51 protein-coding genes (1 of these 51 cut by a window edge) are annotated in these 57,010 nt (G+C 57.7%); 24 read left to right on the top strand and 27 right to left on the bottom strand.

The window, feature by feature from the left end; all coding sequences use genetic code 11:
* Positions 1–630, bottom strand: partial view of an AzlC family ABC transporter permease gene (locus APT89_RS20100; RefSeq protein ID WP_028014867.1) — the 5' portion only. It extends 30 nt beyond the left edge of the window; the window shows 630 of its 660 coding nt (coding positions 1–630); the start codon lies at positions 628–630; its stop codon lies beyond the left edge, outside the window.
* A 103-nt stretch (positions 631–733) separates the two neighbouring features.
* Between APT89_RS20100 and APT89_RS20095 the strand changes: the two genes are divergently transcribed.
* The 4 genes from APT89_RS20095 (at position 734) to APT89_RS20080 (ending at position 5,844) form a co-directional block, all read left to right on the top strand.
* Entirely contained in the window at positions 734–1,282 is a 549-nt protein-coding gene (locus tag APT89_RS20095; RefSeq protein ID WP_003861973.1) for a helix-turn-helix domain-containing protein, read from the top strand.
* Between the two features lie 16 nt (positions 1,283–1,298).
* Complete coding sequence (locus APT89_RS20090) at positions 1,299–2,294, top strand: LacI family DNA-binding transcriptional regulator (RefSeq protein WP_028014866.1); 996 nt, start codon at positions 1,299–1,301, stop codon at positions 2,292–2,294.
* A 104-nt stretch (positions 2,295–2,398) separates the two neighbouring features.
* Positions 2,399–4,522, top strand: coding sequence for an alpha-galactosidase (locus APT89_RS20085; RefSeq protein WP_060573389.1), 2,124 nt, complete (start codon positions 2,399–2,401; stop codon positions 4,520–4,522).
* A gap of 44 nt (positions 4,523–4,566) precedes the next feature.
* Positions 4,567–5,844 (top strand): MFS transporter, encoded by a 1,278-nt coding sequence (locus APT89_RS20080; RefSeq protein ID WP_059357403.1) that lies wholly within the window; start codon positions 4,567–4,569, stop codon positions 5,842–5,844.
* Here APT89_RS20080 and rhaM read toward each other — a convergent pair.
* The 5 genes from rhaM to rhaB all read right to left on the bottom strand — a co-directional run bounded on the left by rhaM (position 5,832) and on the right by rhaB (position 10,974).
* Positions 5,832–6,146: an L-rhamnose mutarotase gene (gene rhaM, locus APT89_RS20075; protein ID WP_060573387.1), complete on the bottom strand. Its 315-nt coding sequence runs from the start codon at positions 6,144–6,146 to the stop codon at positions 5,832–5,834. The genes APT89_RS20080 and rhaM overlap by 13 nt on opposite strands.
* On the bottom strand, positions 6,143–7,291 hold the full coding sequence (gene fucO / locus APT89_RS20070) for a lactaldehyde reductase (RefSeq protein ID WP_060573385.1): 1,149 nt from the start codon (positions 7,289–7,291) through the stop codon (positions 6,143–6,145). The genes rhaM and fucO overlap by 4 nt, the downstream gene beginning before the upstream one ends.
* 30 nt (positions 7,292–7,321) lie before the next feature.
* Complete coding sequence (gene rhaD, locus APT89_RS20065) at positions 7,322–8,152, bottom strand: rhamnulose-1-phosphate aldolase (RefSeq protein WP_041911782.1); 831 nt, start codon at positions 8,150–8,152, stop codon at positions 7,322–7,324.
* 96 nt (positions 8,153–8,248) lie between these two features.
* A complete protein-coding gene (gene rhaA / locus APT89_RS20060; protein ID WP_041911783.1) occupies positions 8,249–9,508 on the bottom strand; it encodes an L-rhamnose isomerase in 1,260 nt (419 codons plus the stop codon).
* Positions 9,505–10,974: a rhamnulokinase gene (rhaB, locus tag APT89_RS20055; RefSeq protein WP_047362486.1), complete on the bottom strand. Its 1,470-nt coding sequence runs from the start codon at positions 10,972–10,974 to the stop codon at positions 9,505–9,507. The genes rhaA and rhaB overlap by 4 nt, the downstream gene beginning before the upstream one ends.
* A 301-nt stretch (positions 10,975–11,275) precedes the next feature.
* Between rhaB and rhaS the strand changes: the two genes are divergently transcribed.
* Positions 11,276–12,112, top strand: coding sequence for an HTH-type transcriptional activator RhaS (gene rhaS, locus APT89_RS20045; protein ID WP_060573383.1), 837 nt, complete (start codon positions 11,276–11,278; stop codon positions 12,110–12,112).
* A 73-nt stretch (positions 12,113–12,185) separates the two neighbouring features.
* On the top strand, positions 12,186–13,034 hold the full coding sequence (gene rhaR / locus APT89_RS20040) for an HTH-type transcriptional activator RhaR (RefSeq protein ID WP_028014857.1): 849 nt from the start codon (positions 12,186–12,188) through the stop codon (positions 13,032–13,034).
* Here the strand turns inward: rhaR and rhaT are convergent, their stop codons facing one another.
* Positions 13,035–14,069, bottom strand: a complete 1,035-nt coding sequence (gene rhaT / locus APT89_RS20035) for an L-rhamnose/proton symporter RhaT (RefSeq protein ID WP_045630604.1) — start codon at positions 14,067–14,069, stop codon at positions 13,035–13,037.
* Positions 14,070–14,357: 288 nt separating this feature from the next.
* Between rhaT and sodA the strand changes: the two genes are divergently transcribed.
* Positions 14,358–14,978, top strand: coding sequence for a superoxide dismutase [Mn] (sodA, locus tag APT89_RS20030; protein ID WP_003861999.1), 621 nt, complete (start codon positions 14,358–14,360; stop codon positions 14,976–14,978).
* Between the two features lie 71 nt (positions 14,979–15,049).
* On the top strand, positions 15,050–15,724 hold the full coding sequence (yiiM, locus tag APT89_RS20025) for a 6-hydroxyaminopurine reductase (protein WP_060573381.1): 675 nt from the start codon (positions 15,050–15,052) through the stop codon (positions 15,722–15,724).
* Between the two features lie 52 nt (positions 15,725–15,776).
* Here the strand turns inward: yiiM and cpxA are convergent, their stop codons facing one another.
* Together cpxA and cpxR are read right to left on the bottom strand one after the other, a co-directional pair.
* Positions 15,777–17,150 carry an envelope stress sensor histidine kinase CpxA gene (cpxA, locus tag APT89_RS20020; RefSeq protein ID WP_003862003.1) on the bottom strand — a complete coding sequence of 458 codons (1,374 nt, stop codon included), beginning with the start codon at positions 17,148–17,150 and terminating at the stop codon, positions 15,777–15,779.
* Positions 17,147–17,845, bottom strand: a complete 699-nt coding sequence (gene cpxR, locus APT89_RS20015) for an envelope stress response regulator transcription factor CpxR (RefSeq protein ID WP_006179159.1) — start codon at positions 17,843–17,845, stop codon at positions 17,147–17,149. The genes cpxA and cpxR overlap by 4 nt, the downstream gene beginning before the upstream one ends.
* 150 nt (positions 17,846–17,995) lie before the next feature.
* On the opposite strand from cpxR, the gene cpxP reads away from it, so the two are divergent.
* From cpxP to APT89_RS19985, 6 genes are all read left to right on the top strand, one after another.
* The gene (gene cpxP, locus APT89_RS20010) at positions 17,996–18,502 is read left to right on the top strand and encodes a cell-envelope stress modulator CpxP (protein ID WP_028014854.1); all 507 of its coding nucleotides are present in this window, start codon (positions 17,996–17,998) and stop codon (positions 18,500–18,502) included.
* A gap of 153 nt (positions 18,503–18,655) precedes the next feature.
* A complete protein-coding gene (gene fieF, locus APT89_RS20005; protein ID WP_060573379.1) occupies positions 18,656–19,549 on the top strand; it encodes a CDF family cation-efflux transporter FieF in 894 nt (297 codons plus the stop codon).
* A gap of 174 nt (positions 19,550–19,723) precedes the next feature.
* Positions 19,724–20,686, top strand: a complete 963-nt coding sequence (gene pfkA / locus APT89_RS20000) for a 6-phosphofructokinase (RefSeq protein WP_028014852.1) — start codon at positions 19,724–19,726, stop codon at positions 20,684–20,686.
* Positions 20,687–20,820: 134 nt separating this feature from the next.
* Positions 20,821–21,810 (top strand): sulfate ABC transporter substrate-binding protein, encoded by a 990-nt coding sequence (locus APT89_RS19995; protein WP_028014851.1) that lies wholly within the window; start codon positions 20,821–20,823, stop codon positions 21,808–21,810.
* Between the two features lie 107 nt (positions 21,811–21,917).
* A complete protein-coding gene (locus tag APT89_RS19990; protein ID WP_045630631.1) occupies positions 21,918–22,661 on the top strand; it encodes a CDP-diacylglycerol diphosphatase in 744 nt (247 codons plus the stop codon).
* Between the two features lie 73 nt (positions 22,662–22,734).
* Positions 22,735–24,039: an SLC13 family permease gene (locus APT89_RS19985; protein WP_041911790.1), complete on the top strand. Its 1,305-nt coding sequence runs from the start codon at positions 22,735–22,737 to the stop codon at positions 24,037–24,039.
* 38 nt (positions 24,040–24,077) lie between these two features.
* Here APT89_RS19985 and tpiA read toward each other — a convergent pair whose 3' ends face one another.
* Positions 24,078–24,845, bottom strand: a complete 768-nt coding sequence (tpiA, locus tag APT89_RS19980) for a triose-phosphate isomerase (protein ID WP_006808674.1) — start codon at positions 24,843–24,845, stop codon at positions 24,078–24,080.
* A 111-nt stretch (positions 24,846–24,956) separates the two neighbouring features.
* Complete coding sequence (locus tag APT89_RS19975; RefSeq protein ID WP_041911791.1) at positions 24,957–25,553, bottom strand: DUF1454 family protein; 597 nt, start codon at positions 25,551–25,553, stop codon at positions 24,957–24,959.
* A gap of 112 nt (positions 25,554–25,665) precedes the next feature.
* Between APT89_RS19975 and APT89_RS19970 the strand changes: the two genes are divergently transcribed.
* Positions 25,666–26,085 carry a DUF805 domain-containing protein gene (locus tag APT89_RS19970; RefSeq protein ID WP_060573377.1) on the top strand — a complete coding sequence of 140 codons (420 nt, stop codon included), beginning with the start codon at positions 25,666–25,668 and terminating at the stop codon, positions 26,083–26,085.
* Here the strand turns inward: APT89_RS19970 and fpr are convergent, their stop codons facing one another.
* The 4 genes from fpr to APT89_RS19950 form a co-directional block, all read right to left on the bottom strand.
* The gene (gene fpr / locus APT89_RS19965) at positions 26,086–26,832 is read right to left on the bottom strand and encodes a ferredoxin--NADP(+) reductase (protein ID WP_047362494.1); all 747 of its coding nucleotides are present in this window, start codon (positions 26,830–26,832) and stop codon (positions 26,086–26,088) included.
* Between the two features lie 96 nt (positions 26,833–26,928).
* Positions 26,929–27,939, bottom strand: a complete 1,011-nt coding sequence (glpX, locus tag APT89_RS19960) for a class II fructose-bisphosphatase (RefSeq protein ID WP_028014845.1) — start codon at positions 27,937–27,939, stop codon at positions 26,929–26,931.
* A gap of 123 nt (positions 27,940–28,062) precedes the next feature.
* A complete protein-coding gene (glpK, locus tag APT89_RS19955) occupies positions 28,063–29,571 on the bottom strand; it encodes a glycerol kinase GlpK (RefSeq protein ID WP_028014844.1) in 1,509 nt (502 codons plus the stop codon).
* Between the two features lie 21 nt (positions 29,572–29,592).
* On the bottom strand, positions 29,593–30,438 hold the full coding sequence (locus APT89_RS19950; protein WP_028014843.1) for an MIP/aquaporin family protein: 846 nt from the start codon (positions 30,436–30,438) through the stop codon (positions 29,593–29,595).
* 398 nt (positions 30,439–30,836) lie between these two features.
* On the opposite strand from APT89_RS19950, the gene zapB reads away from it, so the two are divergent.
* Positions 30,837–31,076: a septal ring assembly protein ZapB gene (zapB, locus tag APT89_RS19945; RefSeq protein WP_028014842.1), complete on the top strand. Its 240-nt coding sequence runs from the start codon at positions 30,837–30,839 to the stop codon at positions 31,074–31,076.
* A 529-nt stretch (positions 31,077–31,605) separates the two neighbouring features.
* Here the strand turns inward: zapB and rraA are convergent.
* The 7 genes from rraA to priA all read right to left on the bottom strand — a co-directional run bounded on the left by rraA (position 31,606) and on the right by priA (position 39,562).
* Complete coding sequence (gene rraA, locus APT89_RS19940) at positions 31,606–32,091, bottom strand: ribonuclease E activity regulator RraA (RefSeq protein ID WP_014885702.1); 486 nt, start codon at positions 32,089–32,091, stop codon at positions 31,606–31,608.
* Positions 32,092–32,183: 92 nt separating this feature from the next.
* Complete coding sequence (gene menA / locus APT89_RS19935; RefSeq protein ID WP_100171285.1) at positions 32,184–33,110, bottom strand: 1,4-dihydroxy-2-naphthoate polyprenyltransferase; 927 nt, start codon at positions 33,108–33,110, stop codon at positions 32,184–32,186.
* Between the two features lie 62 nt (positions 33,111–33,172).
* Positions 33,173–34,507 (bottom strand): HslU--HslV peptidase ATPase subunit, encoded by a 1,335-nt coding sequence (gene hslU / locus APT89_RS19930; RefSeq protein WP_028014840.1) that lies wholly within the window; start codon positions 34,505–34,507, stop codon positions 33,173–33,175.
* A gap of 9 nt (positions 34,508–34,516) precedes the next feature.
* Positions 34,517–35,047, bottom strand: a complete 531-nt coding sequence (hslV, locus tag APT89_RS19925; protein ID WP_014072345.1) for an ATP-dependent protease subunit HslV — start codon at positions 35,045–35,047, stop codon at positions 34,517–34,519.
* A gap of 94 nt (positions 35,048–35,141) precedes the next feature.
* Positions 35,142–36,128 (bottom strand): cell division protein FtsN, encoded by a 987-nt coding sequence (ftsN, locus tag APT89_RS19920; protein WP_060573375.1) that lies wholly within the window; start codon positions 36,126–36,128, stop codon positions 35,142–35,144.
* Between the two features lie 93 nt (positions 36,129–36,221).
* Positions 36,222–37,247, bottom strand: a complete 1,026-nt coding sequence (gene cytR / locus APT89_RS19915; protein ID WP_041911797.1) for a DNA-binding transcriptional regulator CytR — start codon at positions 37,245–37,247, stop codon at positions 36,222–36,224.
* Between the two features lie 119 nt (positions 37,248–37,366).
* A complete protein-coding gene (priA, locus tag APT89_RS19910) occupies positions 37,367–39,562 on the bottom strand; it encodes a primosomal protein N' (protein ID WP_060573373.1) in 2,196 nt (731 codons plus the stop codon).
* A 200-nt stretch (positions 39,563–39,762) separates the two neighbouring features.
* Between priA and rpmE the strand changes: the two genes are divergently transcribed.
* On the top strand, positions 39,763–39,975 hold the full coding sequence (gene rpmE / locus APT89_RS19905) for a 50S ribosomal protein L31 (RefSeq protein WP_003862040.1): 213 nt from the start codon (positions 39,763–39,765) through the stop codon (positions 39,973–39,975).
* 48 nt (positions 39,976–40,023) lie between these two features.
* On the opposite strand, the gene metJ is transcribed toward rpmE, so the two are convergent.
* Positions 40,024–40,341, bottom strand: a complete 318-nt coding sequence (gene metJ / locus APT89_RS19900) for a met regulon transcriptional regulator MetJ (protein ID WP_003862042.1) — start codon at positions 40,339–40,341, stop codon at positions 40,024–40,026.
* Positions 40,342–40,616: 275 nt separating this feature from the next.
* On the opposite strand from metJ, the gene metB reads away from it, so the two are divergent.
* The 4 genes from metB to katG all read left to right on the top strand — a co-directional run bounded on the left by metB (position 40,617) and on the right by katG (position 47,652).
* Positions 40,617–41,777 (top strand): cystathionine gamma-synthase, encoded by a 1,161-nt coding sequence (metB, locus tag APT89_RS19895; protein ID WP_060573371.1) that lies wholly within the window; start codon positions 40,617–40,619, stop codon positions 41,775–41,777.
* A 2-nt stretch (positions 41,778–41,779) separates the two neighbouring features.
* Positions 41,780–44,212 (top strand): bifunctional aspartate kinase/homoserine dehydrogenase II, encoded by a 2,433-nt coding sequence (locus APT89_RS19890; protein WP_041911800.1) that lies wholly within the window; start codon positions 41,780–41,782, stop codon positions 44,210–44,212.
* A gap of 225 nt (positions 44,213–44,437) precedes the next feature.
* Positions 44,438–45,325: a methylenetetrahydrofolate reductase gene (metF, locus tag APT89_RS19885; RefSeq protein WP_041911801.1), complete on the top strand. Its 888-nt coding sequence runs from the start codon at positions 44,438–44,440 to the stop codon at positions 45,323–45,325.
* Between the two features lie 146 nt (positions 45,326–45,471).
* On the top strand, positions 45,472–47,652 hold the full coding sequence (gene katG, locus APT89_RS19880; RefSeq protein WP_028014834.1) for a catalase/peroxidase HPI: 2,181 nt from the start codon (positions 45,472–45,474) through the stop codon (positions 47,650–47,652).
* A gap of 112 nt (positions 47,653–47,764) precedes the next feature.
* Here katG and fsa read toward each other — a convergent pair whose 3' ends face one another.
* The 4 genes from fsa to argE all read right to left on the bottom strand — a co-directional run bounded on the left by fsa (position 47,765) and on the right by argE (position 53,452).
* The gene (gene fsa, locus APT89_RS19875; RefSeq protein ID WP_048958129.1) at positions 47,765–48,427 is read right to left on the bottom strand and encodes a fructose-6-phosphate aldolase; all 663 of its coding nucleotides are present in this window, start codon (positions 48,425–48,427) and stop codon (positions 47,765–47,767) included.
* A 128-nt stretch (positions 48,428–48,555) separates the two neighbouring features.
* On the bottom strand, positions 48,556–49,320 hold the full coding sequence (locus tag APT89_RS19870; RefSeq protein ID WP_060573369.1) for a helix-turn-helix transcriptional regulator: 765 nt from the start codon (positions 49,318–49,320) through the stop codon (positions 48,556–48,558).
* A 57-nt stretch (positions 49,321–49,377) separates the two neighbouring features.
* Positions 49,378–52,029, bottom strand: coding sequence for a phosphoenolpyruvate carboxylase (ppc, locus tag APT89_RS19865; protein ID WP_041911805.1), 2,652 nt, complete (start codon positions 52,027–52,029; stop codon positions 49,378–49,380).
* Between the two features lie 271 nt (positions 52,030–52,300).
* Positions 52,301–53,452 carry an acetylornithine deacetylase gene (argE, locus tag APT89_RS19860; protein ID WP_028014830.1) on the bottom strand — a complete coding sequence of 384 codons (1,152 nt, stop codon included), beginning with the start codon at positions 53,450–53,452 and terminating at the stop codon, positions 52,301–52,303.
* 88 nt (positions 53,453–53,540) lie between these two features.
* On the opposite strand from argE, the gene argC reads away from it, so the two are divergent.
* From argC to argH, 3 genes are all read left to right on the top strand, one after another.
* Positions 53,541–54,545 (top strand): N-acetyl-gamma-glutamyl-phosphate reductase, encoded by a 1,005-nt coding sequence (gene argC, locus APT89_RS19855; protein WP_041911806.1) that lies wholly within the window; start codon positions 53,541–53,543, stop codon positions 54,543–54,545.
* A 6-nt stretch (positions 54,546–54,551) separates the two neighbouring features.
* Positions 54,552–55,328 carry an acetylglutamate kinase gene (gene argB / locus APT89_RS19850; protein WP_098946274.1) on the top strand — a complete coding sequence of 259 codons (777 nt, stop codon included), beginning with the start codon at positions 54,552–54,554 and terminating at the stop codon, positions 55,326–55,328.
* Positions 55,329–55,402: 74 nt separating this feature from the next.
* On the top strand, positions 55,403–56,776 hold the full coding sequence (argH, locus tag APT89_RS19845) for an argininosuccinate lyase (RefSeq protein ID WP_060573367.1): 1,374 nt from the start codon (positions 55,403–55,405) through the stop codon (positions 56,774–56,776).
* The last annotated feature ends 234 nt before the right edge of the window (positions 56,777–57,010 follow it).

Raw genomic sequence — 57,010 nt, 5'->3', positions numbered from 1 at the left:
CGAAAGCAGAACCGGTAAACCCACCGGGGCAAACGGCACGGCAGCCAGTGATAGCGCGGCACCGCTGCAGGCGCGGATCAGCGTGGTACGGTTTTTAAACGCGGGTACCACTAACGCCAGCAGGATCGCCGGAAACACCGCGTCCAGCCCGATGGTCTCCGGGTCCGGCAGCAGTTTACCGACCATGGCACCCAGCAGCGCCCCCACCGGCCAGATAATCGCCACGCCTAAACCGCACAGCCAGTAGGCCGCTTTACGCTGCTCGGGCGTTTTTTGCGACAGGCCAAAGACCACGCTTTCATCGTTCATGATGTGACAGCCGAGATAGCTCAAACCCCGTTTGCCCACCAGTTCACGCACCGTCACGCCAAACGGCACATGGCGCGCGTTGACCAGCAAACCGGCGGCCGCTGCCGCCAGCGGGTTACCTCCGCTTGCCACAATGCCGATAAACATAAACTCGGATGCGCCCGCCAGCACCGTGAGGGAAAGCACAAACGGCACCCACAGCGGAAAACCGTAGGCCATTGCCAGGGAGCCGTAAGACATGCCGACCACGCCTACCGCGAGGCAGACCAAAATTATCGCTTTTATCGTGTCGCCTTTCAGGCAAGAGAGGGGATTCTTCATATCATTTTAGCCATATCGAACGTATTTCCATTATAATGAACGCATCACAATCGTTTTACAAGATGAACGAATCGTTCGTTATAGAGAGAAAGAGGCCGTTTTTATGACGCAGCCAATCAGCGTGATCGCCAAAAGCCTGGTGCGGGAACGCCTGCGAACCGGGCTGTCACTGGCGGAAATTGCCCGCCGTGCCGGGATCGCCAAATCTACGCTTTCTCAGCTGGAGTCTGGCAACGGCAATCCTAGCCTGGAAACGCTCTGGTCGCTTTGCGTGGCGCTGGATATCCCATTTGCCCGGTTACTGGAGCCGCAGCAGCCCGTCACGCAGGTGATCCGCCGCGGCGAGGGCACCAAGGTGGTTGCCGGGCAGGCAAACTACGAGGCGATTTTGCTGGCGGCGTGTCCGCCGGGCGCGCGTCGTGATATCTATCTGCTGCTGACGCAGCCGGGCGCAGACCGTATTTCCCAGCCGCATCCGCCGGGGTCGGTTGAGCATATTATCGTGACCCAGGGGCGGGCGATGGTCGGCCTGATCGACGCCGCGGAAGAACTCGGCCCGGGCGATTACATTTGCTACCCTGCCGATCAGCCGCATATCTTTAAGGCGCTGGAGCCAGACACCCACGCCCTTCTGGTGGCGGAACAAAATTAACGAAGATACGAAAATCATGTCGCTCAAAGCCATTGCTAAAGAACTGGGGCTGTCCGTCACTACCGTCAGCCGCGCCCTCAACGGGTATGACGATGTTTCTGCTGAGACGCGCGCCCGCGTGGAGGCGGAGGCCCAGCGCCGTGGTTACCGACCTAATACGTTTGCGCGCCGCCTGAAGATGGGCAAAATTGATGCCGTCGGTCTCGTTTTTCCCGTGCATCCTGTTCCGCTCAATAACAGCGTTTTTATGGACATGGTCGGCGAAATTAGTCACGAACTGGCGCGACATGAGATCGACCTGCTGCTCATCGCCGACGATGATCTGGCGGATAAGCACAGCTATATGCGCATGGTGCAAAGCCGCCGCGTGGATGCGCTGATTGTGGCCCACACGCTGGATCACGATCCGCGACTTGAACAGCTGCAGGCCGTCGGATTCCCTTTTCTGGCGCTTGGCCGCAGCCAGCTGCCGCAGCCGTACGCATGGTTCGACTTCGACAACTATGCTGGCACGTACCAGGCCACCCGCTGGCTGATTGAGAAAGGCCATCAGCGCATCGCCCTGCTGGGCGAAAGCAATAATCAGGCATTCATCACCCAGCGGCGACAGGGCTACCTGGACGCGCTGCGTGAAGCCGGGCTCTCCAGCGAATGGCTGCGCGCTATGCCCCCTTCGCGCCGCGTGGGGTATGCCACCACGAAAGAACTTCTCTCCCTGCCACAGCCGCCCACGGCCATCATTACCGACTGCAACACCCACGGCGACGGCGCGGCGATGGCGCTGGCGGAACTGGGCCGCCTGACAGGCGAGAACGCCGTTGCGCTGGTGGTTTATGACGGACTTCCGCAGGACAGCATCGTTGATGCTGACGTGGCGGCAGTGATCCAGTCCACTCGTCAGGGCGTCGGGAAACAGATTGCCGATATGGTGCGCCAGCTGATTAACGGCGACGACGTCGAACGGCTCCAGGTGCTCTGGCAGCCCGAATTCTTCCCGGGCCAGACGGCCTAAACCGCGTAAATTTCCAAACCCGATCACAGATCCGAAACGTTTTGGTTTGTATCCGAAACGTTTCGGATCAACACTCAAGGCATCCCGACGACAGGAGATGTCTGATGCAAGATGCCATTTTACGACTCGAAAGCACCACGGTTGACGTGGTGATAAAAACCCAACCGTTCGCCGAAATTCTCTACTGGGGGCCGCACCTTCAGCACTATTCGCCGCAGAATGTCGCTACGCTGGCGCGGCCGGTGGCAAACGGCAGGCTGGATGTGGACTCCCCGGTAACGTTGATGGCCGAGCTGGGGCACGGGCTGTTTGGCTCGCCCGGTATTGAGGGGCATCGCCAGCGGCTGGACGGTTCTCCGGTGTTTAAAACCACGCAGGTGCAGCAGGACGTAAACACCCTGACGATAACCGCCGAAGATGGATGCGCGGGCCTGCGTCTGACCAGCGAGCTGACGCTGGAGGCCAGCGGCGTGCTGGTGGTGCGCCATGGAGTAACCAACCTGAAAGCGCTGGCGTGGCAGGTGGACCGATTCGCCGTCACGCTGCCGGTGGCCGAGCGCGCGCAGGAGGTTATGGCCTTTCACGGACGCTGGATCAGAGAATTTCAGCCGCACCGCGTCACGCTTGAACACGACAGCTTTGTCATTGAAAACCGTCGGGGTAAAACGTCCCACGAACATTTTCCGGCGCTGATCGCCGGTACGCCATCGTTCAGCGAAATGCAGGGGGATGTCTGGGGCGTGCATCTGGGCTGGAGCGGCAACCACCGCCTGCGCGCCGAAGCGAAAACCGATGGTCGCCGTTATATACAGGCCGAAGCGCTCTACCTGCCGGGTGAAATGGCGATTGAAGAGGGCGAAACGCTCTGGACGCCGCGCCTGTATGCCAGCTACTCCCCGCACGGGCTGAACGGCATGAGCCAGCAGTTCCACCGCTACCTGCGCGACAGCATCATCCGCTTCCCGGAAAACAAACCGCGCCCGGTACACCTCAATACCTGGGAGGGGATCTACTTCAGCCACGATCCGGAGTACATCATGCGCATGGCCGACGAGGCCGCCGCGCTGGGCGTGGAGCGCTTTATCATTGACGACGGCTGGTTCAAAGGCCGCAACGACGACCATGCCGCGCTGGGCGACTGGTACCTGGATGAGAAAAAATACCCGAACGGCCTGACGCCGGTAATCAGTCACGTTAAACGGCTCGGCATGGAGTTTGGCATCTGGATCGAGCCGGAGATGATTAACCCGGATTCCGATCTGTATCGCGCGCATCCTGACTGGGTGCTGGCGCTGCCGGGCTATCCCCAGGCGACCGGACGGCACCAGCTGGTGCTTAATCTCAACATCCCAGAGGCCTTTGATTATCTCGTGGAGCGCATGAGCTGGCTGCTGGGCGAGCACGAGGTTGACTACGTGAAATGGGACATGAACCGCGAGCTGGTGCAGCCCGGGCACAACGGTAAAGCCGCCGCCGACGCGCAGACCCGCCAGTTTTACCGCCTGCTGGACGTGCTGGGCGAGCGTTTTCCGCACATTGAATTTGAGTCCTGCTCCTCCGGCGGGGGGCGAATCGATTATGAAGTGCTGACCCGCAGCCACCGCTTCTGGGCTTCCGACAACAACGACGCGCTGGAGCGCAACACGATCCAGCGCGGCATGAGCTATTTCTTCCCGCCGGAGGTGATGGGGGCGCATATCGGTCATCATAAATGTCACGCTACCTTCCGCCAGCACAGCATCGCTTTCCGTGGGCTGACGGCGCTGTTTGGGCATATGGGGCTGGAGCTGGATCCGCTCACCGTCGATGCGCAGGAGCGTGAGGGCTATCGCCATTATGCCGCGCTGTATAAGCGGTGGCGTGAGGTGATTCATCACGGTACCCAATGGCGCGTGGACATGCCGGATGCCACCACGCTGGCGCAGGGTATAGTGAGCGAAGACAAAACGCAGGGGCTGTTTATGGTCAGCCAGCTCGCGATGCCGGATTACACCCTGTTGATGCCGCTGCGCATGCCGGGGCTAGACGCCAGCGCGCAGTACCGCATCACGCTGCTGGATCACCCGAACATTCAGATCACGGGCGAGGGCGGGCACACCATGCGCAAGCTGCCGGCGTGGATGGAAGCCCCGCAAACGGCAAGCGGCGAATGGCTGATGCGGGCGGGTATTGCGCTGCCGATTCTGGATCCGGAAACCGCCATTCTGATTGGCGTGGAACGCGTGTAAAGGTGACGGGCCGGGCAGCCGGCCCCCCGTTGAGGATAAAAATAATGAACACAACAACCTGTACCCACAAAGACAACCCCAATTTCTGGATCTTCGGGCTGTTCTTCTTTCTCTACTTCTTCATCATGGCCACCTGCTTTCCGTTCCTGCCGATTTGGCTGTCGGACATCATTGGCCTGAATAAAACCCATACCGGGATTGTCTTCTCCTGCATCTCGCTGTCGGCCATCGCGTTCCAGCCGGTGCTGGGCGTCATTTCGGACAAGCTGGGGCTGAAAAAACACCTGCTGTGGATAATCTCGGTGCTGCTGTTTCTGTTCGCGCCGTTCTTCCTGTACGTCTTTGCGCCACTGTTGAAAACCAATATCTGGCTGGGCGCGCTGAGCGGCGGGTTGTATATCGGCTTTGTTTTTTCAGCCGGATCCGGGGCCATTGAGGCCTACATTGAACGCGTGAGCCGCAACAGCCTCTTTGAATACGGCAAGGCGCGCATGTTTGGCTGCCTCGGCTGGGGCTTGTGCGCCTCAACGGGCGGCATCCTGTTCGGCATCGATCCGTCGTATGTTTTCTGGATGGGATCGGCGGCGGCACTTTTGCTGATGCTGTTGCTGGTGGTCGCGAAACCGAAGCCCAACCAGACGGCGCAGGTGATGAACGCCCTGGGCGCGAACCAGCCGCAGATCACCGCTAAAACCGTGTTCAACCTGTTCCGCCAGCGCAGAATGTGGATGTTCATCCTGTACGTGATTGGCGTGGCCTGCGTGTATGACGTTTTCGACCAGCAGTTTGCCACCTTCTTTAAAACCTTCTTCGCCACGCCGCAGGAAGGGACCCGTGCCTTTGGTTTTGCCACCACGGCGGGGGAGATTTGTAACGCCATCATCATGTTCTGCTCGCCGTGGATCATTAACCGCATCGGCGCGAAGAACACGCTGCTGATCGCCGGGGTGATTATGGCGACGCGCATTATCGGCTCGTCGTTTGCCACCACCGCCGTGGAGGTCATCGCCCTCAAGATGCTGCACGCCCTGGAAGTCCCGTTCCTGCTGGTGGGGGCATTCAAATACATTACCGGAGTGTTTGATACGCGCCTGTCGGCCACCATCTATCTGATTGGTTTTCAGTTTGCCAAACAGTCGGCAGCGATTTTCCTCTCCGCCTTTGCCGGAAATATGTATGACCGGATCGGCTTTCAGGAGACGTATCTGATGCTGGGCTGTTTCGTGCTGGCGATTACGGTGGTGTCGGCGTTTACGCTGAGCAGCAGGCGGGAGATTGCTGCCACCACAGGGGCGGCAGCGTTAACGCATCACTCCAGGTAAAACACCTCTTTCAGCCCGGCGCTCACCGGGCTGTTATCCGGGTTCGACGGCATGACGTCAGCCATATATTTCCACCAGCGCTGGCACACGTCGGTATTCGCCACCGCGTTCCAGCGCTCCTCCGACTCAATCTCCACCGTCGCAAACAGCAGGTTGCGTTCTCTGTCGAGGTAAATGGCGTAGTGGTGCGCGCCGTGGGTTTTCAGCACCGCATCCAGTTCGGGCCAGATCGGATTGTGGCGACGCGCGTACTCCTCGTGCGCATCCGGGTTTATCTGCATCACAAACGCTTTGCGGATCATAATGCCTCCAGGTACAGCTCGCGGACCTCGTCGCGGCTGGCGGTGCGCGGGTTGCACGGCGCACACGGATCGGCGAGGGCTTTATCCAGCCAGCCTTCGATATCGGCTTTGGTGACGCCGAGCTGGCTGAAGCCTGACGGAATGCCGACGCGGGCGCTCAGGTCGCGAATCGCCTGAATGGCGGACATGCTTGCGGCTTCATCGCTCATCCCGCGGGTATCGACGCCCATTGCCTGCGCCACGCGGGCAAAACGCGCGACCGCGTTCGGGCGGTTAAAGTTTTCGATGATCGGCAGTAGGATGGCGTTGCACACGCCATGCGGCAGGTTGTGCGTTGCGCCCGGCTGGTGCGCCAGAGCATGTACCAGCCCCAGCCCGGCGCTGTTAAACGCCATACCTGCCAGGTACTGACCAAACGCCATCTGCTCGCGCGCTTCCAGGTTATGACCGTCGTCGACCGCTTTCGGCAGCCAGAGGTTAATCAGGCGAATCGCTTCCAGCGCGTTGGCATCGGTCAGCGGGTGCGCGCCAACGGACACGTAGGCTTCAATGGCGTGCGTTAACGCATCCATACCGGTCGCGGCGGTCACCGGGGCCGGAATATCAAGCATCACGCTGGCATCGTCCACGGCAATATCCGGGATGATGTTCGGGTCGATAATCACCTCTTTCACCTGACGCGCGGAGTCGATGATCACCGCGTTGCTGGTCATCTCTGCCGCGGTGCCTGCGGTAGTGTTAATCGCCACCAGCGGCACGCCTGCGTTTTTCACCTTGCCGACGCCGGAGTAATCGGTAGACGGGCCTGGATTAGCGGTGAGGATTTTAATCGCCTTGGCGGTATCAATCGGGCTGCCGCCGCCAAAGGCGATGATGTAATCACACTCCGCGTCCTGATATGCCGCATAGCCTTTCTGCACCAGCGCTTCCGTCGGGTTCGGAAACACCTCATCGAACAGGTGATATGACATTTGATGGGCGTCCAGCGCGGTAAACAGGCTGTCGAGCAGGCCCAGTTTCACCAGTTGGCCGTCGGTGACAATCAGCGCTTTGCCCCACTGCCTGGTCGCCACCAGGGTGACCATATCGCCGATTGCACCCGCGCCATGCAGGCTAATTTTGGGAAGTGCCAACATAAAGCTCATGATAATTCTCCTTAACTATCGCCTGTGGCGTTACGCGTATAAATCCAGGGCCGACTGCATCGGGGTAACGCCAAAACGTTTGCCCAGCGCGATCAGCTCTTCCCGGGTGATGGTCTGCTTCATGCCGCCCATGGAATAGACCTTCACCAGCACCTCCGCGGATTTCTCGGCGGTGTCGATCAGGCCGAAGGTTTCATCCAGCGTCGGACCGCTGCCGAAGACGCCGTGGAACGGCCACAGCACCAGCGAATGTTTTTGCATATCTTTGGCGGTCGCCTGGCCGATCTCGTCGGTACCCGGCACCATCCACGGCAGAATGCCGACGCCGTCCGGGAAGACCACCAGGCATTCGGTACTGCCTTCCCACAGCTTGCGGGTAAAGAAATCAGAATTATTTTCCAGCACGTAGGTCAGGGCGATCAGGTTAGTGGCGTGGCAGTGCATGATGACGCGGTCTTTGCCGTTGGTCGCCTTGATGCGCTCGCAGTGGGAGAGGAAGTGCGCCGGCAGTTCAGAGGTCGGCACCGCGTCGTCCGTTAGCCCCCACAGAATGTGGTAGCCCGCGCCGTCGCTGTCCACCCTCACGACGCCGAGATTGGCTTCCGGGTCCAGCTGAACGTTACGGAAGAACTTGCCGGAACCGGTAACGATAAACGGCGTGTTGGCGAGCAGCGGCATCGGCTGACTCAGGGCAATATAGCGCGGCTTCTGGTGAAAATCGGCGGCGTAGGGCTCGATGTCCGCATCGTCCAGGCGCAGCGTGAGGTTGCCGCCGTTGCGCTCGTCCCAGCCCTTCAGCCAGGCGTCGGAGGTGGCTTTGATCATGCCCTGGACGAACCAGGAGGTGGTGATGGTCTGCATACAGTGTTTCCTTTGAAAATACCGGGTGGCGTTACGCTTACCCGGCCAGCTTTTACCTGTAGGCCCGGCAAGCAACGCGCCGCCGGGCGATATTTTTTACTGACGAGCGGCGAGCACGTCTTTTTCATACGCCCGCACGTTGTCCAGCCACTGGCTGCCCGCAGGCGCATCGTGACGCTGGCAGTACATCTCCCATACCGCCTGCCACGGCAGGGATTTTTGCTCCTCCAGCAGCGCCAGACGCGCGGTGTAGTCGCCGTTTTCTTCAAGCTGTTTCAGCGCAGCAGTCGGCTCCAGCAGAGCGCGCAGCAGCGCTTTCTTCATGTTGCGGGTGCCGATAACCCACGCCGCGATGCGGTTGATGGAGGCGTCAAAGAAGTCGAGGCCGATGTGCACGCGGTCATACAGATCGTGGCGGATGATTTCGCTGGCAATCGCCTGGGTTTCGTCGTCCAGCAAGACCACGTGGTCGCTGTCCCAGCGCACCGGACGGCTGACGTGCAGCAGCAGGCGCGGCACGTAGAGCATGGCGGCGGATATTTTGTCGGAGATGACTTCCGTTGGGTGGAAGTGGCCAGCGTCCAGGCACAGCGCGGTCTGGCGGCTGGTGGCGTAGCCCATGTAGAACTCGTTCGAGCCGACGGTGTAGCTTTCTGCGCCAATGCCGAACAGCTTGCTCTCCACCGCGTCGATATGGTGCGCCGGATCCAGCTTCTCGCTGATGGCTTCATCCAGCGCGGCCAGCAGCCGCTGACGCGGGGCCAGTCGGTCTACGGTGATGTCCTTCATGCCGTCCGGGATCCAGATATTCATCACCGAAGGCGTGCCAAGCTGTTCGCCGAAATACGCCGAGACGCGTCGGCTGGCTTTGACGTGGTCGATCCAGAACTGCCGGATTTCGTCGTTGGCGTGTGCAAGGGTAAACCCGTCCGCGCTCAGCGGGTGCGAGAAGCAGGACGGGTTAAAATCCAGTCCCAGCCGGTTGGCCTTTGCCCACTCCACCCAGTTCTTAAAGTGTTCCGGTTTGATTTCGTTACGCGCGACCGGCGCGTCGGATTCGAGATAAATCGCGTGCAGATTCAGGCGTTTTGGCCCCGGGATCAGGCTCAACGCCATTTCAAGATCCGCACGCAGTTCGGTGGCGTTGCGCGCTTTGCCCGGGTAGTTACCCGTTGCCTGAATGCCACCCGTCAGGGAACCGCCCGGATTCTCGAAACCGGCGACGTCATCACCCTGCCAGCAGTGCATGGAGACGGGCAGACGGTCGAGCTGGCGCAGCGCCTCTTCGACATCCACGCCGACGGCGGCGAAACGCTGTTTAGCCAGGTCCCAGGCTTGTTCAAGTTGAGTGGTCATGCGCAAAGCTCCTTAGTCAGTCGTTTTTGCTGAAACTGCGCCCGGTAGCGGGCAATGTCATGGCAGGGATTGGGGGTGAAGGTGGTCAGGCTGTTATTCGCCGTCACCACCGAACGGAAATCGTCGACGTTTGATAGTTCGTCCAGCGTCATCAACTGAATGCCAATGTTGCCGAGCGTGGAAGCCTCTACGGGGCCTGCCACCACCGTAATGCCGCAGGCATCGGCGCAGAGCTGGTTCAGCAGCTGGTTCTGGCAGCCGCCGCCCACGATGTGCAGCTGGCTGAACGGTTTACCGCGAAGGTCAGCCAGTTCGCTCAGGATGTCGGCATAGAGCAGGGCGAGGCTGTCAAAAATACAGCGCGCCAGCTCGGCGGGGCGGGAAGGTACCGGCTGCCCCGCGTCAAAACAGGCGGCCTGGATCTCAGCGCTCATGTGCACCGGGTTAATAAAGCGGTCGTCGTTCGGGTTAATCAGGAAGGTGCAGGCCTTCAGCTTTTCGGTTTCCGCAATAAGTGCGGGCAGGTCGGTGACGTTCTGCTCTTTCAGCACCCGCTGGAGCAGCCACAGGCCCATGATGTTCTTCAGCACGCGGTAGCGTCCTTCGGCACCGCCTTCGTTGGTGATATTGGCGGCCAGCGCGGCGTCGCTGGTGTAAGGCGTTTTACTCTCAAAACCCATCAGCGACCAGGTGCCGGAGGAGAGATAGGCCGCGTCTTTGCTGGCGAGCGGCGAGGCAATGACCGCGCTTGCGGTGTCGTGACTGGCGACGGCGACAACGGGAATTTCATTCCCCTGCGGGCAAATCCACTGGCCGATCACATTGCCCGGATGGGTTGGCGCGCCGAACCAGGACGGCGAGGCGCCCGTCCATGCCAGCAGGTGTTCATCCCAGTTATCGGTGTTGATATTGACCAGCTGCGTGGTGGTGGCGTTGGTGTATTCCCAGTTCATGTTGCCGGTCAGACGATAGCTTAAGTAGTCCGGGATCAGCAGCGCATGCGCCACCTTTTCAACCAGCTCTGGCTGTTGCTCCACCAGCGCGCGCAGCTGGTACAGCGTGTTAAACGGCAGAAACTGAATGCCGCTGCGACCATAGATATTCTCTTTGCCAAGCTGCGCGATGGCGTGCGCCATCAGCCCATCGGTGCGGCTGTCGCGGTAGGAAACAGGCAGGCCGACGCGTTCGCCGTGACTGTCCAGCAGCACGTAATCCACGCCCCAGGTATCAATGCCGATACTGTCGATGCGGATACCGTTTTCGCAGACGTTGTGAAGTCCGGTGCGGATCTCCGCTTCCAGGGCATCGATATCCCAGGTCTCAAAACCGTCCTGCTTTTGCAGGCAGTTGGCGAAACGGTGCATTTCGCGAAGCGTAAGGGTGTGCAGGTCGCAGTCCCAGGTGGCGAGCATTACACGGCCGCTGGATGCGCCTAAATCGACAGCCACACAATGGCGAAAAGTCATGGTCGGGTCCTTTCTTAAGTCATTACCGAGGAGTGTAAGAAAGGGAAGAAATAGCCACCTTCTCGCCACTGACAGCCCAAATCTCGCGCTGGCAAGAAAGCAAAGATGAACGTGAGGGAGTTCACAGTTTCCAGTAATGGCGGGGTTTGCAGGCAGTGTGACGCTGACCGCATTTCCCGATCTTTCCGCCTGTTTCTTGAAAAACCGACAGCTTTTGCGCGGTTTACTGTCAAAAATTTAAGGTGAGCGTGGAAGGCCTTAATTACTATTTTGAGAACTTTTCTCATTGGTGGGGGCCGTTATGACCGTACTGCACAGCGTCGATTTTTTTCCTTCGGGGGCTTCGCCGGTTGCGATTGAGCCACGGCTGCCTCAGGCTGCGTTCCCGGAGCATCATCATGATTTTCATGAAATTGTGATTGTCGAGCACGGAACGGGCATCCACGTGTTTAACGGTCAGCCGTATACCATCAGCGGCGGTACGGTGTGCTTCGTGCGCGATCACGACAGGCACCTGTATGAACATACCGACAACCTGTGCCTGACCAATGTGCTCTATCGTTCTCCGGATGCGTTCCAGTTTCTCTCCGGGCTGAATCAGCTGTTGCCGCAGGAGAAGGACGGCCACTACCCTTCGCACTGGCGGGTGAATCAATCCACGTTACAGCAGGTGCGTCAGCTGGTGAGCCAGATGGAGCAGAGCGAGGACGGGCAGGAGACGCACGCGATTGCCACCCGCGAGCTGCTGTTTATGCAGCTGCTGGTGCTGCTGCGCCGAAGCAGCCTGGTGGAAGGGATAGAAAATAATGACGCACGGCTGAACCAGCTCATGGCCTGGCTGGAAGATCATTTCGCTGAAGATGTCTGCTGGGAAACGCTGGCGGACGACTTTTCGCTCTCGCTGCGCACGCTGCATCGTCAGCTCAAGCAGCATACCGGGCTCACGCCGCAGCGTTACCTTAACCGTCTGCGCCTGATCAAAGCGCGTCACCTTTTACGGCATACCGACGAAAGCGTTACAGAAATTGCTTATCGCTGCGGTTTCGGCGACAGTAACCACTTTTCGACGCTATTTCGCCGGGAATTTAGCTGGTCGCCGCGCGATATTCGTCAGGGGAAAGACGCGTTGCTTCAGTAACGCGAGGGCAGTCACCGTTTTCAGGCCGCAAAAAAGCTAATAATGCCCGGTTATTCGCCGTAGAGGTTGTCGTGTGGCCGCTCAGTTAATTCTTCGCAAAGATGATTTTTTTGCCTCCGCGAGTCAGGCCGTCGCGGTGGCCGACCGTTACCCGCAAAATGTCTTTGCCGAGCACACCCATGAGTTCTGCGAGCTGGTGCTGGTGTGGCGCGGCAACGGCCTGCACGTCCTCAACGACCGGCCCTACCGCATCACGCGCGGGGATCTGTTTTACATTCGCGCCGAAGACAAACACGCCTACGCCTCGGTTAACGATCTGGTGTTGCAGAACGTCATCTACTGCCCTGACAGGCTTAAACTGAATGTCGACTGGGCGAGCAACATTCCGGGCATTCTGAATGCCGGAGGCGAACCGCACTGGCGCTTAAGCAGTAGCGGCATGGCTCAGGTGCGCCAGACGATTTCCCAGCTGGAGCAGGAGAGCCAGAAGAGCGACCCGGTGGCAAACCAGATGTCGGAGCTGCTTTTCGCCCAGCTGGTGATGACCCTGAAGCGCCATCGTTACGCCACGGATAATCCTTCCGCCACCACGCAGGAAGCGCTGCTGGATAAGCTGATCGCCCGGCTTGCGGGCAGTCTGAACAAGAGTTTCGTACTGGAAAAATTCTGCGAGCAGGAGCAGTGCAGCGAGCGCGCGCTGCGCCAGCAGTTCCGCACCCAGACGGGGATGACGATAAACCATTACCTGCGCCAGCTGCGCATCTGCCACGCCCAGTATCTGTTACAGCATACGGAGCTGATGGTCAGTGAAGTGGCGATGCGCTGCGGCTTTGAGGACAGTAACTACTTTTCGGTGGTGTTTAACCGTGAGGTGGGAATGACGCCGGTTCAGTGGCGTCATCGCAGTCGAAAAGCAGCGTAATCAGTTCGCCATGCCGAGGCCGACGATATTGGCCGCAATGATAATCACCACGCAGCCCAGGCTCAGTACGCCAACCGGACGACGTCCGGCGTTGTTCCACTCCTTCAGCACCAGCCCAACCAGCCCACCGCACAGCACATAGAAGCTCATGTGCAGCATCCAGCTTATGTAGTCGTACTGCGGCGGAATGCTGGCGTGGCCCCAGGCGTAGAAGAAGAATTGCAGATACCACATCAGGCCGCCGAGCGCGGAGAGCAGAACGTTGGTAAGGATCAGCGGTTTTGCCAGCGAGAAGTCGGCTTTTACCGACAGGTTCTTCACTTTTGCCAGACGGATAAAGCAGAAACCGAGGTTTACCAGCGCGCCGCCGCCCATGATCACCACATAGCTTGGCAGGGCAACATACAGCGGGTCAACGCCCAGCGCCGCAGCGGCGTCGTGCATCGGTTTGGCGGCGTTCATGGCGAACGACATGCCCGCCGAGAAGACCCCGCACATCACCGCCAGCAGCAGCCCTTTCTTCAGGTTGAACTCTTCGGCCCTGATGCCCATCTTGCGTTCTTTTAGCTGGCCTGCGCGGGTGACGATCCCCACGCCGATCACCGCCACCAGCACGCCCAGCAGCGTCATTCGCCCGCCCTGGGTGTTGATCAGCACGTCGAAATGGCCGTTAAGAATGGGCGTCATAAGGGTGCCCACTATCAGCGTAATGCCAATCGCGATGCCGATACCCATCGACATCCCGAGGTAGCGCATGGTCAGGCCGTAGTTGATGTTGCCGATGCCCCACATCGCGCCGAACAGGAATACCGGCAGCAGGGTGGAGGCGTTGAAGGAGGAGAAGTAGCCCCAGAAATCGGGCAGCAGCATGGCGCTGATTGTCCAGGGCAAAATCAGCCAGGACACGGTACCGCCAACGGACCACATGGTTTCCCACGACCAGCCTTTCACCTTTTTGAACGGGGCATAGAAACAGGCTGCACTGGCTGCGCCTATTAAATGCCAGAAGATACCCATCGTAATCGCATGATTCATTTTTACGTCCTCATCGTTTTTATAGCCGGAGGCTTCCCCCCGACTTGATGAGTGTAAAAATTAGGCTGTTCAGGAACCTTCAGAAGGTTGCCGCACTTTTGTTTTGAATGGCAATCAGCACGTTAAGCGCGTGAGCAGACTCACAATTCTTTTATTTCTCAAAAACCGAATAACCTTATAAAAACTACGGCATTGATAATCATTTTCAATATCATTTAATTAACTATAATGAACCAACTGCTTACGCGGCATTAACAGCTGTGCCGCCCGACAATAATGGAGAGGATTATGAGTTATACACTGCCATCCCTGCCGTATGCCTACGACGCACTGGAACCGCATTTCGACAAGCAGACGATGGAAATCCATCACACTAAACACCACCAGACCTACGTGAACAACGCGAATGCTGCGCTGGAAAGCCTGCCAGAGTTCGCTAATCTGCCTGTTGAAGAGCTGATCACCAAGCTGGACCAGCTGCCAGCAGACAAGAAAACCGTACTGCGTAACAACGCGGGCGGTCACGCTAACCACAGCCTGTTCTGGAAAGGCCTGAAAACCGGTACCACCCTGCAGGGCGACCTGAAAGCGGCTATCGAGCGCGACTTCGGTTCCGTAGACAACTTCAAAGCGGAATTCGAAAAAGCCGCTGCAACCCGCTTCGGCTCTGGCTGGGCGTGGCTGGTTCTGAAAGGCGACAAGCTGGCAGTGGTTTCTACTGCTAATCAGGACTCCCCGCTGATGGGTGAAGCGATCTCTGGCGCATCCGGTTTCCCAATCCTGGGTCTGGACGTGTGGGAACACGCTTACTACCTGAAGTTCCAGAACCGTCGCCCTGACTACATCAAAGCGTTCTGGGATGTCGTGAACTGGGACGAAGCAGCAGCGCGTTTCGCCGCTAAAAAATAAGGTTGCATTGACGCCTGTGAGAAGCGAGTCTGATGACTCGCTTTTTTTGTATCTGCGTAATGGAGGCAGCGATGCATTACCCGGTGAACGTGTTTACAGGCAAGGTAAGGGAATACGACGGCAGCCGCCCGAGCGCCATCGCCAAAATGCAGGTCGACGGTGAGCTGTCGCTGACCGAGCTCGGGCTGGTGGGCGACCAGCAGGCCGAAAAGAAAATCCACGGCGGGCCCGATCGCGCACTGTGCCACTATCCGCGCGAACACTATCAGCACTGGAAAACCGAATTTCCTGAGCAGGCGGACCTCTTCGTCGCGCCCGCGTTTGGCGAAAACCTCTCAACGGAAGGGCTGACGGAAAAGAACGTCTTTATTGGCGATATTTACCGCTGGGGCGATGCCCTGATTCAGATCACCCAGCCGCGCTCGCCGTGCTTTAAGCTCAACTACCATTTCGGGATTCAGGATATGTCGACCCAGCTGCAAAACGCGGGTAAAACCGGCTGGCTGTACCGCGTTGTGCAGGCGGGACAGGTTTCGGCGGATGCGCCGCTTGAGCTCGCGTCGCGCCTGAGTGAGGTGTCGGTGTACGACGCCTGCGCGATTGCCTGGCATATGCCTTTCGACGATGAACAGTATCATCACCTGCTGTCGGCGGCGGGGTTGTCTACCAGTTGGACGAGAACGATGCAAAAGCGGCGTATAAGCGGGAAGATCGAGAGTAGTTCGCGGAGATTGTGGGGGAAATAGGTTCCGTAGAAAGTAGGCCGGGTAAGGCGAAGCCGCCACCCGGCACATACCGTTACGAACGCTTATACAGCGGTAGCCACAGCGTTAACCGCAGCCCGCCCAGCGGGCTGTCGTCGGCTTTCACCCAGCCGCGGTGCTGCTGCATGGCGGTTTCTACAATCGCCAGCCCCAGCCCCGTGCCGCCAGACTCACGGTCGCGCGCTTCGTCGGTGCGGTAGAACGGACGGAAAATCTGCTCGCGATCTTCCGGGCTGACGCCAGGACCGTCGTCATCGACAATGACGGTGATCCCGTCTTTATCCACCGAGAACGCCACTTCAATCTTCGTGTGCGAGTAGCGCAGGGCGTTACGCACGATATTCTCCAGCGCGCTTTCCAGCGCGTTGGGGTTACCGTACAGCGGCCACGGGCCCGGCGGGAAGTTGACGGTGAACGATTTACCCATCTGCTCCGCTTCGAACGCCGCGTTGTCCAGCACCTCGTGCCACAGGTGATTGGCTTTCACCGTTTCGCTCACCAGCGCGTTTTTCTGCTGGTTGCGCGACATCACCAGCAGATCGTTAATCATGCTGTCCAGACGATGCGCTTCCGTTTCAATACGTTCCAGCTCTTTGCTCTCCCCGCTGCGGCGACGCAGCAGGGCGGTGCCCAGCTGTAAGCGCGTGAGCGGGGTGCGCAGTTCGTGTGAGATGTCCGACAGCAGGCGTTGCTGGGCCGTCATCATCCGATCAAGCGCGCTGACCATCTGGTTAAAACTGGTCCCGGCGGCCAGAAACTCCTGCGGCCCGGATTCCAGTTCCGGATGCTGTCTGAGGTTGCCTTGTGCCACTTCGTCCGCCGCGTTTTTCAGCTTACGAGCCGGTTTCGCCAGGCTCCACGCCAGCCATAACAGCAGCGGGGAACTGACCAGCATCGTGACGATCAGCAGTAGCAGAGGACGGTCAAACAGCAGGTTGATGAAGTCGGACTGGGAACTGCTCGCAGGGCGAATCAGGTAGAGCTGGTAGTTATCTTCCCCATCCCGTACCGAGAAAGGGCCGACCATCTCTACCCGACCATATTTCTTTTTCTGTGGGTGATCGGCGTTATCCGCCTGGCCAATAAAGTTGCGGATGATCTGCATTTCATTGCGATCGGCGCCAATCACGCGGCCTTCGCTGGTAACCAGCAAAAGACGTTGTCCTGGCGGCGCCCACTTGTCGATAGCGCGAAACAGCCTGCGCCACCACATTAAATCGTTCGGCGGATCGTTTGCCAGCTCCGCTTCCACGTGCTGCTCGATCATCACGCCCTGACGTTGCTCGCTGTCGAGCAGCTCCGTCATCTGGCGTGAGTCGAGTTTTGGCAACATCAAAACGAGCATTAAAACCAGTGCCAGCGTCAGCCAGAAGATGGCGAAGATGCGGGCGGTTAAGCTGCCTATCATGAAGCAGAAACCATCAGATAACCACGACCACGCAGGGTTTTAAACCATGGGTGACCGTCTTTACGCTCCGGCAGCTTGCGGCGCAGGTTAGAGATGTGCATGTCGATGGCGCGGTCAAACGGCGTGAGGCGTTTGCCCAGCACTTCCTGGCTTAAATGTTCACGCGATACCACCTGGCCAAGATGTTGCGCCAGTAGATACAGCAGTGTGAACTCGGTGCCGGTAAGCTCCAGCGTCTGGCCGTCGAAGCTTGCTTCCTGACGGCCCGGGTTCAGGCTCAGGGAGTCCACTTCCAGCGTTGGCGAGCTGTTGTCGGTATTCTGCTGCTGCTCGCTCCAGTGGGAACGGCGCAGGATCGCGCGAATACGGGCCACCAGTTCACGGTCGTTGAACGGCTTCGGTAAATAGTCATCCGCACCCAGCTCAAGGCCGAGAACGCGGTCAAGCTCACTGCCGCGGGCGGTCAGCATGATAACGGGGGTCTGGTGTGTCTGGCGAAGCTCTTTCAGCGTATCAATACCGTTTTTCTTTGGCATCATTACGTCGAGCAAAAGTAGATCGATGCTGTCGTCAAGGAGACTCAGCGCCTGCTCGCCATCATGGGCAACCAGGACGTTGAAACCTTCCATGTCGAGCAACTCCTTTAAAAGGGATGTGAGCTCTCGGTCATCGTCAACTAACAGGATTTTATTCATTGTTTAAATACCTCCGAGGCAGAAATTACGACATCAAGGCTATCTAATCCATGACTTTACGTTGTTTTACACCCCCTGACGCATGTTTGCAGCCTGAATCGTAGACTGTCTCTCGTTGAATCGCGACACGAAAGATTTTGGGAGCAAGTGATGCGCAAAGTTACCGCTGCCGTCATGGCCTCAACGCTGGCGTTCAGTGCGTTTAGCCAGGCTGCTGTAGCTATCATCGGCGATAACGGTTCCTCGCAAGAGGGCGCAACGCAGCACAGCAGCCAAAGCCATATGTTTGACGGCATAAGTTTAACCGAACATCAGCGTCAACAGATGCGAGATCTGATGCAGAGGGCACGACACGACCAGCCCCCTGTTAATGTTAGCGAAATGGAGACAATGCATCGCCTTGTCACCGCAGAAAATTTTGACGAAAGCGCTGTTCGCGCTCAGGCCGAAAAAATGGCACAGGAACAGGTTGCCCGCCAGGTAGAAATGGCGAAGGTCCGCAACCAGATGTTCCACCTGCTAACGCCCGAGCAGCAAGCGGTTTTGAATGCCAAACATCAGCAGCGTATGGACCAGCTGCGTGAGGTTGCACGGATGCAGCGAAGCTCAGAAGCGACGTTTTTCAGTAGCAATAGCAGTACCCGTAGTAACCAGTAAACCCTGTTTTCCTTGCCATAGACACCATCCCTGTCTTCCCCCACATGATGTGGGGGTTTTTTTTGCCCCGCATTCTGATTTGTTAACCGTTTATTCATCCTTTGCCTCCCCATGCTTCCGTTATACTAGCGGCATGACATGACAGGAGCGTTTATGAATCAATCCTATGGAAGGCTGGTAAGCCGGGCCGCCATTGCGGCGACCGTCATGGCCTCTGGCCTGCTGCTGATCAAAATCTTTGCCTGGTGGTATACCGGCTCGGTCAGTATTCTGGCGGCACTGGTGGATTCACTGGTCGATATCGCCGCCTCGCTGACCAATCTTCTGGTGGTGCGTTACTCGCTGCAGCCGGCGGATGAAGAACACACGTTTGGGCACGGCAAGGCGGAATCGCTCGCGGCGCTGGCGCAAAGTATGTTCATTTCTGGCTCTGCACTGTTCCTGTTTTTGACCGGTATCCAGCATCTGGTTTCGCCTTCACCGATGAACAATCCCGGTGTCGGCGTGGCCGTCACGGTCATTGCACTTATAAGCACACTTGTTCTGGTAACGTTCCAGCGCTGGGTCGTTCGCAAAACGCAAAGTCAGGCCGTACGGGCGGATATGCTTCATTATCAATCTGATGTTATGATGAATGGGGCTATTCTTATTGCGCTCGGTCTGGCCTGGTATGGCTGGCATCGGGCCGATGCGTTGTTTGCGTTAGGGATTGGTATCTATATTTTATATAGCGCCCTGCGGATGGGGTATGACGCGGTGCAATCACTGCTCGATCGCGCTCTTCCGGACTCAGAACGTAACGAAATTTTTTCTATCGTGACCTCCTGGCCCGGCGTCAGCGGTGCACACGATCTTCGAACGCGGCAGTCAGGGCCGACCCGCTTTATTCAGATTCATATTGAAATGGAAGACAACCTGCCACTGGTACAGGCTCACGTTATTGCTGAGCAGGTCGAGCAGGCGATTTTGCAGCGTTTTCCTGGTTCAGACGTCATCATTCACCAGGATCCCTGCTCGGTTGTACCCGGACATGTTGGGCTTTCGTAATTCGTTGTAAAAAAGTGAGCCAGGCCAGCATTTTGTGTATAAATTACCGCCATTTGGTCTGACCTGAATCAATTCAGCCAGAAGGGATTGATATACTATTTGCAGTATTCGTTGGTCGATAAGTTTCTTCCGGCAACAGATTTCAATTTTGCATTCCTAAGTTCAGAGGTAGTCATGATTAAGAAAATCGGTGTGTTGACAAGCGGCGGTGATGCGCCGGGCATGAACGCGGCAATTCGTGGGGTTGTCCGTGCAGCGCTGACGGAAGGTCTGGAAGTTTTTGGTATCTATGATGGTTACCTGGGTCTGTATGAAGACCGTATGGTTCAGCTCGACCGCTACAGCGTGTCTGACATGATCAACCGTGGCGGTACCTTCCTTGGGTCTGCGCGCTTCCCGGAATTCCGTGACGAACACATCCGTGAAGTGGCTATCGAGAACATGAAAAAGCGTGGTCTGGACGCGCTGGTCGTTATCGGCGGTGACGGCTCGTACATGGGTGCAAAACGTCTGACCGAAATGGGCTTCCCGTGCATCGGCCTGCCGGGCACCATCGACAACGACATCAAAGGCACTGACTACACCATCGGTTACTTCACCGCGCTGGGCACCGTTGTGGAAGCCATTGACCGCCTGCGTGACACCTCTTCTTCTCACCAGCGTATCTCTATCGTTGAAGTGATGGGCCGCTACTGCGGTGACCTGACCCTGGCAGCGGCTATCGCCGGTGGTTGTGAGTTTGTGGTGGTTCCTGAAGTGGAATTCAGCCGCGAAGATCTGGTTGCTGAAATCAAAGCCGGTATCGCGAAAGGTAAGAAACACGCGATTGTGGCTATCACCGAGCACATCTGTGACGTTGACGAGCTGGCGAAGTACATCGAAACCGAAACCAAACGCGAAACCCGCGCGACCGTTCTGGGCCACATCCAGCGCGGCGGTTCCCCTGGCCCGTACGACCGCATTCTGGCGTCTCGTATGGGTGCGTACGCTATCGAGCTGCTGCTGCAGGGCCACGGCGGCCGCTGCGTCGGTATTCAGAACGAACAGCTGGTGCACCATGACATCATCGACGCGATTGAAAACATGAAGCGTCCGTTCAAAGGTGACTGGCTGGACTGCGCGAAAAAACTGTACTGATCCTTCGAGCCCTCTTCTTTCTGAAGAGGGCTTTTATTCCTCCACGTTATAGCCAATCTTTTTTTATTCTTTAATCATCGATTCGCTTTCTGGCACGCTGCATTCATCAAAACACTACACAAGAGAGCTGGGCGATGAATAAATGGGGCGTGGGGTTAACATTATTGCTGGCATCGACCAGCGTACTGGCAAAGGACATTCAACTTCTCAACGTGTCGTACGACCCGACGCGTGAGCTGTACGATCAATACAACAAAGCCTTCGCGGCGCACTGGAAGCAGGAAACCGGCGATAACGTGGTGGTTCGTCAGTCTCACGGTGGCTCCGGTAAGCAGGCGACATCTGTGATTAACGGTATTGAAGCCGACGTGGTTACCCTGGCGCTGGCCTATGATGTCGACGCTATCGCCGAGCGTGGCCGTATCGACAAAAACTGGATCAAACGCCTGCCGGACAACTCCGCGCCATACACCTCGACCATCGTCTTCCTGGTGCGTAAAGGCAACCCAAAACAGATTAAGGACTGGAACGACCTGATCAAACCGGGCGTTTCTGTGATTACCCCGAACCCGAAAAGCTCCGGCGGGGCACGCTGGAACTACCTGGCGGCCTGGGGCTACGCGCTGCACCACAACAACGGTGACCAGGCTAAAGCACAGGAGTTCGTCAAATCCCTGTACAAAAACGTTGAAGTGCTGGACTCCGGCGCGCGCGGTGCCACTAACACCTTCGTCGAGCGCGGAATTGGCGACGTACTTATTGCCTGGGAAAACGAAGCCCTGCTGGCGACCCACGAACTGGGTAAAGACAAGTTTGAGATCGTGACTCCGAGCGAATCCATCCTCGCCGAGCCGACCGTTTCCGTGGTCGATAAGGTCGTTGATAAGAAAGGCACCAAAGCGGTGGCGGAAGCCTACCTGAAGTATCTCTACTCGCCGGAAGGCCAGGAAATCGCGGCGAAGAACTTCTATCGTCCGCGCGATGCGGCTGTCGCGAAGAAATACGACAGCGAATTCCCGAAACTTAAGCTCTTCACCATTGATGATGTGTTCGGCGGCTGGACGAAAGCGCAGAAAGAGCACTTCTCTAATGGCGGCACCTTCGACCAGATTAGCCAGCGTTAACGGTTAGCAAACGACACGGCGACCCGGTGTGAGAAATCCACCGGGTTTTTTATTTGGTCATCATTTTGCGTTACTCTTTTGCCTCTATTGAAAACAGGGAACGCGTTGTGAAGAAAATTATCTTATTGATCCTGATTGTCATCGCCCTTGCCGCAGGTGGCGTGTACTGGATAAAAGCGGGTAATCCGAATGCGTTGCGCCATATCGTCCTCGACCAGTGTCTGCCTAATCAGCTGCAACACCGTAACCCGGCACCCTGCGCGCAGGTGAAGCCTGATGCGGGCTATGTAGTATTTAAGGACCGCAACGGGCCGCTGCAGTATCTGCTGATGCCAACGTATCGCATCAACGGCACCGAAAGCCCGCTCCTGACCGAGCCTCATACGCCAAACTTCTTCTGGCTGGCGTGGCAGTCGCGCAGCTTTATGACCCTGAAGCGTGGCTCTGAAGTGCCGGACAGCGCTATTTCGCTGACGATTAACTCACCGACCGGACGCACGCAAAACCATTTCCATATCCATATCTCCTGCCTGCGCCCGGACGTGCGCGAGAAGCTCAACGCGGCGCAGGGAGACATCAGCACCCAGTGGCTACCGTTCCCGGGTGGGCTGGAAGGGCATGAGTACCTCGCACGCCGGGTGACGGAGAATGAACTGGTCCAGCGCAGTCCGTTTATGATGCTGGCGGAAGAGCTGCCGGAGGCGCGCGACCATATGGGACGCTTCGCGCTGGCGATGGCGCAGCAGTCGGATGGTTCGTTTGTTTTGCTGGCGACCGAGCGTAACCTGCTCACGCTTAACCGCGCGTCGGCAGAGGAATTGCAGGATCATCAATGCGCTATCCTGAAGTAACCCCACTATAAATCGCGTTTACTCAGGCTGCCTGTCACCGTAGACTTGCTGAAAAAATCTACAGGAGACAGGTATGTCGCTCTGGTTAACGCATCCTCTGCTGCTGCCCTCGCTGATCGTCGGCGTCACCATCGTGCTGTGGGCGACGTCGCTGTTGCCGGAATTTATCACCGCGCTGCTGTTTTTCACGGCGGCGATGACCGCCAGAATCGCCCCGCCGGAGGTGATTTTTGGCGGTTTTGCCTCGTCGGCCTTCTGGCTGGTCTTCAGCGGCTTTGTGCTCGGCGTGGCGATCCGTAAAACCGGCCTGGCGGACAGGGCCGCCCGGGCGCTGTCGGCAAAGCTCACCGACTCCTGGATGCTGATGGTGGCGAGCGTGGTATTGCTCAGCTACGCGCTGGCGTTTGTGATGCCGTCAAACATGGGACGTATTGCGCTGCTGATGCCCATTGTCGCGGCGATGGCGAAACGCGCCGGTATCGCCGACGGCTCCCGCGCCTGGTTCGGCCTTGCGCTGGCAGTCGGCTTCGGTACCTTCCAGCTCTCGGCCACCATTCTGCCCGCCAACGTGCCTAACCTGGTCATGAGCGGCGCGGCGGAAGGCTCGTACGGCATTCACCTGAACTATGTCCCGTATCTGCTGCTGCACACGCCGGTGCTCGGTATTCTCAAAGGCCTGATTCTGATTGGCCTCATCTGCTGGCTGTTCCCTGGCAGCCCGAAACCAGCGAAGGATTTCACGCTGTCTGAACCGATGGGGCGTGACGAAAAACGACTCGCCTGGCTGCTGGTGGTGGTGCTGATGATGTGGGTGACGGAGAGCTGGCACGGCGTGGGGCCGGCGTGGACGGGGCTGGCGGCCTCGATTATCGTTATGCTGCCGCGCATTGGTTTTATCACCGGCGAGGAGTTCTCGGCGGGGGTAAATATGCGCACCTGCATTTACGTTGCGGGTATTCTCGGGCTGGCGATCGTCGTGACGCAAACGGGTATCGGAGCGGCCGTAGGCGAGGCGCTGCTGCGCATAATGCCGCTGGATGTGGACAAACCATTCACCAGCTTCCTGGCGCTAACCGGAATTACTACGGCACTCAACTTCATTATGACTGCCAACGGCGTTCCGGCGCTGTACACCACGCTGGCGCAGAGCTTCTCGGACGCGACCGGTTTCCCGCTGCTGTCGGTGATCATGATTCAGGTACTGGGCTATTCCACGCCGCTGCTGCCGTATCAGGCGTCGCCGATTGTGGTGGCGATGGGGCTAGGAAAGGTGCCTGCAAGGGCGGGGATGGTGCTCTGCCTGGCGCTGGCGATTGCGACGTATCTGGTGCTGCTGCCGCTGGATTATCTGTGGTTTAGCGTGTTAGGGCGTTTGTAGCGGCGGGTAAGCGCAAGCGCCACCCGCCACAAAGGCCATTACGCCTGTTTAGCCGCTTCTGCCGCTTTAACGATCACCGCGAAAGCGTCCGCTTTCAGGGATGCACCGCCAACCAGCGCGCCATCGATATCTGGCTGGGTAAACAGCTCAGCAGCGTTGGAGGCGTTTACGGAGCCGCCGTACTGGATGATCACTTGCTCAGCCACTTTCGCGTCGGCTTTAGCAATGTGGTCACGGATGAATTTGTGAACTGCCTGAGCCTGCGCAGGGGTAGCAGATTTGCCGGTACCGATCGCCCAGACTGGCTCGTAAGCGATAACCGCGCCTTCGAACGCTGCCGCGCCCTGCGTTTTCAGCACGGCGTCGATCTGACGTGCACACACTTCTTCGGTTTTGCCCGCTTCGTTTTCCGCTTCGGTTTCACCGATGCACAGAACCGGGATCAGACCCTGCTCTTTCAGCACGGCAAATTTCTTCGCGATGAACTCGTCAGATTCTTTGTGGTAGGTGCGACGCTCGGAGTGGCCGATGATGATGTATTTCGCGCCGATATCTTTCAGCATTTCAGCGGAAGTTTCACCGGTGAACGCGCCAGACAGGTTAACGTCAACGTTCTGCGCGCCCAGCACGATGTGGCTGCCGTCAGCGGCACGTTTAGCCAGATCCAGGTACATATCCGGCGGAGCGATAGCAACCGCGCAGCCGGTCACGCCAGCCAGCTCTTTACGCAGGTTTGCAACCAGTTCGTTTACCATGTGGCGGCTGCCGTTCAGTTTCCAGTTACCCATCACTAAAGGATGTCGCATTTCAATTCTCCACGCTAAATAAGCGAATTAAGGAATATGGCCGCCCTGTCGGGCAGCATGGTCTGTGAATCAGTATAGAGATTTTCCCTCGAAAGGCTTTGCTTTTTGTCATTAATTGGCCCCGCCAAGGGTGTCAGATAGCGCCAGCTTAATCGGTTCAACGGCGAAGGTCAGTCCTTTTTCGCCGTTATCCGCCACCACATAGCGAATCGCACCTTCGGTTGTGGCGTAGTACCGCTTGTTTTTACCGGCGGCCAGCAGCTTTTGCAGCTTTTGCTGGCTCTGCTTTTTCGTCAGCGCAGGCGTAAACGCCTGCAGCACCGCGCTCATGTAATCAAGCGCCTTCGATTTAGCCGCTTTCTGCTCTGGCCCCTGAATCGGCAGCCAGGTGATTTGCATGCTTTTGATTTTTAACGTACCGCGCTCCAGCGCCGTGGAAGCATACAAATTCTCGTTAATCTTGCTCGCTGCACGGGTCAGTGTAGGGGTATCGCGCGAGCTATCAATGGCGCGAAACTCATCCAGCGGCAGCCCTGGGTTGGCCTGATTGAAAGCTTCGCGAAACTGGCTGATGGACTGATCGAAAGACGGTGCGCCCGCCAGCAAATACGGCGCAGTGGTGGGGGCCGCGGTGTTGGCGGCGTGCAGCGGAAAACCCGCGCCGAGCATCGCTAAACACAGGAAAAGAGAATGTGCCGAATTTTTCATCAACATTGCACCTGGCCGTAAGTGCTCATGATTAAAACGATATCTGGTCGGCTTGTCAAAAGGTCACAACTCCAGGGTAAAATGCGGGCTAAACGATAATAAGGAACCTTACATGACCATACAGCAGTGGCTGTTTTCATTCAAAGGGCGTATTGGACGCCGTGATTTCTGGGTCTGGATGGTGACGTGGGTCGTCGCCATGCTGCTTCTTTTTTTCGTTGCCTACAACGCCTGGCTGAGCACGCAAACGGCGGCATTTGCACTGGTCTGCCTGCTATGGCCAACGGCGGCCGTCGTGGTGAAACGCCTGCACGATCGCGGCCGCTCCGGCGCGTGGGCATTTTTGATCATACTGGCGTGGATGCTGGTGGCAGGGAACTGGGCGATGCTGCCTTCCATCCTGCCGTGGGTCGTGGGCAGGCTGCTGCCGTCGGTCATCTTCGTGATGATAATTGTCGATCTGGGCGCGTTTATCGGCACCCAGAGCGAAAATAAATACGGTAAAGATACCGTCGAGGTGAAATACCGCTGATCACCAGTAGTGTTCGGCGGTCATATGACCCGGCCGGCGGCGAAGATGTTTCGTCATCTGCCGGGTATCCTTCAGAAGCTGCTGCGTGTCCCGGACCATCTGCGGGTTACCGCACAGCATGACGTGGCTGGTTTCGGCCGTCATCGGTAAACCCACCGCGTCTTCCAGTGCGCCGCTCTCAATTAACGCCGGTACGCGACCGGTAAGCGCTCCTGCTACGGTTTCGCGGCTGACTACCGTCTGAATCTTTAACTTTCCGCCGTACTGCTGTTCCAGCGCCTGCATCTGCGGGAGATAGCTTAAATCTGCGGCATAGCGCGCGGCGTGCACCAGCACGATGTTTTTGAAGCGCTCCAGATCCTTACCGTACTGCAAGATAGAGAGATACGGACCGATGGCCGTGCCGGTTGCCAGCATCCAGAGCGTGTCACAGTCAGGGATCTCTTCGAGCACAAAGAAGCCTGCCGCTTCGCTCACAATCTGCACATCGTCGCCGGGCTTAAGGGCGGCAAGGCGCGGGCTGAGCTTACCGTCAGGAACGGTGACCAGATAGAACTCGAGATCCGGGTTATCCGGCGCGTTAACGTAAGAGTAGGCGCGCTGCACGCGCTCGCCGTCGACATCCAGACCCAGCTTGGCAAATTGCCCGGCCTTAAACGGGTGAACGGGAGCATGCAGGGTGAGACTAAATAGCGCATCGGTCCAGAATTCTATCTTTGTGACTTTACCTGTTACCCAGTCCGCCATGATCTTCTCCTGTGCTGTTTCTCTGTTCTATCTTCCGTACTTGTGGGAAACATTTCCAGCCCCTTCGGGCCGGAAAGCTCTATCGATCAAACGGTTTTACAGAATGTGCGTCTGCACGTCCGGGTCTTTACGGTCGAGATAGTGAATGGACTGAATGCGTCGGATGGTGCGCGATTTACCGCGGATCAGCAGCGTTTCAGTGGTCGCCATGTTGCCCTTGCGGGTGATGCCGTCCAGCAGATCGCCTTTGGTGATGCCGGTTGCAGAGAAGACGACGTTATCACTGCGCGCCATGTCGTTCAGCGCCAGTACTTTATTGGCTTCGATGCCCATCGCAGCGCAGCGCGCCAGCTCGTCCTCACCGATACGACGGTTTTCGTCGCTGTCGCCTTTCACCTCATGGCGCGGCAGAAGGCGCGCCTGCATATCGCCGTCCAGCGCGCGGATCACCGCCGCAGAGACCACGCCTTCTGGCGCGCCGCCGATGCCGTAAAGCACGTCGACTTCGCTGTCCGGCATGCAGGTCAGAATAGAGGCGGCAACGTCGCCATCCGGAATGGCAAACACGCGCACGCCGAGTGCCTGCAGATAAGAGATGGTGGCGTCGTGGCGCGGTTTCGCCAGAATGGTCACGGTGAGTTCGTTGAGCGGTTTAGCCAGCGCCGCCGCGATATTGCGCAGGTTGGCGTCCAGCGGCAGGCTGAGATCGATTGCGCCTTTCGCACCAGGGCCGACAATCAGCTTTTCCATGTACATGTCTGGCGCGTTGAGGAAGCAGCCTTTATCGCCCACGGCCAGCACCGCCAGGGCGTTGGCCTGGCCCATCGCCGTCATGCGCGTGCCTTCGATCGGGTCCACCGCGATATCCACCGCATCGCCTTTGCCGGTCCCGACCTTTTCACCGATGTAGAGCATCGGCGCTTCGTCGATCTCGCCTTCACCGATGACAATAGTGCCGTCGATGTTGACCTGGTTAAGCACAATGCGCATGGCGTGGACGGCCGCGCCGTCTGCGGTATTTTTGTCGCCACGACCCAGCCATTTATAGCCTGCAAGGGCGGCTGCTTCGGTGACGCGGGAAAACTCGATAGCAAGTTCACGTTTCATGAGGGACTCGTACAATCAAAAGGAATTGCACGAAGTTTATCACAGAGTGGGGAGGGGTGAGGGGACCGGTGCGGTCGATGCCCCTCACCCTAACCCTCTTCCACAGGGAGAGGGAATATAGGCTTACTCTTCGTGCTCTTCCCACGCAAGGGCGCGTTTCACCGCTTTCTTCCAGCCGCTGTAGCGGTAGTTGCGCTCGGTGGTTTCGATGCCAGGGCGGAATTCGCGTTCGATGACCGCTTTCTCCTGCAGCTCGTCCAGGTTCTGCCAGAAGCCTACCGCGAGGCCCGCAAGATACGCCGCGCCCAGTGCCGTCACTTCACGTACTTCAGGGCGCTCAACGCGGGTGCCCAGAATGTCGGACTGGAACTGCATCAGGAAGTTGTTGGCCACCGCGCCGCCGTCCACGCGCAGGGCGTGCAGACGAATGCCGGAGTCTGCCTGCATCGCTTCCAGTACGTCACGCGTCTGGTAGGCGATGGATTCCAGGGTCGCACGAATGATGTGGTTTGAGTTCACACCACGCGTCAGGCCGAAAATTGCGCCGCGGGCATACGGGTCCCAGTACGGTGCGCCCAGACCGGTGAAAGCTGGCACCACGTACACGCCGTTGGTGTCTTTCACTTTGGTCGCGAAGTACTCGGAGTCAAACGCATCGCTGATCAGCTTCATCTCGTCGCGCAGCCACTGAATAGATGCGCCCGCCATAAACACCGCACCTTCCAGGGCATAGTTCACCTCGCCGCGCGGGCCGCAGGCGATGGTGGTCAGCAGGCCGTTTTCTGATTTCACCGCTTTCTCGCCGGTGTTCATCAGCATAAAGCAGCCGGTGCCGTAGGTGTTCTTCGCCATCCCTTCCTTGACGCACAGCTGGCCGAACAGCGCCGCCTGCTGGTCACCGGCGATACCGGCGATAGGAATACGGGTGCCGCCTTTACCGCCGATGTTGGTCTGGCCGTAGACTTCAGACGACTTACGCACTTCAGGCAGCATCGCGCGCGGAATATCCAGCGCGTCCAGCATCTTGTCATCCCACTCCAGGGTGTTGATGTTGAACAGCATGGTGCGCGAGGCGTTAGTGTAGTCAGTAACGTGGACACGTCCCTGAGTCATCTTCCAGATAAGCCAGGTATCGACGGTACCGAACAGTAGTTCGCCGCGTTTTGCACGCTCGCGTGAACCTTCCACGTGGTCGAGGATCCACTTCACTTTGGTGCCGGAGAAATACGGGTCAACCACCAGGCCGGTGGCGCTACGCACGTACTCTTCCATCCCGTCACGCTTAAGCTGTTCGCAGATCTCTGACGTACGGCGGCACTGCCAGACGATGGCGTTGTAAATCGGCTTACCGGTTTCGCGTTCCCACACCACGGTGGTTTCACGCTGGTTGGTGATACCAATCGCGGCGATTTCGTCGGAACTGATGTCGGCTTTCGCCAGCACTTCCACCAGCGTGGAGCTTTGTGACGCCCAGATCTCCATCGGGTCGTGTTCTACCCAGCCTGGACGAGGATAAATTTGCTCAAATTCGCGCTGTGACACGCTGACGATATTCGCGTCATGATCCATTACGACAGCGCGGGAGCTGGTAGTGCCCTGGTCGAGCGCAACGATATATTTTTTTTCGGTCATGGTATGTGTCCCGTAGTCAGATTACAGCGAAGCTTTTTGTTGTGCGGTAGAAGTCGTTTCCTTCTCCTCTTCCACACAGGTGTCGCACGGTAAGTGGCGACCAATTAATTTGCGATAGCCAAATGCACCCAGTGCCGCCCCTACGACTGGTCCAAACAGCGGTACCAGGAAGTAAGGAATATCTTTGCCGCCGGTGAAAGCCACGTCGCCCCATCCTGCAAAGAAGGCGAAGGTTTTTGGACCCAGGTCACGCGCCGGGTTCATCGCAAACCCTGTTAACGGCCCCATGGACGCACCGATGACGGCGATTAGCAGGCCAATCAGCAATGGTGCCAGCGGGCCACGTGGAATGCCGTTACCATCATCGCCCAAAGCCATAATGACGCCCATCAGAATAGCGGTAATCACCATTTCAACTGCGAACGCCTGCACAAAATTGATATGTGGGTTAGGGTAGGTTGAGAAGATGCCTGCCAGATCCAGACTTTCGACGCTGCCGCGCACCATATGATGCGTCTGTTCGAAGTCGATGAAAAGATTGTAATAAAGCCCGTAAACTAACGCCGCTGCGCAAAACGCGCCGGCAAATTGAGAAATAATGAAGGGAACAACTTTGCGTCCGTCGAAGCACGCGAACAGCCACAGTGCGATAGTCACCGCCGGGTTAAGATGTGCGCCAGAGACCCCTGCAGTCAGGTAGATGGCCATCGCCACGCCCAGACCCCAGATGATACTGATTTCCCACTGACCAAAACTGGCACCCGCCACTTTCAGTGCAGCGACACAGCCCACTCCGAAGAATATCAACAACCCGGTACCAAGGAACTCGGCAATGCACTGGCCTTTTAAGGTTGATGTCTGACTCATAATCGGAATCCTGAAGAAATTGATGTTTATTGTTAGCGTGGCCGCCCGTGACAGCCACGATGCCCTGTAGACATAGTGTTAATTTATCGTTAACGAGCAAAAACGAGAAATATCGAAATTAAAATGTGTGGTCTGTGTCAATAAAATGAGCGTTTTCGCGCCATAAAGCGCGTTTTTGCATCAGTCGCGCATGGTGAGCTGAATCATTTTTTTAACGAATGGGTTAACAACTTAGAGGTATATGCCGCGAACGCACCAGGACGAGGCCGAAAAGTGTTGCAAACCGCGATCTGCGTGGCATGCCGCTGGACAGGGGCGACTGCGCTCCATACAATCGGAACATATGTTGTGCGCGTTTACGTTAAAGCGTCGCCTTGCAATTCAGGAGAGGTAGGATCATGTCTTTAGAAGTGTTTGAGAAACTGGAAGCGAAAGTACAGCAGGCGATTGACACCATCACGCTGCTGCAGATGGAAATTGAAGAGCTGAAAGAGAAGAACAACAGCCTGGCGCAGGAAGTTCAGAACGCTCAGCACGGCCGCGAAGAACTGGAGCGCGAAAACAACCAGCTGCGCGAACAGCAGAACGGCTGGCAGGATCGCCTGCAGGCGCTGCTGGGACGTATGGAAGAGGTCTAATTCCTGTTGGGATTGCACTGTACAGGCCGGGTAAGGCGAAGCCGCCACCCGGCTTTTTTTATGGTTGTCCTGCGCTATCGTGGTAAACGCAACAAACCCGATCGGTTCATCACTTTTTACAACGAGTACGCTGGCGACAATGAACGCGATGCATAAATAGCGTTTCACTATGCGGTCCCTGCCGCTAACCGCTCCACCGTTCACCACCGGTGATAAGTCGGTGGACACAAGCCCGGGTAGGCGGGCTGCTTTACGGCTGAAAATACACCTTTCCCGGGACCGATGCCCATTTGCGAGATGGCGGAAAGGGACGCAGCATCATAATTAACATCCGCTGCAAAGGTAAGATACCCGATTAAAATTAGGAATTTATAAAGGATTCGAGGGATTGCCATCTGCTTACAGGAGGGTATGATAAAAATCCCGGGTAGGGGCTGCAAGACCACCCAACGGACCGCGAATCCCGAGGGACAAAAAAACCGCCACATTGCTGATGGCGGTTTTTTTATGGTTCACGCTTATGGTTTTATTACTCAATATCCAGCGGATCTTCAGAAAGGATAATGCCGGTATTATCGGCGTAGAGATGGTCCCCGGAGAAGAAGGTCACGCCGCCGAAGTTAACGCGCACGTCGCTTTCGCCGATGCCGTCGCCCGCAGCGCCTACCGGAATGGCCGCGATGGCTTGAATTCCGATATCCAGGTCTTCGAGATCGTCCACCTGACGCACGGAGCCGTACACCACGATGCCTTCCCACTCGTTCTGGACGGCAATGCCGGCCAGTTCAGCATCAATCAGTGCGCGACGCACGGACCCGCCGCCGTCGACCACCAGAACGCGGCCACGGCCGTTCTGTTCGAGCAGATCGTACAGCAACCCGTTGTCCTCGAAACATTTCACCGTGACGATTTGCCCGCCAAACGATGACCGCCCACCAAAGTTGGAGAACAGCGGTTCAACGACGTTGACATCTTCCTGGTAGATGTCACAAAGCTCGGAGGTATCGTATTTCATAGGTTTAACGCTCAGTTGCTGCGAATGTGTTCAGTATATCGTGCGAAATGCGTTGTTGGCAAAATCATCAATTGTTAATTGATATTTGTCAGCTAACTGAGCGTCTGGCTTAACACAATCCCGATGACGAACAACAGGTTAGTCAGCAGCGCGCCTTTTACCGTTCGCTCCAGCATCGGCGGCATGGCTGCCGGGCTGAGTTCACGCATCACAAAGCGGGCCTGCTTAACCAGCAGCGGCGCGGCAAGCACAAACAGCCAGCCCCACAGACTGTGCAGGGAAATCAGGTTAAACAGCGCCAGGCAAACCAGCGCGCCAATAAGCAGGCAGGCATGATAGCGGCGCGCATTCACCGGCCCCAGACGCACCGCCAGCGTGTTCTTGCCGTTCTCACGATCGCTGTCGATATCGCGCAGATTATTGATATTGAGCACCGCCGTCGCCAGCAGGCCGCAGGCGGTCGCCGGGAGGAACAGGGCAGGGATCACCGTATGCGCCTGTAAGTACCAGCTCCCCATTACGCTCAGCCAGCCGAAGAACACCAGCACAGAGATATCCCCAAGGCCAATATAGCCGTAAGGGCGCGTGCCGACGGTGTAGGTGATGGCCGCGATAATGGCGAGCAGGCCCAGCACCAGGAAGCCAATGAAGTCGCTGGTGGTTTTCGAGGCGACCGTCACCAGCGCCAGGCCAGATAAGCAAATCAGCACCACGGTGATAATCAGCGCGCGCTTCATCTGTGCCTGGGTGATCACCCCTTTTTGCATCCCGCGCAGCGGCCCGATACGGTCAGGCTTGTCGCTGCCTTTTACCGCATCGCCATAATCGTTCGCGAGGTTAGAGAGGATTTGCAGCAGCCCGGCGGTAATGAGCGCCAGACCTGCCACCAGCGGATCGAAATGCCCTTGCCACCAGGCAAGCGCGGTGCCGACAATAATGGCGGCAAAAGCCAGAGGAAGCGTTTTAGGGCGCAGACTTTCGAGCCACGCCTGAGTACGGCTGATATCAGTCATAGTAATTTAGCCAATAAAAATGGGGGCCTTAGCCCCCATTAACAGTGATGAGAATGCAGTAACCGCGATTATAGGATAAAACGGCTCAGATCTTCATCTGCCACTAACGCATCCAGATGTTTGCTCACATAGTCTGCGTCGATGGTAATGGTTTGACCGTTGAGGTCGCTCGCGTCATATGAGATGTCTTCAACCAGACGTTCCAGCACGGTGTGAAGACGACGCGCACCGATGTTCTCGGTGGTTTCGTTGACCTGCCATGCGGCCTGGGCGATACGCTTGATACCGTCTTCGGTGAACTCGAGGTTCACGCCTTCGGTCGCCATCAGCGCCTTGTACTGTACGGTAGCAGAGGCGTTTGGCTCCGTCAGGATGCGCTCGAAATCTTCGGTGGTCAGTGCCTGCAGCTCAACGCGGATCGGCAGACGACCCTGCAGTTCGGGGATCAGATCCGACGGGCTGGCTACCTGGAATGCACCGGAAGCGATAAACAGAATGTGGTCCGTTTTCACCATGCCGTGCTTGGTAGAGACGGTGCAGCCTTCAACCAGCGGCAGCAGATCGCGCTGTACGCCTTCGCGGGACACGTCCGGACCGGAGCTGTTGCCGCCGCGCTTACAAATTTTGTCGATTTCATCGATAAACACGATACCGTGCTGCTCAACCGCGTCGATAGCGTCCTGCTTCAGCTCTTCCGGATTTACCAGCTTCGCCGCTTCTTCTTCAATCAGCAGCTTCATCGCGTCTTTGATTTTTAGCTTACGCGCTTTCTGCTTTTGGCCGCCCAGGTTCTGGAACATGGACTGCAGCTGGCTGGTCATCTCTTCCATGCCCGGAGGCGCCATGATCTCCACGCCCATCGGCGCGGCCGCGAGGTCGATCTCAATCTCTTTGTCGTCCAACTGGCCTTCACGCAGTTTTTTGCGGAACGCCTGACGCGCGGCTGAAGGCTCAGCCTGCTGTTCAGCCTGGCCCCAGTTGTTTTTCGCCGGTGGGATCAGCACGTCGAGAATACGCTCTTCGGCCATCTCTTCCGCGCGGTAGCGGTTTTTCTCAATCGCCTGGACGCGCACCATCTTAATCGCAGAATCGGTCAGGTCGCGGATGATAGAGTCCACTTCTTTACCCACATAGCCCACTTCGGTGAACTTGGTGGCTTCAACTTTGATGAACGGCGCGTTCGCCAGCTTCGCCAGACGACGGGCGATTTCGGTTTTACCGACGCCGGTCGGGCCGATCATCAGAATGTTTTTCGGGGTGACTTCGTGACGCAGCTCTTCATCAAGCTGCATACGACGCCAGCGGTTACGCAGCGCGATAGCCACGGAGCGCTTGGCGTTATCCTGGCCGATAATGTGTTTGTTCAGTTCGCTGACAATTTCGCGTGGGGTCATTTCAGACATGGGAGATCCTTACGCTTTGGAGGTCAATTCTTCGATGGTGTGGTTGTGGTTGGTATAGATGCAGATATCACCTGCAATATCCAACGCCTTCACCGCGATATCACGCGCGTTCATGTCGGTATTTTCCAACAGCGCGCGGGCTGCAGCCTGGGCATAAGGGCCGCCAGAGCCGATGGCAATCAGGTCGTTTTCCGGCTGAATCACGTCACCGTTACCGGTGATGATAAGCGAAGCGGTTTCATCCGCGACCGCCAGCAGCGCTTCGAGCTTGCGCAGCATACGGTCGGTACGCCAGTCCTTTGCCAGCTCAACGGCAGCTTTCACCAGATGACCCTGGTGCATTTCCAGCTTGCGTTCAAACAGTTCAAACAGCGTGAAGGCATCCGCCGTGCCGCCTGCAAAACCGGCGATCACTTTGTCGTTGTAGAGACGACGGACTTTCTTCACGTTGCCTTTCATGACGGTATTACCCAGCGTGGCCTGGCCATCACCGGCAATTACCACCTGGCCGTTACGGCGTACACTTACTATTGTTGTCACGAGCAGACCCCCTGGTTACAGATTCGGGAAACAGAAGCCCTGAGCCTGTGCTCAGGGCTGAATTAAATGATAGATGGGGGGGATTTTGGGGGTTTCAACCCCCGGAGGCGAGTCGAATGCAGTTTGTGTGGCCAGCCACTTTCAAACGGGAAATGGTGCCGTCTGCGTTTTCTTTGCCTTTAACCGGGCCGATCACCACGCGATTCCAGCCGTTATTGGTGGTAATGCGTGAATCAAATCCTTCGAACGCCAGCTGTGCACGCACCGTTTCCGCCTGCTCGGCACCTTTAAACGAACCGCACTGCACCATCCAGCGGCGCTCGTCTTTTTTCTCTGCCGTCTGCTTCGGCGCTTCGGTCTCATTGGTCACCGGCGCGGCCTGCTGCGTTTTCGGCTGCTGCGCGGTGGTATGCGCTGGCGTCTGGAGCAGATCCTGATACGGCTGCGCCGCTTGCTTTGGCGGCTGCGCTTTTGGCTGTTGAACAGGCTGCGACTGCACCGTACGCGTCTGCTGCTGCGGTTGCTGGTATGGCTGGGCCTTCGGCTGCTGTACCGGCTGAGTTTGCGTCCACTGCTGCTGTTGCTGCTGTTGAATTTGTGCCTGGCGCTGACGCTGCAGCTGCAACGTTTGCTGACGCTGCGCTGGCGTTTGTTCATTCCACGGCACTTCATTCAGCTGCGTCGGCTGCTGGCGCATATCGGCCTGCATCTGTGCCAGCAGCTGGCGCTGCTCGTCCGTAAGCTGATCGGCATTCTTCACTTCGCCACCGGCTGAGGGCTCAGTAGGCGCACGCACGCCGGGCTGACGACTTTCCAGCTCTTTAATATAGCGCCAGCGCTCTTCAGGTTTCGGCGGCAGACCATTTCCCACCACTTTGTTGCCCTGAAGGGCCTCGGACTCTTCTTTTTTATGGTGCGTGATGAAGTACAGGCCGCCAATAAAGGCCACCAGCACGGCCGCAGCAATAGCGACCATTGCTGGCGAGACCGCAGGCAGATTACGCTGCTTGCTTTTTGAACTGCTCTTTTTGCGTCGCGAAGGTGCCGGCTGGCCGCGACGTACATAATCTCGTTGTGCCACTATCGTTTCGCTGTATTTATTCGTTCGTCAGCCCGCCATGTTACTTAAGCGGCGGGGCTTTGACCAGATAAGGGTGTCCGAAAGGCGTTTACTTTAAGTCAATGCCTGGGTAGAGCCGCGAATAATCAGCTCGCAGTCCAGCAAACGCGAGCCGCTGCTAACCGTTTGACCCTGCAGCTGATCCAGCAGAAGTAGCATCGCTTCGCGGCCAATCTGATAGCGCGGTTGTGAAACGGTGGAGAGCGGTGGATCGCAAAACTCTGAAAGTGAAATGTTATCGAATCCGATAATCGACAAATCTTTCGGCACGCGTAAGCCACGGCGCTTGGCGTGTGAAAGCGCACCCAGCGCCATCACGTCGCTGTGGCAGAACACCGCCGTTGGCGGTTCCGGCAGCGCCAGCAGTTTCTCCAGCGCCTGTCCGCCCGCTTCAAAGGTAAAATCACCGCGCGCAATATAGTGCGGATCGACAATCGCACCGGTACGGCGCAGCGCCTGAACATAGCCCTGCAGGCGGTAGTGGCACAGCGGCATCTCTTCCGGCCCGGCAATGCAGCCAATCCGCTTATGTCCCAGCTCCTGGAGATAGTTTACGGCGTTGAACGCGGCGGTGAGGTTATCAATGTGGACCGTCGGCAGCTCAAGCTCTGGCGCAAATTCGTTGGCCATTACCATCGGCGGTAAATTGCGCTGCTCTTCGATGCTGGCATCAAACGGCAGGCGCGAGCCAAGCAGCAGCATGCCGTCAATCTGCTTGGTGATAATGAGGTCGATAAAGGTTTTTTCCTGCTGGTTCTGGTGAGCGCAGTCGCCAATCAGCACCAGATAGCCCTGCTCAGCCGCCGTCACTTCGATACCGCGAATGATCTCGCTGAAGAAGGGATCGCAGATATCCGGCACTATTACCAGGATGGTCCGAGATTCATTGCGCTTGACGTTCCGCCCCATCGCCTGCGGGAAATACCCCACTTCCAGCGCCGCCTGTTCAACCTTGTTACGGGTCGCCTGGGAGACTTTATCCGGGTTCATTAATGCGCGGGACACGGTTGCCGTTGAGACTTGTGCTTTCTCGGCAACGTCTTTCATGGTCGCCGTGGCAACCTCTTTCCTGGACTTCAACGTCTTCTCCTCGCCTGAACACCGAACTGCGGACATCACCATTTTTACAGATAGTTAATGGAATCGGTTACAGAATTTTCATAAAAAGTGTGAGGCGCGTTAAATTTTTCGATCCGTCTTCAGCCTTCGATGGGATCGACGTCCAGTACCCACTTCACTTTACGCGCTTCCGGCAGGGTATTGATGAGCGCCAGCGTGCCGCTGACGATGTGCTGCAGGCGAATACGCGAGGGATGCTGAAGCAAAATTTGCCAGCGGAAACGTCCTCCGCGTTTTGGTGCCAGCGCCGGCACCGGGCCCAGGATCCACAGCTGGTTATCCACCAGCGGGCTGGCCTGCAGGAGATTCCTTAGCTGTTGCAGGAAAAGCGGCGCCTGCTGGTTGTTATGATCCTCCGCGCGGATGATGACGTGGCTGGTCCACGGCGGCAACTGCATGGTCTGGCGTTCGGCCAGCGCCTGCTCGGCAAAGGCGTCATAACCTTTGTGCAGCAGAGTCTGTAGCAGCGGGTGCTCAGGGTGATGCGTTTGCAGTACTACCTCGCCCTGTTTACCCGCGCGTCCGGCACGCCCGGCAACCTGGGTATAAAGCTGGGCGAAGCGCTCGGCGGAGCGGAAATCTGCCGAGAACAGCGCGCCGTCGACGTCCAGCAGGGCGACCAGCGTCACGTCCGGGAAGTGGTGCCCTTTCGCCAGCATCTGGGTGCCAATCAGGATGCGCGCGCCGCCGCGATGCACTTCCGCCAGCTGCTGCTCCAGCGCCCCCTTGCGGCTGGTGGTGTCCCGGTCGATTCGGGAAATAGGCACGTCCGGGAAGAAAGGGCCAAGCGCCTGTTCCAGCTGTTCCGTGCCCAGACCGACCGGCACGATATGCGTGGAACCACATGACGGGCACTGGCGAGGAACCGGACGCTGGCTGTCGCAGTGGTGGCAGCGCAAATGTCGCTGGGCCTGATGGAAGGTGTAGTAGTGGTCGCAGCGCGGGCACTCGGCAATCCAGCCGCAGTCGTGGCACAGCAGGGCGGGGGCAAATCCGCGACGGTTCAGGAACAGGATGACCTGGTTCCCCGCCTGCAAATGCTGGCGCATGCGGGAAATCAAGGCGGGCGCTAAGCCTGCCTGCACCTGCTGGCCTTTGAGATCCAGCACGTGCTGGATGGCCGGGCGGGCATTCCCCGCGCGGCGCGTCAGGCGCAGCATGTGGTATTTACGCTGGCGCACGTTGTGCAGCGTTTCGAGCGCAGGCGTGGCGGATCCGAGAATAATAGGGATTTGCTCGCTGTGCGCACGGTAGACCGCCAGATCGCGGGCGTGATAGCGCCAGCCTTCCTGCTGTTTATAGGAGCTGTCGTGCTCTTCGTCGATCACGATAACGCCGAGGTTTTTAAACGGCGTAAACAGCGACGAGCGGGTGCCGATCACAATCGCCGCTTCGCCGTTTTTCGCTTTCAGCCAGGCGCTGAGGCGCTCGCTGTCGTTCAGCCCGGAGTGCAGCACCTCAACGGGCGCGTTAAAGCGCTCGCGGAAGCGGGCAATGGTCTGCGGCGTCAGGCCGATTTCCGGCACCATCACCAGCGCCTGTTTGCCCTGCGCGAGCACGTTTTCCAGCACGCTCAGATAGACTTCGGTCTTGCCGGAGCCCGTCACGCCCGCCAGCAGCCAGGCGGAAAAGCGGTCCGAGGCGCTATGAATGGCGCCTACCGCAGTGGCCTGCTCGGTATTCAGGCGCAGGCGATCGCCCGAGACGGAGAAGCCGTCGCGCCAGTCGTGAAGGGCGGGCGCTTCGCTGGCCAGCTCGCTCAACCCTTTCTTTCTTAATGCCTGTAGCGCCGTTTCGCTGACCTCAAGCTCGTCGACCTGGTGCCGCCAGATTTTTCCCTGGCGCAGCGCCGCCAGCGCCTGCTGCTGTTTCTGCGAACGCTTCAGGCTGTTGATGTCCACGGCCTGCCCCTGTTCGGTGGCAAACCAGTACCACATCGGGGCGTGGCTGGCGCTCTTGCCCTGGCGCAGCAGGATCGGCAGGGCGTGGAACAGAACGTCGCCAATCGGGTGATGATAATAATCTGCCGCCCACAGCAGCAGTCGCCAGGTGCTGGTGGAGTAAACCGGCTCGCTGTCCAGCACCTCAACCACCGATTTCAGTTCATTGAGGGGTAATTCGCTTGTATCGCTGACGGAGACGACGATCCCCACGCGCTGCTGTTTGCCAAACGGCACGGTCACGCGACAGCCCGCTTTGGCGCTCATGCTGTCGGGCAGCAGGTAGTCAAAGGTGCGGGGAAGCGGAACGGGCAGGGCAACGTGAGCGACGGGCATCGAATCTTCCTGACTTGAAAAGTGGCGCGTTAGTATACACATTAGTAAAAGCGGCGTGCGGATCAGTTTGCATACGTTGGTTAAATTCTGTATGATTCGCCGCCTTTGGTGTACTTTACGCCAAAGAACTTACATTCAACATCGCGTGGTGTCTGGCGTTAGGGCTGGAAGAGCGACGCGGCCTTAACTGAGGTTCTCCCATGAAAAAAGATATTCACCCGAAATACGAAATGATTACTGCAAACTGCTCTTGCGGTAACTCTATCCAGATCCGCTCTACCGTGGGTCACGATCTGAACCTGGACGTGTGCGGCAAATGCCACCCGTTCTACACTGGTAAGCAGCGTGATGTTGCAACCGGTGGCCGTGTTGACCGCTTCAACAAGCGTTTCAGCATCCCGGGCGCTAAATAAGTTTCCCGAAAAAAAGGCACCGCAAGGTGCCTTTTTTGTATCCGCTTCTCAGTATTCCCACGTCTCCGGGTCAATACCCAGTTCACGCATGATCACCTTCGCCTCTTCCGGGATTTCGTCGCTACGCTCTTTGCGCAGATCGTCATCGTTCGGCAACGGTTGGCCGGTAAACGCATGCAGGAACGCTTCGCACAGCAGTTCGCTGTTGGTCGCGTGACGCAGGTTGTTCACCTGACGACGCGTACGTTCATCGGTGAGGATCTTCAACACCTTCAGAGGAATGGAAACCGTAATTTTCTTTACTTGCTCACTCTTCTTACCGTGCTCAGCGTATGGGCTGATATATTCGCCGCTCCATTCAGCCATGAGATACCTTTAATCCTCTCAGTCATTAATCTAAAGGTGCAAACCGGTCACTGCCCGTTTTGAACCGTAATCTTGCGTAGTTTACCGTAGAGACGATACCGTGGCACGGATATTGCCGCTGCAGCGTGCACTAAAGCATATAATTTTAACGGCTATTTGCGCATTGCTCAATCTATACGCAAAGAAGTTTAGATGTCCAGATGTATTGACGTCCATACTTTCAATGTTTACTCTGGTGGCTGACTTTTCACCTCATTCGCCAGGAAGCCCTCACCATGACGCGTAAACAGGCCACGATCGCAGTGCGTAGCGGATTAAATGATGACGAGCAGTACGGCTGCGTTGTCCCGCCCATTCATCTTTCCAGCACCTACAATTTCACCGGATTTAATGAACCGCGCGCGCATGACTACTCGCGTCGCGGCAACCCTACGCGTGATGTAACCCAGCGCGCGCTGGCGGAACTGGAAGGCGGCGCGGGTGCGGTATTAACCAATACCGGTATGTCTGCCATTCACCTGGTGACCACGGTGTTCCTGAAGCCTGGCGATCTGCTGGTTGCGCCGCACGACTGTTACGGCGGCAGCTATCGTCTGTTTGACAGCCTGGCAAAGCGCGGCTGCTACCGCGTGCTGTTTGTCGATCAAAACGACGAACAGGCGCTGAAACAGGCGCTGGCAGAGAAGCCGAAGCTGGTTCTGGTGGAAAGTCCAAGCAACCCATTGTTGCGCGTTGTCGACATTGCGAAAATTTGTCAGCTCGCAAGGGATGCGGGAGCGATAAGTGTAGTGGATAATACCTTCCTCAGTCCGGCCCTTCAGAACCCGTTAGCACTGGGTGCGGATCAGGTATTGCATTCATGCACTAAATATCTGAACGGCCATTCTGACGTGGTGGCGGGCGTGGTGATTGCAAAAGATCCCGACGTTGTCACGGAACTGGCATGGTGGGCTAATAACATTGGCGTCACCGCGGGCGCGTTCGACAGTTACCTGCTGTTGCGCGGCATCCGCACGCTGTCGCCGCGCATGGACGTGGCGCAGCGTAATGCCCATGCGATTGTCGATTTCCTGAAAACCCAGCCGCTGGTGAAGAAGCTTTATCACCCGTCGCTGCCGGAAAACCAGGGGCATGAGATTGCCGCGCGCCAGCAGAAGGGATTTGGCGCGATGTTAAGTTTTGAACTGGACGGTGACGAGCAAACGCTGCGTCGCTTCCTGAGCGGGCTGTCATTGTTTACGCTGGCGGAATCCTTAGGTGGGGTTGAAAGCTTGATCTCCCACGCCGCGACCATGACGCACGCAGGTATGGCACCGGAAGCACGTGCCGCCGCCGGGATTTCCGAGACGCTGCTGCGTATCTCGACCGGTATTGAAGATTCTGAAGATTTAATTGCCGATCTGGAAAATGGCTTCCGGGTCGCAGCCAAGGGGTAATCATGAGTGTGATAGCGCAGGCAGGGGCGAAGGGTCGTCAGCTGCACAAGTTTGGTGGTAGTAGTCTTGCTGATGTGAAATGTTATCTGCGCGTCGCAGGGATCATGACCGAATATTCACAGCCGGGTGACATGATGGTTGTCTCGGCGGCGGGCAGCACCACCAACCAGTTGATTAGCTGGCTGAAACTGAGCCAGACCGATCGCCTTTCTGCGCATCAGGTGCAACAGTCCTTACGTCGTTACCAGAGCGAGCTGATTGCCGGCCTGCTGCCTGCGGACGTGGCGGACGGGCTGATCAGCGCCTTCACGCATGACCTTGAGCGTCTGGCTGCTCTGCTGGACAGCGGGATTACCGACGCGGTGTATGCCGAAGTGGTGGGCCACGGTGAAGTGTGGTCCGCGCGCCTGATGGCCGCCGTGCTGCAACACCTGGGCGTGGACGCGGCCTGGCTCGACGCGCGTGATTTCCTGCGTGCGGAACGCGCCGCGCAGCCGCAGGTGGACGAAGGGTTGTCCTATCCGCTGCTGCAACAGCTGCTGGTGCAGCATCCGGGCAAACGTATTGTCGTCACTGGCTTTATCAGCCGCAGCAACGCCGGTGAAACCGTGCTGCTGGGTCGTAACGGTTCGGACTACTCGGCAACGCAGATTGGTGCCCTGGCGGGCGTGTCCCGCGTTACCATCTGGAGCGACGTGGCCGGTGTCTACAGCGCGGACCCGCGTAAAGTGAAAGATGCCTGCCTGCTTCCGCTGCTGCGTCTCGACGAAGCCAGCGAGCTGGCGCGTCTGGCGGCACCGGTTCTGCACGCCCGTACGCTGCAGCCGGTTTCCGGCAGCGATATTGACCTGCAGCTGCGCTGTAGCTATACGCCGGATCAGGGGTCTACCCGCATTGAGCGCGTGCTGGCGTCCGGCACGGGCGCGCGCATCGTCACCAGCCACGACGACATCTGCCTGATCGAGTTCCAGGTCCCTGCGGGTCAGGACTTCAGGCTGGCGCATAAAGATATCGACACGATCCTGAAGCGCGCCCAGGTGCGTCCGCTGGCCGTTGGCGTGCATAACGATCGTCAGCTGCTGCAGTTCTGCTATACCGCCGAAGTGGCGGACAGCGCGCTGAAAATTCTCGACGAAGCGGGCCTGCCGGGCGAGCTTCGCCTGCGTCAGGGGCTGGCGCTGGTGGCGATGGTCGGCGCGGGCGTCACCCGTAACCCGCTGCACTGCCACCGCTTCTGGCAGCAGCTGAAGGGCCAGCCGGTGGAGTTCACCTGGCAGTCGGAAGAGGGCATCAGCCTGGTCGCCGTGCTGCGTAAAGGCCCAACCGAAAGCCTGATTCAGGGTCTGCACACCTCGCTGTTCCGCGCGGAAAAACGCATCGGCCTGGTGCTGTTTGGCAAGGGTAACATCGGTTCCCGCTGGCTGGAGCTGTTCGCCCGCGAACAGGTCACGCTTTCGGCGCGTACCGGGTTTGAATTTATTCTTGCGGGCGTGGTGGATAGCCGCCGCAGCTTGCTGAACTACGAAGGGCTGGACGCCAGCCGGGCGCTTGCCTTCTTTAACGATGAAGCGGTTGAGCAGGATGAAGAGTCACTGTTCCTGTGGATGCGCGCGCACCCGTATGACGATCTGGTGGTGCTGGATGTCACCGCCAGCGAACAGCTTGCCGATCAGTATCTGGATTTCGCCAGCCACGGTTTCCACGTCATCAGCGCCAACAAGCTGGCGGGGGCGAGCAGCACCGATAAATATCGTCAGATCCACGACGCGTTTGAAAAAACGGGCCGCCACTGGCTCTATAATGCCACCGTTGGCGCGGGCCTGCCGGTTAACCATACCGTGCGTGACCTGATTGAAAGCGGCGACAGCATTCTGGCGCTGAGCGGGATCTTCTCCGGCACGCTCTCCTGGCTGTTCCTGCAGTTTGACGGCACCGTACCGTTCACCGACCTGGTGGATCAGGCGTGGCAGCAGGGCTTAACCGAGCCCGATCCGCGCGTTGACCTCTCCGGTAAAGACGTGATGCGCAAGCTGGTGATCCTGGCGCGTGAAGCCGGTTATGACATCGAGCCGGATTCCGTACGCGTCGAGTCGCTGGTGCCTGCAGGCTGCGAAGAAGGTTCTGTTGACCACTTCTTCGAAAACGGCGACGAGCTGAATGACCAGATGGTGCAGCGTCTGGAAGCGGCAAACGAGATGGGGCTGGTGCTGCGCTACGTGGCGCGTTTCGAGGCGAACGGTAAGGCGCGTGTGGGTGTCGAGGCGGTGCGTCCTGACCATCCGCTGGCGGCCCTGCTGCCGTGCGATAACGTCTTCGCCATTGAAAGCCGCTGGTACCGCGATAACCCGCTGGTGATCCGCGGCCCGGGCGCGGGGCGCGATGTCACCGCTGGGGCTATCCAGTCCGATATTAACCGTCTGGCTAAGCTGCTGTAAAAAGTGAATTTCCCTCTCCTTGTGGGAGAGGGTTAGGGTGAGGGCATCAGACCGCGCTCACCCTCATCATGAACTCCCTTCATCTTCCCTGAGCAAACCTCACCGTTATTGTGATTATTTCTGTTGACGTCACGCCGCTTTTCCGTCATTTTTACATCTGGACGTCTAAACGTATAGAAGTTCACAACACAACAGACAATGACACGCGAAAGATAGAGGTAAGGTATGAGCTTTTTTCACGCCAACCAGCGGGAAGCACTGAATCAGAGCCTGGCCGAAGTAAACGGCCAGATTAACGTCTCTTTTGAATTTTTCCCGCCGCGCACCAGTGAAATGGAGCAAACCCTGTGGAGCTCTATCGATCGCCTGAGCAGCCTTAAGCCGAAGTTTGTCTCCGTGACCTACGGCGCCAACTCCGGCGAGCGCGACCGCACGCACAGCATTATTAAAGGCATCAAAGATCGTACCGGTCTGGAAGCAGCGCCGCATCTGACCTGTATTGACGCCACCCGCGATGAGCTGCGCGCCATTGCCCAGGACTACTGGAACAACGGGATTCGCCATATCGTTGCCCTGCGTGGCGATCTGCCGCCGGGAAGCGGCAAGCCGGACATGTACGCTACCGATCTGGTCGCGCTGCTGAAAGACGTTGCTGATTTTGATATCTCCGTGGCCGCCTACCCTGAAGTCCACCCGGAAGCGAAAAGCGCCCAGGCGGATTTGCTTAACCTGAAGCGTAAGGTGGAAGCCGGTGCCAACCGCGCCATCACCCAGTTCTTCTTTGACGTGGAAAGCTATCTGCGCTTCCGCGACCGCTGCGTCTCGGCAGGTATCGACGTCGAAATTATCCCGGGCATTCTGCCAGTCTCTAACTTCAAACAGGCGAAGAAGTTCGCCGATATGACCAACGTTCGCATTCCGCTGTGGATGTCCAAAATGTACGAAGGGCTGGACGATGACGCGGAAACCCGCAAGCTGGTGGGGGCCAATATCGCGATGGACATGGTGAAGATCTTAAGCCGCGAAGGGGTGAAAGACTTCCACTTCTACACGCTTAACCGCGCGGAGATGAGCTACGCCATTTGTCATACGCTGGGCGTTCGTCCGGCGTAATCAGCAAAAAGCCCTCATAAAGTGAGGGCTTTTTAATCATATAAAAAGTTAAAAGGTATTAACTATCGAATCTGTGGATTAATTCAACTATATCTTATTGCTAGTGGTGTATATCGTAACGGTATCACTGTAAAGGGAGCATAGCGATGAGCACGTCAGACGAGACCAATAACGCGGCATCCGCCGGCAAATGTCCGTTCCATCAGGGCGGCGTCGATCACAGCGCGGGCGCAGGTACCGGCAGCAAAGAGTGGTGGCCTAAACAACTCCGCATCGATCTTCTAAACCAACATTCCAACCGTTCGAACCCTCTGGGTGAAGACTTCGACTACCGCAAAGAATTCAGCAAGCTCGACTATTCCGCCCTCAAGGGCGATCTCAAAGCCCTGTTAACCGATTCTCAACCGTGGTGGCCTGCCGACTGGGGCAGCTACGCGGGTCTGTTTATTCGCATGGCCTGGCACGGTGCCGGTACTTACCGCTCCGTTGACGGACGCGGCGGTGCCGGACGTGGCCAACAGCGCTTTGCGCCGCTGAACTCCTGGCCGGATAACGTCAGCCTGGATAAAGCGCGCCGCCTGCTGTGGCCAATCAAGCAAAAATACGGACAAAAAATCTCCTGGGCCGACCTGTTTATTCTCGCAGGTAACGTGGCGCTGGAGAACTCCGGCTTCCGCACCTTTGGTTTTGGCGCCGGTCGTGAAGACGTCTGGGAACCGGATCTGGACGTGAACTGGGGTGATGAAAAAGCCTGGCTGACCCACCGTGACCCGGAAGCACTGGCGAAGCGCCCGCTGGCGGCCACCGAAATGGGGCTGATTTACGTGAACCCGGAAGGGCCAAACGCCAGCGGTGAACCGCTGTCTGCTGCGGCGGCGATCCGCGCCACCTTTGGCAACATGGGTATGAACGACGAAGAGACCGTCGCGCTGATTGCCGGCGGCCATACGCTCGGTAAAACCCACGGCGCGGGTGAAGCCACGCACGTAGGTACCGATCCGGAAGCCTCGCCGATTGAAGCGCAGGGCTTAGGCTGGGCCAGCACGCACGGCACCGGTATTGGCGCTGACGCCATCACCTCCGGGCTGGAAGTCATCTGGTCGCAAACTCCGACCCAGTGGAGCAACTACTTCTTCGAGAACCTGTTCAAATACGAATGGGTGCAGACCCGCAGCCCGGCAGGCGCGATTCAGTTTGAAGCCGTGGATGCGCCAGAAATCATGCCAGACCCGTTTGACCCGTCGAAAAAACGTAAGCCAACCATGCTGGTCACCGACCTGACGCTGCGTTTCGACCCGGAATTCGAGAAAATTTCCCGTCGCTTCCTGAACGATCCGCAGGCCTTTAACGAAGCCTTCGCGCGCGCGTGGTTCAAACTGACCCACCGTGATATGGGGCCAAAAGCGCGGTACATCGGCCCGGAAGTGCCGAAAGAAGATCTGATTTGGCAGGATCCGCTGCCTCAGCCGGTGTTCCATCCGACGCAGGAAGACATTGAAAGCCTGAAAGCGGAAATCGCGGCCTCTGGCCTCTCCGTGAGCGAGCTGGTTTCCGTGGCATGGGCGTCTGCATCGACCTTCCGCGGTGGCGACAAGCGCGGCGGCGCCAACGGCGCGCGTCTGGCGCTGGCGCCTCAGCGCGACTGGGATGTGAACGCCGCGGCGGTACGTGCGTTACCGGCTCTGGAAGCTATTCAGCGCACCACCAATAAAGCCTCGCTGGCGGATATCATCGTGCTGGCGGGCGTTGTGGGCGTTGAGCAGGCGGCGAAAGCCGCGGGCGTTTACGTCAACGTGCCGTTCACGCCGGGCCGTGTGGATGCGCGTCAGGATCAGACGGATATCGAGATGTTTAACCTGCTCGAACCGATTGCCGACGGCTTCCGCAACTATCGCGCACAGGTGGATGTGTCTACCACCGAGTCGCTGCTGATCGACAAAGCCCAGCAACTGACCCTGACCGCACCGGAGCTGACGGTGCTGATCGGCGGCCTGCGCGTGCTGGGCACGAACTTTGATGGCAGTAAGAACGGCGTGTTCACCAACCGCGAGGGCGTGCTGAGCAACGACTTCTTCGTGAACCTGTTGGATATGAATACCCAGTGGAAAGCGACCGACGATTCAAACGAACTGTTTGCCGGAAGCGATCGCGCCAGCGGTGAAGTGAAATACACCGCGACCCGCGCCGACCTGGTCTTCGGTTCGAACGCGGTCCTGCGCGCGCTGGCCGAGGTTTACGCCAGCAGCGATGCGCACGAGAAGTTTGTCCGTGACTTCGTTGCCGCATGGGCGAAGGTGATGGATTTGGATCGGTTTGACGTGAAGTAAAAGCAATCCCCGCCACGGCGGGGATTTTTTTTGCCAGTCATCCAGGCGGGGTAAGGCGTAGCTGTCACCCGCTTTTCAGGCGATCGAGTTCTTTTTGCGAACCTGTTCTCTCTTAGAGATTGAGGTTACCAAACGCGTTTTTCCAGTCCTGCTCGAACTTTTCTATGGCCGACTCTACCGCTGGGGTACCGAGCATTTGTTGCGCTACGTCTAAGGGGATCGTGATTGCCTCGCATCCGGCCAGCAGGCAGTCCAGCGCCTGACGCGGTGTTTTGAAGCTGGCAGCCAGCACCATGCTTTCCGGCGCATGCAGTTCCAGCAGGGACTGCAGCTCCTGTACCATGCGAATACCGTCACCGCCCTGTGCGTCGACGCGGTTGACGTACGGCGCAACGTATTTCGCGCCTGCCAGCGCGGCCAGTAAACCCTGAGCGGCGCTGTAAACGGCGGTACCCAACGTGGTAATACCCTCTCTTTTCAGCTGTTTAATGGCGATAAGCCCCTGCGCGGTGACCGGAATTTTCACCACAATACCCGGGATGGCATTACTCAGGCGTTTGGCCTCCGCCACCATGCCTTCGGCATCGCGGCTCATGGTTTGAGCAAACAGCGTGCCTTCCGGCCCGATGGCTTGTTGCAGGCGCGGCAGCACGTCCCAGATGGATTCACGGCTGGCGGCAATGATGCTTGGGTTGGTGGTGACGCCCGCGATGGGGAAGATGCGTGCAAGGCGTTCCACTTCCGCCACGTTCGCGGTATCCAGATACAGTTCCATTATTTTTCCTTAAGTCAGAAAGGTTGAATAAAGGATAAGGCCCGGCTGAGTGCGGCGGATACAGGTCAATTTTGCCAAATACTGGACAAATGTAATGTCCTTAGCGAAGTGCGATAGCGATCACAATGCTATTTTTTGGCGATAAGCTTGCTGTGATACTGGCGACGATATTCGGAAGGGGAACGCTCGGTGTGCTTGCGAAAGAGGCGACAAAAGTAGTTGCTGTCAGGAAATCCGCAGCGTGCGGCAATATCTTTAATTTTGAGATCGTAGCCTTTCAGCAGCTGGCGTGCATGTTCCAGCCGCGTTTGTGTCAGATACTCGTTGAACCCCACGTGGCCGATCTTCTGAAAGAGATGGGAAAGGTAGTTCGGCGAGATGTAGAACGCCTGTGCCACGGATTCGCGCGTTAACGAAGAGGCGTAATTTTCTTCGATATAGCTACGAACGGCTTCGAATAGCGCCCGGCTGCGGTTAGCGGTGTGGATGTCACTGCCAAGCAGATCCCGGCAGTGGCTGAGCAAGCTTAATACCACCAGCATGGCTGTGTCTTGCTCGTCTGGCTGCATCTGTAATTCGGTGAGCGCTTGCAGAAGAAAAGCACCCGTTCGCGGGCCACGCCGGGGAACCTGCAGCTGCTGCAAAAGCGCGTTGTCACGCTGTAAATCGAGAGTCAGCTGCTGCTTACCGAAATGTATGCTCAGGACGTTAGGCGGTGGAAGCGTGATGTGTCCAAAGGATGAAAATATCGCCTCACAGGGGGGAACAAGGGTAATGACGAGGCAGGGAGATGTTCGGGGATGCTGTTCAGCCAGCGCTGAGAAATGAATCTGACCCAGCAGTAACGTACGGTTCACCAGGTCAGCCAAAATTCGGGTGATATCGGAATACATGAGAAGACTACCGAAACGTGCCGGGCGGCGCTAAAAACGCCTGCCCGGCATAAAGCATTACCCAGTGTTACGCATACCCGCCGCAACGCCCGCAATCGTCACCATCAGCGCCTGTTCAACGCGCGGATCCGGCTCTTTACCTTCCTCTTCCGCCAGGCGGGAACGGTGCAGCAGTTCAGCCTGTAAAACGTTCAGCGGGTCGGTGTAGATGTTACGCAGCTGGATAGACTCGGCAATCCACGGCAGGTCCGCCATCAGGTGGGAGTCGTTGGCGATGTCCAGCACCACTTTGATGTCGCCTTCCAGCAGTTCGCGCAGTTCTTTACCCAACGCCCACAGCTCAGGTTTCACCAGCCGCTGGTCGTAGTATTCCGCCAGCCACAGGTCGGCCTTCGAGAAGACCATCTCCAGCATGCCAAGACGGGTAGAGAAGAAGGGCCAGTCGCGGCACATGGTTTCCAGTTCGTTCTGTTTGCCATCTTCCACCACTTTTTGCAGCGCGGCACCGGCACCCAGCCAGGCGGGCAGCATCAGGCGGTTCTGCGTCCAGGCGAAGATCCATGGAATGGCGCGCAGGGATTCAACGCCACCGGTCGGGCGACGCTTGGCAGGACGCGAGCCCAGCGGCAGTTTACCCAGCTCCTGCTCAGGCGTGGCTGAACGGAAGTAAGGCACGAAGTCTTTGTTTTCACGCACGTAGCCGCGGTACAGATCGCAGGAGATGTCTGACAGCTCGTCCATGATGCGGCACCAGGATTCTTTTGGCTCCGGCGGCGGCAGCAGGTTCGCTTCCAGGATCGCGCTGGTATAGAGCGACAGGCTGCTGATAGTCACTTCCGGCAGGCCATACTTGAAGCGGATCATCTCGCCCTGCTCGGTCACGCGCAGGCCGCCTTTCAGGCTTCCCGGCGGCTGAGACAGCAGTGCTGCGTGAGCAGGTGCGCCACCGCGGCCAATGGAGCCTCCGCGACCGTGGAACAGGGTCAGCTCGATACCGGCTTTCTCGCAGGTTTTGATCAGCGCATCCTGAGCCTGATACTGCGCCCAGGACGCCGCCATCACGCCCGCATCTTTCGCGGAGTCGGAATAGCCGATCATTACCATCTGTTTGCCCTGAATAAAGCCGCGATACCAGTCGATGTTAAGCAACTGGGTCATGACGTCGTTGGCGTTGTTCAGGTCGTCGAGGGTCTCAAACAGCGGGGCGACTGGCAGGGCGTAGTCGATGCCCGCTTCTTTCAGCAGAAGATGAACACCCAGCACGTCGGACGGGGTTTTCGCCATAGAGATCACGTAGGCGGCCACCGATCCTTTCGGCGCATCGACGATCGCTTTACAGGTGTTGAGCACCTCGCGGGTGTCGTTGCTTGGCTCCCAGTTGCGCGGCAGCAGAGGGCGCTTGGAGTTCAGCTCGCGGATCAGGAACGCCTGCTTGTCGGCTTCGGACCAGCTTTCATAGTCGCCGATGCCGAGATAGCGGGTCAGCTCGCCCAGGGCTTCAGTATGGCGGGTACTTTCCTGACGGACGTCGATACGCACCAGCGGTACGCCGAAACACTTCACGCGGCGCAGGGTATCGAGCAGTTCGCCGTTGGCGATGATGCCCATGCCACAGGCCTGGAGTGATTTATAGCAGGCGTACAGCGGCTCCCAGAGCTGTTCGTTCTGGCTCAGCAGACCTTCCGGCTTCGGCAGGCGCTGGCCTTTAAGGCGCGCTTCCAGCCACGCCTGGGTGGCCATCAGCTGACCGCGCAGCTTTTTCATCAGGAAGCGGTACGGCTCGCTGGCACCTTCTTCACCGGCCAGCGCGCGCAGTTCCGGCGTCGCTTCAACCATCGACAGCTCGGAGATCAGCACCTGAATATCCTTCAGGAACAGGTCGGTCGCTTTCCAGCGGCTCAGCAGCAGGACGTGACGGGTGATTTCCGCGGTCACGTTCGGGTTGCCGTCGCGGTCACCGCCCATCCAGGAGGTGAAGCGCACCGGCACAAAGTCTACCGGCAGACGATAGCCCAGGTTTTCTTCCAGCTGTTCGTTCAGCTCGCGCAGGTAGTTTGGTACCCCTTCCCACAGGCTGTTTTCCACCACCGCAAAGCCCCATTTGGCTTCGTCTACCGGACTTGGGCGATGCTTACGAATTTCATCGGTATGCCAGGACTGGGCAATCAGCTGGCGCAGACGGCGCATCAGCTGGTTGCGCTCGTAGTCGGCAATGTCTTTGTTATCCAGCTGCTTCAGGCAGCTGTTTACTTCCACCATCTTGTGGATCAGCGTACGACGGGTGATTTCGGTTGGGTGTGCGGTCAGCACCAGCTCCAGCGAAAGGGACTCCACCGCTTTTTTGATGGTGGCTTCGTTGAGGTCTGGCTGGTCTTTCAGTTTACGAAGGGTGCGGGCAATGACTTCCGGGTTGCTGGCCGCTTCGCCGTTTGGCGAAATGCTGTGGTATTGCTCAGCGGTGTTTGCCAGGTTCAGGAACTGGCTGAAGGCGCGGGCAACGGGCAGCAGCTCATCGTTAGAGAGGTTCTGCAAGGTGGTGAGCAGCTCCTGACGACTGGCCTCGTTACCGGCACGGGAAGATTTAGACAGCTTGCGGATGGTTTCAACGCGGTCGAGGATGTTCTCCCCTAATGCGTCTTTGATGGTATCTCCAAGCACTTTGCCGAGCATGCTGACATTACTACGCAACGCGGAATATTGTTCGTTCATAAAAACCCAGTCACCCCATCATTTTTGTTTATGCCCATGTGAAAATCTTCTGGACATTATTTTGTCATCTCCCTTTATAAAGCCACGTAAAACCCCCGTCGTCAATTGCTGCGAAAACGGTTCAGCAAACGAATAAATGCGGGCAATTTACGAAATTTAATTCGCATTGCGTCAGATAAGAGATGCTTATGGAAATGTGACGGTGATCATGCGATTTGTTGCCCTCACCCTAACCCTCTCCCACAGGGAGAGGGGACTTTTCGGTGCGGTTTTAATGCCAGCAGAAGTGATGCACAACCTGGGTAATCAGCTCGCGGGTGGGCTTGATGAAGCGGGTTTCCAGATATTCATCCGGCTGGTGGGCCTGATTAATGGAGCCAGGGCCGAGGACCAGCGTCGGGCAAAGCGTTTGAATAAAAGGCGCTTCGGTGCAGTAGTTCACCACGTCGGTTTTCTCGCCGAGCAGTTTTTCCACCACCTGAACCAGCTGGTGGTCTGGCGGGCATTCGTAGCCCGGGATTGGCGGATGCAGTTCGGAGACTGTCAGGCGTCCCGGCCAGCGCTCGCTCACCGGGGCCAGCGCTTCATTCAGCAGGCCATCCAGATCGCTCAGCGTCATGCCCGGCAGCGGACGGATATCCATATGCAGTTCGCAGCAGGCGCAGATGCGGTTGGACGCATCGCCGCCGTGCAGGCTACCGAGGTTCAGCGTCGGATACGGCACGGTGAATGCCTCGTAGTGATACCGCTCTTTCAAATCGTCGCGCAGGGTCATAATGCGGCCAATGGCGTCGTGCATCAGCTCAATGGCGTTCACGCCGCGCGCCGGATCGCTGGAGTGACCGGACTGGCCCAGCACGCGCACCGCGGTAGAAATATGGCCTTTGTGCGCACGAATCGGCTGCAGAGAGGTCGGTTCACCGATGATCGCGCAGTCCGGACGAATCGACGTGTTTTCAGAGAAATAACGTGCGCCCGCCATGCTGGTCTCTTCATCGGCGGTTGCCAGAATGTAGAGCGGTTTTTTCAGCTTCGTCACGTCCACGTCACGCAGCGCGTCGAGGATAAAGGCAAAGAAGCCTTTCATGTCGGCGGTGCCCAGACCGTAGAGCTTGTTGTCATGCTCGGTCAGGGTGAACGGATCGCGCGTCCAGCGGCCGTCGTCAAACGGTACGGTGTCGGTATGGCCGGCCAGCAGCAGGCCGCCCGCGCCGGTTCCGGTGCTGGCGAGCAGGTTAAATTTGTGGCGTGTTCCGGGGACGGGCTGAACCTCAACGTTAAACCCAAGATCGCTAAACCAACCCGCCAGCAGATTGATTAAAGACTCATTGCTCTGATCCAGCGCTTCTTCGGTCGCACTGATGGACGGTGTGGCAATCAGGGCGCGGTAGATCTCGATAAATGGCGGTAAGTTCATTTTCATTGTTGACACACCTTAGGTCGTGATAGTATCAATATTCATGCAATAAATGTGAATAAAAATACATTAACGTTGAGCATAAAGGAACCCGATGTTGAATACGCTGATTGTAGGCGCTAGCGGTTATGCGGGCGCAGAGCTTGTAAGCTACGTAAATCGCCACCCTCATATGACCATAACCGCTTTGACCGTGTCAGCGCAAAGCAATGATGCAGGAAAGTTAATTTCCGATTTGCATCCGCAGCTTAAGGGCATGGTCGATCTGCCGCTGCAGCCGATGTCTGACATCAGCGAGTTTACCGACGGCGTCGACGTGGTGTTTTTAGCCACCGCGCACGAGGTCAGCCACGACCTTGCGCCGCAGTTCCTGGCGGCCGGCTGCGTGGTGTTTGACCTCTCCGGCGCGTTCCGCGTTAACGACGGCGCGTTCTACGAAAAATATTACGGCTTCACTCATCAGCATCCGGATCTGCTTGAAAAAGCGGTGTACGGCCTGGCGGAGTGGAGTGCGGATAAACTGAAAGAAGCGGACCTGATTGCCGTTCCGGGCTGCTACCCGACGGCGGCACAGCTCTCCCTGAAGCCGCTGATCGACGCCGGTCTGCTGGATCTAAGCCAGTGGCCGGTGATCAACGCCACCAGCGGCGTGAGCGGTGCGGGGCGCAAGGCCGCTATCTCCAACAGCTTCTGCGAAGTGAGCCTTCAGCCGTATGGCGTGTTTAATCACCGCCATCATCCTGAAATCACCACCCATCTGGGCGCGGAGGTGATTTTTACCCCGCACCTGGGCAGCTTCCCGCGCGGGATCCTCGAAACCATCACCTGTCGCCTGAAGTCGGGCGTGACGAAAGAGCAGGTGAGCGAGGCCTTCACGCAGGCGTATGCGGATAAGCCGCTGGTGCGTCTGTACGACAAAGGCGTGCCGGCGCTCAAAAATGTGGTTGGCCTGCCGTTCTGCGATATCGGCTTTGCCGTACAGGGCGAGCATCTGATTGTGGTCGCCGCAGAAGATAACTTACTCAAAGGCGCTGCCGCACAGGCAATGCAGTGTGCAAATATTCGTTTCGGCTTCCCTGAAACGCAGGCTCTTATTTAAGGTGTGATGATGAACCCATTAATTATCAAACTCGGTGGTGTACTGCTGGACAGCGAAGAAGCGCTGGAGCGCCTGTTTACCGCGCTGGTGAACTATCGCGAATCGCACCAGCGTCCGCTGGTGATTGTGCACGGCGGCGGCTGCGTGGTGGATGAGCTGATGAAAGGGCTGAATCTGCCGGTGAAAAAGAAAAATGGCCTGCGCGTCACGCCTGCTGACCAGATTGACATCATTACCGGCGCGCTGGCGGGCACGGCGAACAAAACGCTGCTGGCATGGGCGAAGAAACACCATATTGCGTCCGTTGGCCTCTACCTGGGCGACGGTGACAGCGTAAAAGTGACCCAGCTCGACGAAGAGCTCGGCCATGTTGGACTGGCGCAGCCAGGTTCGCCTAAGCTGATTAACACCCTGCTGGAAGGCGGTTTCCTGCCGGTGGTGAGCTCTATCGGCGTGACCGAAGAGGGCGAGCTGATGAACGTTAACGCTGACCAGGCGGCAACCGCACTGGCGGCAACGCTGGGCGCGGACCTGATCCTGCTCTCCGACGTCAGCGGCATTCTGGACGGTAAAGGCCAGCGCATAGCGGAAATGACAGCCGCCAAAGCCGAGCAGCTGATCGCTCAGGGCATTATTACCGACGGCATGATCGTCAAAGTGAACGCCGCGCTGGATGCGGCGCGCACGCTGGGCCGTCCGGTAGATATTGCCTCCTGGCGTCACGCGGAGCAATTGCCGGCGCTGTTTAACGGCACGCCGATTGGCACACGTATTTTAGCGTAAGTTTTTAATGAATGACCGTAGGCCGGGTAAGCGTAGCGCCACCCGGCGGAACTAACGAATAAAGGAACGATGTTATGGCACTTTGGGGTGGGCGTTTTACACAGGCAGCGGATCAGCGGTTCAAACAGTTCAATGACTCTTTGCGCTTCGACTACCGCCTGGCCGAACAGGATATTGTCGGCTCTGTGGCCTGGTCCAAAGCGCTGGTGACCGTTGGCGTACTGACCGCAGACGAACAGCAGCAGCTGGAAGAGGCGCTGAACAACCTGCTGGAAGAGGTGCGTCTGGATCCGCAGCAAATTCTGCAGAGCGATGCCGAAGATATTCACAGCTGGGTGGAAGGCAAACTGATCGACAAGGTAGGCCAGCTGGGTAAAAAGCTGCACACCGGCCGGAGCCGTAACGACCAGGTCGCCACCGACCTGAAGCTGTGGTGTAAAGAGACCGTTGGCGAGCTGCTGGCGGCTAACCGTCAGCTGCAGACCGCGCTGGTGGAGACCGCACAGAATAATCAGGACGCGGTGATGCCGGGTTATACCCACCTGCAGCGCGCGCAGCCGGTGACCTTTGCGCACTGGTGTCTGGCCTACGTTGAGATGCTGGCGCGTGACGAAAGCCGTCTGCAGGATACCCTGAAGCGTCTGGACGTCAGCCCGCTGGGCAGCGGCGCGCTGGCCGGTACGGCGTATGAAATCGACCGCGAACAGCTGGCAGGCTGGCTGGGCTTTGCCTCCGCCACCCGCAACAGCCTGGACAGCGTATCTGACCGTGACCACGTGCTGGAGCTGCTCTCCAATGCCTCTATCGGGATGGTGCATCTTTCACGCTTTGCCGAAGACCTGATCTTCTTTAACTCCGGCGAAGCGGGCTTCGTTGAGCTGTCCGATCGCGTGACCTCAGGCTCATCGCTGATGCCGCAGAAGAAAAACCCGGACGCGCTGGAGCTGATCCGCGGCAAGTGCGGTCGCGTGCAGGGCGCGCTGACCGGCATGATGATGACCCTGAAAGGGCTGCCGCTGGCGTATAACAAAGATATGCAGGAAGACAAGGAAGGGCTGTTCGACGCGCTCGACACCTGGCTGGACTGTCTGCACATGGGCGCGCTGGTGCTGGACGGCATTCAGGTGAAACGTCCGCGCTGCCAGGAAGCGGCGCAGCAGGGCTATGCCAACTCTACCGAACTGGCGGACTACCTTGTCGCGAAGGGCGTACCGTTCCGCGAGGCGCACCATATTGTGGGCGAAGCGGTGGTGGAAGCGATTCGTCAGGGTAAACCGCTGGAAGATCTGGCGCTTGCCGACCTGCAAAAATTCAGCGCGGCGATCGGGGAGGATGTGTACCCGATTCTGGCGCTGCAGTCCTGCCTGGATAAACGTGCGGCGAAAGGCGGCGTGTCGCCGAAGCAGGTGTCGCAGGCGATTGCGGATGCGAAAAACCGGCTGGTTTGAACCGTGCGGGCTGGTGCCCTCACCCCGGCCCTCTCCCACAGGGCTGAGGAATCCCCAGTAATTTTTTCCTGAAGCGATGAACATTGCTTCAGAGAAATGAATAACTAACAGCGATGTCCTGGTCCGGCTGTAAATCGCTGAGGCGTTTCCTGTAGGCCGGGGCGAGGCGCATGGATGCGCCGAGAGGGCGGGCTTTACAGGGACGTTACCTCCGCCCGCCCCCGACAAGCCGGA

It is taken from the genome of Enterobacter sp. 50588862 (assembly GCF_001462935.1).
GTDB classification, from domain to species: Bacteria; Pseudomonadota; Gammaproteobacteria; order Enterobacterales; family Enterobacteriaceae; genus Enterobacter; species Enterobacter bugandensis.
This window is presented reverse-complemented; position numbering and strand designations above follow the sequence as displayed.

What these genes read in the sequence shown, in the direction of transcription:
- APT89_RS20095 (WP_003861973.1), top strand. Translation starts at nt 734, where the DNA reads ATGACGCAGCCAATCAGCGTGATCGCCAAAAGCCTGGTGCGGGAACGC.
- APT89_RS20090 (WP_028014866.1), top strand. Translation starts at nt 1,299, where the DNA reads ATGTCGCTCAAAGCCATTGCTAAAGAACTGGGGCTGTCCGTCACTACC.
- APT89_RS20085 (WP_060573389.1), top strand. Translation starts at nt 2,399, where the DNA reads ATGCAAGATGCCATTTTACGACTCGAAAGCACCACGGTTGACGTGGTG.
- APT89_RS20080 (WP_059357403.1), top strand. Translation starts at nt 4,567, where the DNA reads ATGAACACAACAACCTGTACCCACAAAGACAACCCCAATTTCTGGATC.
- rhaM (WP_060573387.1), bottom strand. Translation starts at nt 6,146, where the DNA reads ATGATCCGCAAAGCGTTTGTGATGCAGATAAACCCGGATGCGCACGAG.
- fucO (WP_060573385.1), bottom strand. Translation starts at nt 7,291, where the DNA reads ATGAGCTTTATGTTGGCACTTCCCAAAATTAGCCTGCATGGCGCGGGT.
- rhaD (WP_041911782.1), bottom strand. Translation starts at nt 8,152, where the DNA reads ATGCAGACCATCACCACCTCCTGGTTCGTCCAGGGCATGATCAAAGCC.
- rhaA (WP_041911783.1), bottom strand. Translation starts at nt 9,508, where the DNA reads ATGACCACTCAACTTGAACAAGCCTGGGACCTGGCTAAACAGCGTTTC.
- rhaB (WP_047362486.1), bottom strand. Translation starts at nt 10,974, where the DNA reads ATGACTTTTCGCCATTGTGTGGCTGTCGATTTAGGCGCATCCAGCGGC.
- rhaS (WP_060573383.1), top strand. Translation starts at nt 11,276, where the DNA reads ATGACCGTACTGCACAGCGTCGATTTTTTTCCTTCGGGGGCTTCGCCG.
- rhaT (WP_045630604.1), bottom strand. Translation starts at nt 14,069, where the DNA reads ATGAATCATGCGATTACGATGGGTATCTTCTGGCATTTAATAGGCGCA.
- sodA (WP_003861999.1), top strand. Translation starts at nt 14,358, where the DNA reads ATGAGTTATACACTGCCATCCCTGCCGTATGCCTACGACGCACTGGAA.
- yiiM (WP_060573381.1), top strand. Translation starts at nt 15,050, where the DNA reads ATGCATTACCCGGTGAACGTGTTTACAGGCAAGGTAAGGGAATACGAC.
- cpxA (WP_003862003.1), bottom strand. Translation starts at nt 17,150, where the DNA reads ATGATAGGCAGCTTAACCGCCCGCATCTTCGCCATCTTCTGGCTGACG.
- cpxR (WP_006179159.1), bottom strand. Translation starts at nt 17,845, where the DNA reads ATGAATAAAATCCTGTTAGTTGACGATGACCGAGAGCTCACATCCCTT.
- cpxP (WP_028014854.1), top strand. Translation starts at nt 17,996, where the DNA reads ATGCGCAAAGTTACCGCTGCCGTCATGGCCTCAACGCTGGCGTTCAGT.
- fieF (WP_060573379.1), top strand. Translation starts at nt 18,656, where the DNA reads ATGAATCAATCCTATGGAAGGCTGGTAAGCCGGGCCGCCATTGCGGCG.
- pfkA (WP_028014852.1), top strand. Translation starts at nt 19,724, where the DNA reads ATGATTAAGAAAATCGGTGTGTTGACAAGCGGCGGTGATGCGCCGGGC.
- APT89_RS19995 (WP_028014851.1), top strand. Translation starts at nt 20,821, where the DNA reads ATGAATAAATGGGGCGTGGGGTTAACATTATTGCTGGCATCGACCAGC.
- APT89_RS19985 (WP_041911790.1), top strand. Translation starts at nt 22,735, where the DNA reads ATGTCGCTCTGGTTAACGCATCCTCTGCTGCTGCCCTCGCTGATCGTC.
- tpiA (WP_006808674.1), bottom strand. Translation starts at nt 24,845, where the DNA reads ATGCGACATCCTTTAGTGATGGGTAACTGGAAACTGAACGGCAGCCGC.
- APT89_RS19975 (WP_041911791.1), bottom strand. Translation starts at nt 25,553, where the DNA reads ATGAAAAATTCGGCACATTCTCTTTTCCTGTGTTTAGCGATGCTCGGC.
- APT89_RS19970 (WP_060573377.1), top strand. Translation starts at nt 25,666, where the DNA reads ATGACCATACAGCAGTGGCTGTTTTCATTCAAAGGGCGTATTGGACGC.
- fpr (WP_047362494.1), bottom strand. Translation starts at nt 26,832, where the DNA reads ATGGCGGACTGGGTAACAGGTAAAGTCACAAAGATAGAATTCTGGACC.
- glpX (WP_028014845.1), bottom strand. Translation starts at nt 27,939, where the DNA reads ATGAAACGTGAACTTGCTATCGAGTTTTCCCGCGTCACCGAAGCAGCC.
- glpK (WP_028014844.1), bottom strand. Translation starts at nt 29,571, where the DNA reads ATGACCGAAAAAAAATATATCGTTGCGCTCGACCAGGGCACTACCAGC.
- APT89_RS19950 (WP_028014843.1), bottom strand. Translation starts at nt 30,438, where the DNA reads ATGAGTCAGACATCAACCTTAAAAGGCCAGTGCATTGCCGAGTTCCTT.
- zapB (WP_028014842.1), top strand. Translation starts at nt 30,837, where the DNA reads ATGTCTTTAGAAGTGTTTGAGAAACTGGAAGCGAAAGTACAGCAGGCG.
- rraA (WP_014885702.1), bottom strand. Translation starts at nt 32,091, where the DNA reads ATGAAATACGATACCTCCGAGCTTTGTGACATCTACCAGGAAGATGTC.
- hslU (WP_028014840.1), bottom strand. Translation starts at nt 34,507, where the DNA reads ATGTCTGAAATGACCCCACGCGAAATTGTCAGCGAACTGAACAAACAC.
- priA (WP_060573373.1), bottom strand. Translation starts at nt 39,562, where the DNA reads ATGCCCGTCGCTCACGTTGCCCTGCCCGTTCCGCTTCCCCGCACCTTT.
- rpmE (WP_003862040.1), top strand. Translation starts at nt 39,763, where the DNA reads ATGAAAAAAGATATTCACCCGAAATACGAAATGATTACTGCAAACTGC.
- metJ (WP_003862042.1), bottom strand. Translation starts at nt 40,341, where the DNA reads ATGGCTGAATGGAGCGGCGAATATATCAGCCCATACGCTGAGCACGGT.
- metB (WP_060573371.1), top strand. Translation starts at nt 40,617, where the DNA reads ATGACGCGTAAACAGGCCACGATCGCAGTGCGTAGCGGATTAAATGAT.
- APT89_RS19890 (WP_041911800.1), top strand. Translation starts at nt 41,780, where the DNA reads ATGAGTGTGATAGCGCAGGCAGGGGCGAAGGGTCGTCAGCTGCACAAG.
- metF (WP_041911801.1), top strand. Translation starts at nt 44,438, where the DNA reads ATGAGCTTTTTTCACGCCAACCAGCGGGAAGCACTGAATCAGAGCCTG.
- katG (WP_028014834.1), top strand. Translation starts at nt 45,472, where the DNA reads ATGAGCACGTCAGACGAGACCAATAACGCGGCATCCGCCGGCAAATGT.
- fsa (WP_048958129.1), bottom strand. Translation starts at nt 48,427, where the DNA reads ATGGAACTGTATCTGGATACCGCGAACGTGGCGGAAGTGGAACGCCTT.
- APT89_RS19870 (WP_060573369.1), bottom strand. Translation starts at nt 49,320, where the DNA reads ATGTATTCCGATATCACCCGAATTTTGGCTGACCTGGTGAACCGTACG.
- ppc (WP_041911805.1), bottom strand. Translation starts at nt 52,029, where the DNA reads ATGAACGAACAATATTCCGCGTTGCGTAGTAATGTCAGCATGCTCGGC.
- argE (WP_028014830.1), bottom strand. Translation starts at nt 53,452, where the DNA reads ATGAAAATGAACTTACCGCCATTTATCGAGATCTACCGCGCCCTGATT.
- argC (WP_041911806.1), top strand. Translation starts at nt 53,541, where the DNA reads ATGTTGAATACGCTGATTGTAGGCGCTAGCGGTTATGCGGGCGCAGAG.
- argB (WP_098946274.1), top strand. Translation starts at nt 54,552, where the DNA reads ATGATGAACCCATTAATTATCAAACTCGGTGGTGTACTGCTGGACAGC.
- argH (WP_060573367.1), top strand. Translation starts at nt 55,403, where the DNA reads ATGGCACTTTGGGGTGGGCGTTTTACACAGGCAGCGGATCAGCGGTTC.